The organism is Pararhizobium sp. LjRoot235 (genome assembly GCF_964254145.1).
GTDB lineage: Bacteria > Pseudomonadota > Alphaproteobacteria > Rhizobiales > Rhizobiaceae > Pararhizobium.
Map to the genome: position 1 here is coordinate 1095881 of NZ_CAXUSP020000001.1, position 49120 is coordinate 1145000.

45 protein-coding genes, 1 tRNA gene and 1 pseudogene (1 of these 47 only partly in view) are annotated in these 49120 nt (G+C 60.8%); 27 read left to right on the forward strand and 20 right to left on the reverse strand.

The window, feature by feature from the left end; all coding sequences use genetic code 11:
* The first annotated feature begins 6 nt into the window (after window positions 1–6).
* Both ACSQ2Z_RS05215 and ACSQ2Z_RS05220 read left to right on the forward strand, forming a co-directional pair.
* Window positions 7–654 (forward strand): DNA-3-methyladenine glycosylase family protein, encoded by a 648-nt coding sequence (locus ACSQ2Z_RS05215; RefSeq protein ID WP_436080222.1) that lies wholly within the window; start codon window positions 7–9, stop codon window positions 652–654.
* 108 nt (window positions 655–762) lie between these two features.
* The gene (locus ACSQ2Z_RS05220; RefSeq protein WP_018327092.1) at window positions 763–1320 is read left to right on the forward strand and encodes an HNH endonuclease; all 558 of its coding nucleotides are present in this window, start codon (window positions 763–765) and stop codon (window positions 1318–1320) included.
* 55 nt (window positions 1321–1375) lie between these two features.
* On the opposite strand, the gene ACSQ2Z_RS05225 is transcribed toward ACSQ2Z_RS05220, so the two are convergent.
* The gene (locus ACSQ2Z_RS05225; protein ID WP_436080223.1) at window positions 1376–1897 is read right to left on the reverse strand and encodes a disulfide bond formation protein B; all 522 of its coding nucleotides are present in this window, start codon (window positions 1895–1897) and stop codon (window positions 1376–1378) included.
* 8 nt (window positions 1898–1905) lie between these two features.
* Window positions 1906–2493 carry a YqaA family protein gene (locus tag ACSQ2Z_RS05230; protein WP_436080224.1) on the reverse strand — a complete coding sequence of 196 codons (588 nt, stop codon included), beginning with the start codon at window positions 2491–2493 and terminating at the stop codon, window positions 1906–1908.
* A gap of 178 nt (window positions 2494–2671) precedes the next feature.
* On the opposite strand from ACSQ2Z_RS05230, the gene ACSQ2Z_RS05235 reads away from it, so the two are divergent.
* Window positions 2672–2756: transfer RNA gene (locus ACSQ2Z_RS05235), tRNA-Leu, on the forward strand.
* A 185-nt stretch (window positions 2757–2941) separates the two neighbouring features.
* On the opposite strand, the gene ACSQ2Z_RS05240 is transcribed toward ACSQ2Z_RS05235, so the two are convergent.
* The 3 genes from ACSQ2Z_RS05240 to ACSQ2Z_RS05250 all read right to left on the reverse strand — a co-directional run bounded on the left by ACSQ2Z_RS05240 (window position 2942) and on the right by ACSQ2Z_RS05250 (window position 6224).
* Entirely contained in the window at window positions 2942–3181 is a 240-nt protein-coding gene (locus ACSQ2Z_RS05240) for a hypothetical protein (RefSeq protein ID WP_436080225.1), read from the reverse strand.
* A 350-nt stretch (window positions 3182–3531) separates the two neighbouring features.
* Window positions 3532–5484: a diguanylate cyclase gene (locus ACSQ2Z_RS05245; protein WP_436082986.1), complete on the reverse strand. Its 1953-nt coding sequence runs from the start codon at window positions 5482–5484 to the stop codon at window positions 3532–3534.
* 506 nt (window positions 5485–5990) lie between these two features.
* A complete protein-coding gene (locus ACSQ2Z_RS05250) occupies window positions 5991–6224 on the reverse strand; it encodes a hypothetical protein (RefSeq protein WP_436080226.1) in 234 nt (77 codons plus the stop codon).
* Window positions 6225–7848: 1624 nt separating this feature from the next.
* Here ACSQ2Z_RS05250 and ACSQ2Z_RS05255 point away from each other — a divergent pair.
* Entirely contained in the window at window positions 7849–8073 is a 225-nt protein-coding gene (locus ACSQ2Z_RS05255) for a hypothetical protein (RefSeq protein WP_436080227.1), read from the forward strand.
* A 227-nt stretch (window positions 8074–8300) separates the two neighbouring features.
* Entirely contained in the window at window positions 8301–9929 is a 1629-nt protein-coding gene (locus ACSQ2Z_RS05260) for an AMP-binding protein (protein ID WP_436082987.1), read from the forward strand.
* Here ACSQ2Z_RS05260 and ACSQ2Z_RS05265 read toward each other — a convergent pair whose 3' ends face one another.
* From ACSQ2Z_RS05265 to secA, 3 genes are all read right to left on the reverse strand, one after another.
* Entirely contained in the window at window positions 9930–11213 is a 1284-nt protein-coding gene (locus ACSQ2Z_RS05265; RefSeq protein ID WP_436080228.1) for a GNAT family N-acetyltransferase, read from the reverse strand.
* Entirely contained in the window at window positions 11210–12604 is a 1395-nt protein-coding gene (locus ACSQ2Z_RS05270; RefSeq protein ID WP_436080229.1) for a lipopolysaccharide biosynthesis protein, read from the reverse strand. Before ACSQ2Z_RS05270 ends, ACSQ2Z_RS05265 begins: the two co-directional genes overlap by 4 nt.
* A gap of 427 nt (window positions 12605–13031) precedes the next feature.
* On the reverse strand, window positions 13032–15743 hold the full coding sequence (gene secA / locus ACSQ2Z_RS05275) for a preprotein translocase subunit SecA (RefSeq protein ID WP_436080230.1): 2712 nt from the start codon (window positions 15741–15743) through the stop codon (window positions 13032–13034).
* A 232-nt stretch (window positions 15744–15975) separates the two neighbouring features.
* On the opposite strand from secA, the gene ACSQ2Z_RS05280 reads away from it, so the two are divergent.
* The 6 genes from ACSQ2Z_RS05280 (at window position 15976) to ACSQ2Z_RS05305 (ending at window position 20301) form a co-directional block, all read left to right on the forward strand.
* Complete coding sequence (locus ACSQ2Z_RS05280) at window positions 15976–16836, forward strand: peptidylprolyl isomerase (RefSeq protein WP_436082988.1); 861 nt, start codon at window positions 15976–15978, stop codon at window positions 16834–16836.
* A gap of 202 nt (window positions 16837–17038) precedes the next feature.
* Window positions 17039–18280 carry a bifunctional glutamate N-acetyltransferase/amino-acid acetyltransferase ArgJ gene (argJ, locus tag ACSQ2Z_RS05285; protein ID WP_436080231.1) on the forward strand — a complete coding sequence of 414 codons (1242 nt, stop codon included), beginning with the start codon at window positions 17039–17041 and terminating at the stop codon, window positions 18278–18280.
* Window positions 18281–18294: 14 nt separating this feature from the next.
* Window positions 18295–19059: a GNAT family N-acetyltransferase gene (locus ACSQ2Z_RS05290; RefSeq protein ID WP_436082989.1), complete on the forward strand. Its 765-nt coding sequence runs from the start codon at window positions 18295–18297 to the stop codon at window positions 19057–19059.
* Between the two features lie 3 nt (window positions 19060–19062).
* Window positions 19063–19476 carry an 8-oxo-dGTP diphosphatase MutT gene (mutT, locus tag ACSQ2Z_RS05295; RefSeq protein WP_436080232.1) on the forward strand — a complete coding sequence of 138 codons (414 nt, stop codon included), beginning with the start codon at window positions 19063–19065 and terminating at the stop codon, window positions 19474–19476.
* Between the two features lie 195 nt (window positions 19477–19671).
* Window positions 19672–19989 (forward strand): hypothetical protein, encoded by a 318-nt coding sequence (locus ACSQ2Z_RS05300; protein ID WP_436080233.1) that lies wholly within the window; start codon window positions 19672–19674, stop codon window positions 19987–19989.
* A gap of 138 nt (window positions 19990–20127) precedes the next feature.
* Window positions 20128–20301 (forward strand): Flp family type IVb pilin, encoded by a 174-nt coding sequence (locus tag ACSQ2Z_RS05305; RefSeq protein ID WP_436080234.1) that lies wholly within the window; start codon window positions 20128–20130, stop codon window positions 20299–20301.
* Window positions 20302–20307: 6 nt separating this feature from the next.
* Here the strand turns inward: ACSQ2Z_RS05305 and ACSQ2Z_RS05310 are convergent, their stop codons facing one another.
* The gene (locus tag ACSQ2Z_RS05310) at window positions 20308–21195 is read right to left on the reverse strand and encodes a methyltransferase domain-containing protein (RefSeq protein ID WP_436080235.1); all 888 of its coding nucleotides are present in this window, start codon (window positions 21193–21195) and stop codon (window positions 20308–20310) included.
* A 73-nt stretch (window positions 21196–21268) separates the two neighbouring features.
* Here ACSQ2Z_RS05310 and ACSQ2Z_RS05315 point away from each other — a divergent pair, with 73 nt between their 5' ends.
* The 4 genes from ACSQ2Z_RS05315 to ACSQ2Z_RS05330 are packed head-to-tail and all read left to right on the forward strand — an operon-like array spanning window position 21269 to window position 23646.
* Window positions 21269–22045, forward strand: coding sequence for a ComF family protein (locus tag ACSQ2Z_RS05315; RefSeq protein WP_436080236.1), 777 nt, complete (start codon window positions 21269–21271; stop codon window positions 22043–22045).
* 48 nt (window positions 22046–22093) lie between these two features.
* Window positions 22094–22351 (forward strand): glutaredoxin 3, encoded by a 258-nt coding sequence (gene grxC / locus ACSQ2Z_RS05320; protein WP_436080237.1) that lies wholly within the window; start codon window positions 22094–22096, stop codon window positions 22349–22351.
* A gap of 12 nt (window positions 22352–22363) precedes the next feature.
* Window positions 22364–23221, forward strand: coding sequence for a carbon-nitrogen hydrolase family protein (locus ACSQ2Z_RS05325; protein ID WP_436080238.1), 858 nt, complete (start codon window positions 22364–22366; stop codon window positions 23219–23221).
* On the forward strand, window positions 23218–23646 hold the full coding sequence (locus ACSQ2Z_RS05330) for a DUF1178 family protein (RefSeq protein ID WP_436080239.1): 429 nt from the start codon (window positions 23218–23220) through the stop codon (window positions 23644–23646). Before ACSQ2Z_RS05325 ends, ACSQ2Z_RS05330 begins: the two co-directional genes overlap by 4 nt.
* A 176-nt stretch (window positions 23647–23822) precedes the next feature.
* On the opposite strand, the gene ACSQ2Z_RS05335 is transcribed toward ACSQ2Z_RS05330, so the two are convergent.
* The 7 genes from ACSQ2Z_RS05335 to ACSQ2Z_RS05365 form a co-directional block, all read right to left on the reverse strand.
* Window positions 23823–24263: an N-acetyltransferase family protein gene (locus tag ACSQ2Z_RS05335; RefSeq protein ID WP_436080240.1), complete on the reverse strand. Its 441-nt coding sequence runs from the start codon at window positions 24261–24263 to the stop codon at window positions 23823–23825.
* A gap of 322 nt (window positions 24264–24585) precedes the next feature.
* Complete coding sequence (locus tag ACSQ2Z_RS05340; protein WP_436080241.1) at window positions 24586–24864, reverse strand: type II toxin-antitoxin system RelE/ParE family toxin; 279 nt, start codon at window positions 24862–24864, stop codon at window positions 24586–24588.
* Window positions 24861–25088 carry a hypothetical protein gene (locus ACSQ2Z_RS05345; RefSeq protein WP_436080242.1) on the reverse strand — a complete coding sequence of 76 codons (228 nt, stop codon included), beginning with the start codon at window positions 25086–25088 and terminating at the stop codon, window positions 24861–24863. Before ACSQ2Z_RS05345 ends, ACSQ2Z_RS05340 begins: the two co-directional genes overlap by 4 nt.
* Window positions 25089–25142: 54 nt before the next feature.
* On the reverse strand, window positions 25143–26069 hold the full coding sequence (locus ACSQ2Z_RS05350) for a hypothetical protein (protein ID WP_436080243.1): 927 nt from the start codon (window positions 26067–26069) through the stop codon (window positions 25143–25145).
* A gap of 31 nt (window positions 26070–26100) precedes the next feature.
* Complete coding sequence (ubiG, locus tag ACSQ2Z_RS05355) at window positions 26101–26847, reverse strand: bifunctional 2-polyprenyl-6-hydroxyphenol methylase/3-demethylubiquinol 3-O-methyltransferase UbiG (protein WP_436080244.1); 747 nt, start codon at window positions 26845–26847, stop codon at window positions 26101–26103.
* A 993-nt stretch (window positions 26848–27840) separates the two neighbouring features.
* Window positions 27841–28611 carry an SDR family oxidoreductase gene (locus ACSQ2Z_RS05360; protein ID WP_436080245.1) on the reverse strand — a complete coding sequence of 257 codons (771 nt, stop codon included), beginning with the start codon at window positions 28609–28611 and terminating at the stop codon, window positions 27841–27843.
* 153 nt (window positions 28612–28764) lie between these two features.
* Window positions 28765–29424, reverse strand: coding sequence for a glutathione S-transferase family protein (locus ACSQ2Z_RS05365; RefSeq protein WP_436080246.1), 660 nt, complete (start codon window positions 29422–29424; stop codon window positions 28765–28767).
* Window positions 29425–29514: 90 nt separating this feature from the next.
* Here ACSQ2Z_RS05365 and ACSQ2Z_RS05370 point away from each other — a divergent pair, with 90 nt between their 5' ends.
* The gene (locus ACSQ2Z_RS05370; protein WP_436080247.1) at window positions 29515–30033 is read left to right on the forward strand and encodes a winged helix-turn-helix transcriptional regulator; all 519 of its coding nucleotides are present in this window, start codon (window positions 29515–29517) and stop codon (window positions 30031–30033) included.
* Between the two features lie 288 nt (window positions 30034–30321).
* Here ACSQ2Z_RS05370 and ppk2 read toward each other — a convergent pair whose 3' ends face one another.
* A complete protein-coding gene (gene ppk2, locus ACSQ2Z_RS05375) occupies window positions 30322–31224 on the reverse strand; it encodes a polyphosphate kinase 2 (RefSeq protein ID WP_436080248.1) in 903 nt (300 codons plus the stop codon).
* Between the two features lie 257 nt (window positions 31225–31481).
* Here ppk2 and ACSQ2Z_RS05380 point away from each other — a divergent pair, with 257 nt between their 5' ends.
* From ACSQ2Z_RS05380 to ACSQ2Z_RS05390, 3 genes are read left to right on the forward strand one after another with little or no spacing between them, the layout of a single operon-like run.
* Window positions 31482–32429: a transglutaminase family protein gene (locus tag ACSQ2Z_RS05380; protein ID WP_436080249.1), complete on the forward strand. Its 948-nt coding sequence runs from the start codon at window positions 31482–31484 to the stop codon at window positions 32427–32429.
* 27 nt (window positions 32430–32456) lie between these two features.
* Complete coding sequence (locus ACSQ2Z_RS05385; protein ID WP_436080250.1) at window positions 32457–33281, forward strand: hypothetical protein; 825 nt, start codon at window positions 32457–32459, stop codon at window positions 33279–33281.
* Entirely contained in the window at window positions 33281–33655 is a 375-nt protein-coding gene (locus ACSQ2Z_RS05390) for a DUF7674 family protein (RefSeq protein ID WP_436080251.1), read from the forward strand. Before ACSQ2Z_RS05385 ends, ACSQ2Z_RS05390 begins: the two co-directional genes overlap by 1 nt.
* Here ACSQ2Z_RS05390 and ACSQ2Z_RS05395 read toward each other — a convergent pair.
* Window positions 33633–33809 (reverse strand): hypothetical protein, encoded by a 177-nt coding sequence (locus ACSQ2Z_RS05395; RefSeq protein WP_436080252.1) that lies wholly within the window; start codon window positions 33807–33809, stop codon window positions 33633–33635. The genes ACSQ2Z_RS05390 and ACSQ2Z_RS05395 overlap by 23 nt on opposite strands.
* Window positions 33810–34118: 309 nt before the next feature.
* On the opposite strand from ACSQ2Z_RS05395, the gene ACSQ2Z_RS05400 reads away from it, so the two are divergent.
* From ACSQ2Z_RS05400 to clpB, 8 genes and pseudogenes are all read left to right on the forward strand, one after another.
* Complete coding sequence (locus ACSQ2Z_RS05400; protein WP_436080253.1) at window positions 34119–35393, forward strand: aspartate kinase; 1275 nt, start codon at window positions 34119–34121, stop codon at window positions 35391–35393.
* Between the two features lie 90 nt (window positions 35394–35483).
* A complete protein-coding gene (gene ptsP, locus ACSQ2Z_RS05405) occupies window positions 35484–37751 on the forward strand; it encodes a phosphoenolpyruvate--protein phosphotransferase (RefSeq protein WP_436080254.1) in 2268 nt (755 codons plus the stop codon).
* Window positions 37752–37943: 192 nt separating this feature from the next.
* Window positions 37944–38355, forward strand: a pseudogene (locus ACSQ2Z_RS05410) (endonuclease domain-containing protein).
* A gap of 152 nt (window positions 38356–38507) precedes the next feature.
* Window positions 38508–39590, forward strand: a complete 1083-nt coding sequence (gene prfA, locus ACSQ2Z_RS05415) for a peptide chain release factor 1 (protein WP_436080255.1) — start codon at window positions 38508–38510, stop codon at window positions 39588–39590.
* Window positions 39587–40471, forward strand: coding sequence for a peptide chain release factor N(5)-glutamine methyltransferase (prmC, locus tag ACSQ2Z_RS05420; protein ID WP_436080256.1), 885 nt, complete (start codon window positions 39587–39589; stop codon window positions 40469–40471). Before prfA ends, prmC begins: the two co-directional genes overlap by 4 nt.
* 318 nt (window positions 40472–40789) lie before the next feature.
* Entirely contained in the window at window positions 40790–41590 is an 801-nt protein-coding gene (locus ACSQ2Z_RS05425; protein ID WP_436080257.1) for a DUF4167 domain-containing protein, read from the forward strand.
* A gap of 428 nt (window positions 41591–42018) precedes the next feature.
* Window positions 42019–43419, forward strand: coding sequence for an MATE family efflux transporter (locus ACSQ2Z_RS05430; protein ID WP_436080258.1), 1401 nt, complete (start codon window positions 42019–42021; stop codon window positions 43417–43419).
* A 153-nt stretch (window positions 43420–43572) separates the two neighbouring features.
* Window positions 43573–46179, forward strand: a complete 2607-nt coding sequence (gene clpB, locus ACSQ2Z_RS05435) for an ATP-dependent chaperone ClpB (RefSeq protein WP_436080259.1) — start codon at window positions 43573–43575, stop codon at window positions 46177–46179.
* Window positions 46180–46599: 420 nt separating this feature from the next.
* Here clpB and ACSQ2Z_RS05440 read toward each other — a convergent pair whose 3' ends face one another.
* Both ACSQ2Z_RS05440 and ACSQ2Z_RS05445 read right to left on the reverse strand, forming a co-directional pair.
* Window positions 46600–48597 (reverse strand): alpha/beta hydrolase family protein, encoded by a 1998-nt coding sequence (locus ACSQ2Z_RS05440; protein ID WP_436080260.1) that lies wholly within the window; start codon window positions 48595–48597, stop codon window positions 46600–46602.
* Between the two features lie 325 nt (window positions 48598–48922).
* Window positions 48923–49120: the end of a M23 family metallopeptidase gene (locus ACSQ2Z_RS05445; protein ID WP_436080261.1), read on the reverse strand. 1770 nt of this gene lie beyond the right edge of the window; only the last 198 of its 1968 coding nucleotides appear in the window; its start codon lies off the right edge, out of view; the stop codon is at window positions 48923–48925.

The following is a 49120-nucleotide window of genomic DNA, read 5'->3' on the forward strand; positions in this document are numbered from 1 at the left end:
ACTGAGATGCGGATCATCCGCACGCATGAGGATATTGCCGCCGGGTTGCAGGGGCTGGTGATGCTCGATGCGCGGCTGGAGCCGGTGGTTGCCAAGGCCGGACCGGTGCCTTTGCGCCGCGCCGATCCGGGCTATCGCGGCATCGCCAATATCATCGTCTCACAGATGGTCTCCAAAGCCAGCGCTGCTGCGATTTGGCGGCGGATGGAGGAAAAGCTGGGCGAGATCTCGGCCGAGGCCGTTCTTGCCGCCTCCGACGAGGATTGCCGCGAGCTCGGACTGTCGCGCGCCAAGGCCGAGTCCCTGCGTGCGGTTGCAAGGGCCGTCACTCGCAAAGAACTCGATCTGGCGGCGATCTGCTCGATCGAAGGCAGCGCCGCTATCCGCGAAATGACGTCGATCAAGGGCGTCGGCCGCTGGACGGCCGAAGTCTATCTGTTGTTCTGCGCCGGTCATCCCGACGTCTTTCCGGTCGGCGACGTGGCGCTGCAGAATGCTGTCGGCCATGCGCTGACGCTGGAGGTCCGGCCCTCGGCGCGGGAGCTTGATTCGCTGACGGAACTCTGGGCTCCGTGGCGCAGTGTCGCCGCCCGGCTTTTTTGGGCGTATTATGCCACCGAGATGCGCCGGGACGGCCTGCCAGTGGCGCCGTAAGGTAAAAAGCGAATCTTTTGTTTCCTTTTTCCTTTTGGCTTCACAATCCTGACGCAACGCGCCTAATATAGAAGGTGCAGGTGTCGAATCGAGCAGGAGTATACTGGCTTGACGATTGCAGTCTCACCACACGGCCTTCCAGCGCTCGTGCTGAACGCTGATTATAGGCCGCTGAGTTACTACCCCTTGTCGCTCTGGTCCTGGCAGGACGCGATCAAGGCGGTTTTCCTGGACCGTGTGCATATCCTCGCAGAATACGACCACCAGGTTTCTTCCCCAAGCTTCACCATGCGCCTGCCGAGCGTCGTCTGCCTGAAAAGCTATGTGCAGCCGTCGCGCCATCCGGCCTTCACCCGGTTCAACGTGTTCCTGCGTGACCGGTTCGAGTGCCAGTACTGCGGCTCGCCGGATGACCTGACCTTCGACCACGTGATCCCGCGCTGCTGCGGCGGCCAGACCACCTGGGAAAACGTCGTGGCCGCCTGTTCGCCTTGCAATCTTAGGAAGGGCGGCAAGCTACCGCGCCAGGCGGGCATGTTCCCGCACCAGAAGCCGTTTCACCCGACGGTGCAGGACCTGCACAACAACGGTCGGCTCTTCCCGCCGAACCATCTGCATGACAGCTGGATGGACTATCTCTACTGGGATGTCGAACTTCAGCCCTGATAGCTTTGCGCCACGGACATTGATTGAAAGAGCGGCTGCATAAGCCGCCGATGCGTTATGCTTTGGCCGCGCCGCGCAAGGCGATGGCGGCCAGGATCAGGCTGGCGATGACGTTCCATCCCGCAAAGGAAAGCCCGAGAACGCGCAGGGCAGCATCCGTGCAGGAGGGGCCGTGCTTGCTGTCGAGATCGCCGAGCAGGTCGCCGACATCGGTCGACACGCCCGCGGCCGAGGTTGCGCAGGTCGCGGGGCCTTCCCAGAAATGCCACTCGACGCCGGCATGGTAGACGCCGAGCCCGGCGCCGACCAGCATCAGCATGCCGATGATGGCGAGCAGCGATCGTGTTAGCCAGACCGGCAGTTTCAGGATGGAGGTGACGATGGCGAGGATGCCGATCGGGATGCCCCAGTAATAGGGCGTGCGTTGCATCAGGCAAAGCGCGCAGGGGATATAGCCGCCAATATGCTCGAAAGCGAGCGCGCCGCCGACGGTGGCCGCCATGCCGAACGTAGCCACCAGGGAGGCGGCAAGGCCGCGGGCCGGCTGTGTCGAACTATTGCTCAAGGAAAGCTCCATCAGGCGTATCACGCAAGGAAACGATAGGCCGCAAACATGGCGATCAGCAGGCCGGCAACGGCCGCCGCCAGCATGCCAAGCCGCTTTTCGATGAAATGGCGGATTTCCTCGCCATAGCGGCGCAACAGCCAGGCGAGCACGAAGAAACGCGCGCCGCGGGCGATGATCGCCGAAATGATGAACAGGCCGAGATTGATATTGGCGGCGCCGGAAAGGATGGTCACCACCTTGATCGGCGGCAGATGCGCAAGGCCGGAGGTCACCAAAAGCAGCACGAGCGTCTCGTAGCCGACCGACGCCTTCAACTGCTCGAAGGCTTCCAGCTTGCCGTAGAAATGCAGGATGGGCTTGGCCAGCGTCTCGAAGGCGTAATGGCCGATATACCAGCCGGCGATGCCGCCGAGCACCGATGCCGCCGTCGCAACGAGAGCATAGCGCCAGGCGCGCTCCGGCCGGGCCAGTGCCATCGGCAGGAACAGGACATCGGCGGGAACGAGGAAGATGGAACTCTCGACGAAAGCAATGACCGCCAGCCAGACTTCAGCGGATTTCCGGGCGGCAAGCGACATTGTCCAGTCGTAAAGGCTGCGAAGCATGCGGGCGTTCCAGTTAATCTCGAAGCCTTTTAGGCAGGATTGCCGGTGCTGTAAATGATGCGCTGCAGCTGCGAAGCGCACAGTTTTGTGATTCCGGCCGGCCCAATCGTCAAAATCCCGGTTGACCGGCCCGAAACGCATCGTGTACACGCTTTTTTGCTACCTCAGAGGTATCCGTGCCCCATTGGCGGAACTGGTAGACGCGCTCGACTCAAAATCGAGTTCCGAAAGGAGTGCTGGTTCGATTCCGGCATGGGGCACCAACCATTCATTTCAGGCGTGGTTTTTCCTAGTTTTTCGCCTTTTTTGTCCCATTTTTATCTACCCCTAGAACAGGTGGGACAATTTCAGTGCTATTTTGTGCCGGACCGAGTTTGCCGATAAGACAGAGCGATCGGCTTTCTTGATGCAGTCAAAGTCAGGCCATCCGTGATCACGGGCCGCCGCCTCAATAATAGTAGCAGGTCCAGCGGCCGCACCAGTAGTGATAGCGAGGCGAGCTTGCGGCCGCGGCGGCCGCGAGTCCCACGACGGCTGCGCCGACCAGCACCGCCGCCGCTGCCTGATTATTGGCGGCCGTCCGCCGTTCGCGCTCGCCGTAAGTGTAGAACATGCATCGCCGATGGTCATCGGTGCCCGGCTTGTAGCCGAACATCGTGCACTTCTGATCGTCCACGCCTTGTTCCATCGCGGTATACGTCGTGGCAGACTGGCACCCGCATAGCAAGGCCGCACAAATAGCAAGACACAGTCCCCGCTTCAATTCCCTAAACGTCGCTTTCAACTTAAACGCCCCCATACGCTTACAACCAAGCTTTGAAGCGTCTCACAACGCACGTCTTCGTCAAGGATTAGGGGCATCGCCTAATTGAGGTAAGAGCCACCGCTAAGGCGGCGAAGAAGTCCAAGGATGGGCATGGAGCACGATCAGCAGCATAGCAGCATACGCACCGCTTCGGGGGGACATCGCAGGAGAAAAACATGGCGTTTTGGCACAATGCTCGCTTGTCCCACATTCGGATACGCCATTGAATTTGCTCAGTTACCGCACTTCGGCATGGGTACCATATTTTTTTGCGCGATGCCGAAAGCCGACCCGTCGTCGGCCAGCCTTTTCAACCGAGCCAAATCGCCGGGCAAGTGGCGAAAGAGAATGCGATTGCGGCCTTGCGCTTTGGCGTCATAGAGCGCGGCATCGGCGATCGACAGCAGGAGGCCCGGCTCTGCCTGCAAGATGCGCCCCTGCGCGGAACATATACCGATACTTGCGGTCACCCTTCCGAATTCACTCTGGGAATGGGTGATGTTCCTTTCATTCAGACGCAGGGCGAACTGCTCGGCAACGACGAGCGCGCCCGCCTCGTCGGTGTCCGGTAGCAGGACCACGAATTCCTCGCCGCCATATCGGGCAACGATATCGGTCGACCGTTTTGTCGCATGGAGCAAGCACTTGGTGGCAATCTGCAGGCATTGGTCTCCCGCCGGATGTCCATAGGTGTCGTTATAGGCCTTGAACCGGTCGATATCGATCATCAGCAGACTGAGCGGTATGTTGGTTCTCACGCTTCGTGCCGCCTCGCGCGCAAAAGCCTCGTCGAAGGCCCGGCGATTGACGAGGCCTGTCAGCCCGTCCGTCTCGGCCAGGCTCTTCATTTGCTCGGCCGACAGCCTGAGTGCCTTTTCCGCCTGTTTCATCGCGGTGATGTCCGAGACGACGACCATCGCGGTCCCGTCTTCGGCAAGCCTGGTCCTGATGCTGCGCCAGTCTCCGTTGTAAAGCTCGACCTCTTCGTCCTTGTTGGAATGCAGGGTGGCACCGGCCATCGCGATCCAACTTTCCGCTGCGTCATCGGGCAGATCCAGCCGCTCGCAGGTTGCGATCGAGCGGCGCAGGATATCGCGGATATGTGCCCCGATGACGCGGGCATCCGCAGATAGCGGGAAGGCATTGCGATACTGCTCGTTGCAAAAGAGAAGGAAGCCCCTTTTGTCGAACATGGCAAAGCCGTCGGACATGCCGGCCATGGCGTGCGACAGCAAGTTCTTGCTTTCCTGCAGTTCCCGTTCGAGCGCAGTGCGTTCCGTGATGTCGCGTGTAACGCCGGCAAGCCCGATGACACGTCCTTCCCTGTCCCGGAGGGGGACCTTGGAGGCCAGCATATACCTGTCCCCGATATGCTCGACGGAATTGACAAGCGGCAGCTCGGTGCGCATGATCTCCTGTTCGCGGTCATATAATTCTTCGGCGAGCGGCCGTTTCATCAGATGGAAGTCAGTCAATCCGAACATTTCTGCCGGCGTCTGAAACCGAAAAAGGCGGACCATGTTGTCGTTGACGGTGATGAACCGGCTGTCCCGATCCTTCACGTACAGATAGTCGGGCGATTGCGAAAATGCAGTCACCAATATGCTGCGCTCAAGCTCCAGATGCTGCGTTTTCAACAGGATGAGACCGCAGGCGGCTATTGCAATACAGTTCAGCATCACCATGGGCTGGCCGACCATGATCAGCGTGTTGGCCTTCGACAGCGTGGGAAGGGCCGCCATCAACACAACGAGCGTGGTTCCGGTTGCCACTGTCAGGAGAACGATGTCGAGGAACGTTGGCGACCTCTTCCTGATGAGGAAATGGGCGATCAGACCAAGACCCGCGACAGCGCTGATTGCCGCGATACCGTCGACGGCGCCGGCGCCGCCGACCGTAGTGCGGAAAATGATGGCAATCGACGCGGCAATGATCGCGGCGACCGGCCCTCCAAACAGGCCTGCGAGCGCGAGTGGCGAGAAGCGCAGATCGATATAGATGCCGGGATTGAATTCGGTTGCGAGCAGTATGGAACCGATCGACGTCCCGCCGGTCATGGCCCCGAAGACGAACTTTCCGTATCCGTCCAGCCGCCGCTGGAACCAGATCGACACATGCGCCCAGATCGAAATCGCCAAGCATACAAATGCAAGGTTACCGGCAAGTTGCCCCCAGATGCCATTCATCGCCTGCATCGGCCTTCTATCATATCTACAAAAGAGCTTTAGGCAGCAACTGGTGTGAGTTTTGTTAATCGGAAAGCCTCGACGATGAATAATTCTCGGGGTTTGCGCCATTACTGTTTGATTTGGGGCGCGGAATATTGTGATTTTGTCACGCATCCGTGAGCGCCGTGACAAGCGGCCGGAAATGATCCGGAATGGCGCGGAAAGGCTTGGACGACATCGGCGTGAACCGCTCCTTCGTTTCGAAGCCTTGCATCAGACTTCCGCGCCGCCAAATTCAAAAGCTGAAGTATCGCCCTGACGGAAATGTGGGGACCGGCAACGTCAGCATCCCACTGTGGCCGAAACGCTGCAGCCATTGATTTCAGAAGGTGCTAATGCTCAGTCGTGAATGCGGCGCGACCTGATCCACCCCGCGCGTTAGTTCGCGGGGTGGTGCGTCTGCCAATGGTCGGCGGGCAGGGTATGCCACAGACCCAGGGTTTGTGGACGGCGCTCTGCTTTTTTCAATCCCGGCGTCTGACGGTGTCCCGTTCGAAGCTCGGCGTCCAGCCGCGGGTAAAGCCGATGCTCATGGCAATCTGCGTCAATGCCAGTTGCTCGCGCAGATGACGGCAGTCCTCGATAAGCGTGCCGATCGTCGCCCGAACATCGCCGTCGTGAAACGCCAGCGCGGCGGCAATCTCATCGACCGGCTCGGAATATTGAATGTCATGCGCAATGGCGCCGATCGTCGACACGGCTCCTCCTTTCCCCTGTGCTGAGACAGTGGATATCCTGTGGATAAATCGTCAAATTCGGCGGCCGCATCGCTGCAGATGTTCTCATTATGTTCTCCTTTGGGGGAGAGTCAATGGCCGTTTGGGGAACCTATTATTCACGATTCCGTTAGTAGTTATGTCTCACGAGCTAGATCGAATGCAGGAGGCGGAGATGAAAAGTGTGGTTAATAGATTTTTCGCTACGGCGTTGGTTGTTGCCGGTGTCTTGACCGCGCTGCCATCTGCTCCGTTGGCACAATCGTTGGACTTGTACATTGGACCGGGCGGTCCTGACATGGAATTCCGGGAGCCATATCGGAGGGAGTATGAATGGCGACGCGGCTGCAGCGAACGGCAAGCCATCCGCCGCGCCTACAGGCTCGGAATGCGTGATCCCGCGATAGCATCCATAGGACGCCGGCAGATCGTCATTGACGGTATCGGCCGCCGCGGTGAATACACGACGCTGCGCCTTGCAAATCGCGAAGGCTGCCCTCGCATAGGATGAGGGACGCGTCAGCGTGCTTTGGGATTACAGCCGATCGATTGGGCGGGGCCGGCGCGGAAACACTTTACAGAAGCGCCAGCCCCTATGGCCTTAGCCGACAAGGGCAATTTATCATCTTCCGGTTGCAGTAAACAGCGCGGGCAGAGGTCGTAGGAACTACCGCTTTAGGGTAGTGAACAATGCCAGCGACGGATGCGGGCCGTATTTGCCGCGCTATGCCTTGATCGAATAGGTTCGGCCTATACAGCGAAAGCATTCTTGACGTGCCTCTCTTTTGCGAGAGGCGCTAGCGGGGTCCGGCCATGGGCACCGTAGATTTTGCTTGTTATTTCAGGTTTTATCGCTGTCGTCGCGCCGGCAGATGAACGCGACGCGGAATGCCGGAGGATCACGGGGGCGATGTGACGCGACAAACCAGCGTCCCGTGCGTTGCCTCTTCGTGGCCTTTGATATGAAAATCTGGCCCAACCACGACGTACGTCCGCGATGAATGGATTGAGGCCGCGCGGGGGTGTCGGCAAAGGAGCACGACAGGAGAATTCTTGTGGGTAGGACATTGACGCTCTTAGTTTCACTTTGCCTGAGTACCCCGGCGTGGTCGCATGACATTTATGAAGTCGCTTGCTGCGCGGAGCGCGATTGCAGACCGATACCGGCAAGTGACGTGACGCCAACCAAGGGCGGATGGCTCGTGAGGACGACCGGCGAGGTCATCAGCTACAACACTTGGCCTCTCAAGCGGTCTCCCGACGGTCAGTTCCATCGCTGTGCCGCTTTCAACGATTTCGGCCCCAAGGGACGAACCAAGTGCCTCTACATCCCGGACATGGGGGAATGAGGCGGTATCGAATGGCCTTGCGACATCGACGGAATAGCGTGGGAAAAGTGCGTTCGGTTGATGCGCGCGATAGCTAGCTTGCTTAACCGAAATACAACCGCCCGGCGTGTTCGCAGGGAGTATTTTAGGCCGGTTGCCTCAATTCAGCACAGGTCAAGCAGGCTGTTAACCGCCACTCTGCATCGTGATTGCAAAACTTCCTATAGATGATCAGTCTGAGGTCGATCAGTCCCCCTATCGGCACATGGAGATCGAATATGTCCCAGTCTGTTACGTCCGGCGCCCGTTTCGATGATGTGGAAGCGCTTTCCGGCGCCCTGTTCTCCTGGTGTGCGGAACGAAGCATTCGCCTGCGCAGCCAGGAGGGCGTCAGTGCCGCCGGCGCGGTCATCGACCTGTTCTTTGCAGGTTACACGACGCAGGATGAAATACTCGGGGCGCTGAGCGATCGGCACGGCCGCGAGGTCGCATTCGCGTCGTGAGACGCCTTCACAGCACAGGCCGTATGTCGCGCCGATGCGGCTTACTCTACCGGGAAAAAGGACGTAAAGGTCGTCATGCCAGCATACTCCAGACCACTTAGCTAAACTGTGTTTTCGAATATTATCGCGGTAAAGTCGCAAACCCAGGGCCGGCGTTACGTCCAGAGTTGAAGTCGCTCCCACAGAAGTGTTAGGTGCGCCGCAGCGACACCTCTTCCGGCGGGCTCATGCTTCCGATCTGCGATACCTATACGAACCTGCGACGGGACTTCCGCTGGCAGATTCCGGAAAAATTCAATATCGGCACCGCCGTCAGCGATGCCTGGGCAGCGCGCGAGCCGGAGCGGGTCTGCCTCCAGCATTTCAGTCCCGACGGGGCGCATCTGTCGCTGACCTATGGCACCTTTGCCGCGCGGTCATCCTCGTTCGCCCATGGACTTCAGGCTGAGGGTATCTCGCCGGGAGACAGGGTCGCGATCCTTTTGCCGCAGAGCTTCGAAACGGCCATCGCTCATGCCGGCATCTACAAGCTCGGCGCAATCGCTCTGCCGCTGGCGCTGCTGTTCGGGGTCGAGGCGCTCGAATACCGGTTGCGCGATGCAGGTGCCGCGGCGGTCATCACCAATCGTTTCGGCCTGGAAAAAATCGCGGCCGTCCGCGCGCGGTTGCCGGATCTGAAATGCGTCGTGCTGGTCGATGCCGAGGCGCCGGAAACCATCGCCTTTGCCGCGCTGGCAGAAGGCCATGCACCGGGTTTCGCCGCTGCCGACACGACACCGGACGATCCGGCGATGATGATCTACACCTCCGGCACGACCGGGCCGCCGAAGGGCGCGCTGCACGGCCATCGCGTCCTGCTTGGCCATGTCCCCGGCTTCCAGTTCCATCACGCCTTCCTGCCGCAGCCCGGCGACCGGATGTGGACGCCGGCCGACTGGGCCTGGGCGGGCGGTCTCTTGAATGCGCTCCTGCCGTCGCTTCTGCTGGGCGTGCCCGTCGTGTCGTCGCCCGGGCAGAAGTTCGATCCGCACATGGCCTTCCGCATTCTGGAGGAGATGGAGGTGCGCAACGCCTTCATTCCGCCGACAGCCTTGCGGCTGATGAAGGCGGTTGAAAATCCCCGCTCTCTCTACAAGCTCAACCTGCGTACCATCGGCTCGGCCGGGGAGGCGCTCGGGCGTGAAACGTGGGAGCAGGCGAGCGAAGCTTTCGGCGTGCCGGTCAACGAGTTTTACGGTCAGACCGAATGCAACATCGTCCTGTCATCGGCTGCCAATCTCGGCGTGCTGAAACCTGGCTCGATGGGCAAGGCAGCACCGGGCCATGACGTTGCGATCATCGACGCAGAGGGAAGGGAGCTTCCGGCCGGCACCGTCGGTCAGGTTGCGGTGCGCCGGCCCGATCCGGTGATGTTCCTCGGCTATTGGCGCAACCACGCGGCGACGGCTCAAAAGTTCATCGGCGACTGGATGACGACCGGCGATCAGGGCGTTCAGGATGCTGAAGGCTATGTCACCTTCTTCGGGCGTGACGACGACGTGATCACCTCCTCTGGCTACCGGATCGGGCCTGGCGAGATCGAGGACTGTCTCGCCGGCCATCCGGCCGTCCAGCTTGCAGCCGCGATCGGCAAGCCCGACCCGGTGCGCACCGAAATCGTCAAGGCCTACGTGGTGCTGAAGCCGGGGCATGCGGCGAGCGCGGAGCTTGCCGCCGATATCCGCGACTGGGTCAAGACGCGGCTGTCGATGCACGAATATCCGCGCGAGATCGAATTCCTCGATAGCCTGCCGCTGACAACCTCTGGCAAGGTCATCCGTCGCATCCTGCGCGACCGGGCGATTGCGGAGGCGTGACTATTTCGAGCGCCGAGGTGAAAGCGATCTGATCTTGTCGCGCAGCAGCCGCGCCATGTTGCGGGTGTTGCGGTAGAGGTGGAGCTGGGCTGCGACCTGGCGCACATCGCGGTCGCGGTTTTGCGCAAGGCCGACCACCAGAGTGCCCATATCCTCCCGTTCCTCCCAGAAGCGGCTCATCACCGGATGGTCAGGCGTGGCGCAGCTGTCGGAGCGCATGATGTTGGCGTCGTCGAGATGCCATTCTGTCAGTTCGGCCATCAGCAGCTTGCCGGGCGAATATTTCGCATAGCGTTCGTCATAGGCCGTCTTCCAGGTATAGGCGTCGCCGGCCATCATGAAGACGATCATCGATGCGATCGCATGTCCGTCGAGGTCGAGCGTATGGATGCGCACGCTGTCGGCTTCGGCGAGGTTCGTGATCGCTTCGCGGGCAAAGGCGGCGCGATAGCGGTCGACCACCATGGCGGTGCCCTCGCGGCCCTTCCAGCCGCTCGCTTCCAGCGCCAGGAACTCCTCCATGCGCAGGCGGATATCGGCTGGCTGGCGGGCGACGGTGTAGGAAACGCTGCCGAGCGCTTCCAGGTGATTCCACTGGCGGCGCAATTCGCGGAAATGCGCTGGGCTGATCGCCTGGCGCAGATAGGTCTGGCCGTCCTGCAGGCTTTCCAGCATGGGCCGGGTAAACGTGTCGGTGACGGTCAGCGGCAGGTTGCGGCCGATGGCGACGGCGCGGGCGAGCTGGGCGAACTTGCCCTTCAGGCGGATGTCGGGAAGCACCAGCACGCCGGGCAGTCCGGCCGAAGGGCTGGCGAAGGCCTCGTAGAGGTTGTCGATGGTTTCGGCGGCCTCCTCGACGTCGAGCAGCGGCACGCCGAGCGGACCGAACGGGTTGGACCAGGCACGAATGATCGGCGCGCCGATCGAAAAACCGGGCTTCTCGATCGAGAATGGCATCAGGAAGCGGATGCGGCTGCGGCGCTCGTCATTGTCGCGGATCAGCGCCAGGCGGATGATCCGGTCCTCCAGGCGCGGCATGGCTGGCGCGAGGAAGCGGCCGGTAAAGAAGACGTTGGGTTCCATCGCCCGGTTGGAGAGAAAATCGAGTTCCGCCTGAAGCTCGTAGCCCTGACGCGCCGGATAAAGGCAGAGCTGCCGGCCGGGGCGGCCGATCTCGATGGTGTTTTCCGCGACCGGGCGATCGGGTGCCGGCGGAACCATGCCGCCAAGAATGCGCGCTGACCGGCTGTTGGCATCGTCCGGAATGTGCTGGTTGCCAGTCATGGTCGGGTGGCCTCTGCTTTGATGGGTCTGGTGTGCGGGTCGGCGAAGGCGAAGAGAACTATGCCGAAGGTGCGGCGAACCGCGACATGGAGAAGGATCGCCTCGACGACCATGGCGCCCGTCGTGGCGAAAGCCGCACCTGTCAGGCCGAACATCGGGATCAATGTGACGTTGAGCAGCAAATTGGCAACGAGGGCGCCGGCATAGAGGACGACGCACAGCGTCTGCCTGCCGGCCATGGTGAGAAACGCCTCGGCCGGGCCAACCAGCGCCTTGGCCATGATGCCTGCAAACAGGATCGCCATCAGCGGAAAGCCGGAGATGAAGGCGGGACCGAACAGCGACAGCAGAAAGGTGCCGCAAAGAAGGACCATGCCGCCGATGCCGAGCGACGGCCAGAAGGACCATTTGGCGCTTTCAACGGCGATGACAGCCAGCTGCTGGCGATCCGGATTGGCCATGGCCGCCGAAAAGCGGGGGGCCGCGGCCGCTTTCACGGAGAACATGACGAAATGTACCAGCGCCATCGTCTTTGCCGCGGCGAAGTAGATCGCGACGCTTTCGGGATCGAGATAGAGGCCGACGATGACGACGTCGGAATTGGTCAGCATGAAGCCGAACCCCTCGATCAGGAAGATCGGCACGGCGACGCGGATCCAGGTCCCGAATTCGATCCGGCGCGGCCCTTCGAGGTAGCGCCTGCGCAGCCGCCAGGTCAGGATGAAGAACTGGGTGACGCTGGTGAGATAGGTCGCGATCATGGCGGCGATCATCGCCGTCTGCGCGGTGTGCGCCTCGCCGATCGCCACGGCAAGCAGCATCAGCCCGAGGATGAGCAGGGGCCGGACGATATAGGTTGGGCTCAGCGCCGAGACCGCCCAGCTATGGGCGCGAGACGTCCCGTCCATGACATCGCCGAGCGCGATCATCGGCAGCGTGAAAATGCCGAGATAGAGCGGCATCAGATAGTAGTCGTTGATGCGTTCGCCAAACAGCCAGAGCCCGCCAATGCCGACGACTGCGAGCCCTGTCGCCGAGGCCAGCGCGAAGGTGCGCACTGTCGTCGTCAGTCCGCGGATTTCCGGCAGCGCTTCGCGGGCGTGGTACTGCGGCAGGAAGCGGATGATCGCCGTGTGGAAACCGAGGCAGGAGAGATTGCCGAACAGCACCACCAGCACCCAGACGAAGACGAAGATGCCGTATTCGAACTCGCCGATGAGGCGGGCGAGGATGATCTGCGAGACGAAGGCAATGGCTGCGCTGACGACGCGGATGGCAAAGGCGACGAGCGCCATGCGCTGGGCAAGGTGCTTGGGATCGCTACTCACGAGGACAGGCCCGAGCTTGTTAAGCAGCGGCGACAGCCGGTCGCGCAATGCGGGCGGCAACATTCGTCCAGCCGTTTGACACGCTGCCATGAACAAGGAAGTACCCGAAACTACGCAAAACAGGATGCCAGTCTTGCCAGAACAGCGTTAACAAAGGGTGGAGAACAACACCGCGGCGGCGCTGCTGACAACGGCAATCGATATGCTATTGTCGGTTGCATTCGGCGGCTAAAGCAGCGTGCGTGAACCCAGCTCGCGTCACCGGGAAGATGGGCTTACCGGCTGAGGCAACAGCCTTGCTGTCGAAACTGGAGGTGATCTATGTGGCCAAAGCCATTTAGCATCACGCTTATCATAAGGAAAACCCGGACAGGCTGGTCAATGGCTGTCCGGGTCAACTTCAGGTAAGAACTCAGGCAGGCGGGACCGCAATCCCGTCTGCCACTCCAGAAATAAGCCTTGCGGCTTATAAAATCAAGCTCAGCGTCGGTTACGCCTCGAAAGCACCGTGGCAGTGCTTGTACTTTTTGCCGGAACCGCAGGGGCAGGGCTCGTTGCGGGAGACCTTGCCCCAGCTTGAGGGATCCTCCGGGTTACGGTCTGCCGGTGCGATGTAGGCGAGGCTGACGCTGTCGGCAAAATCATCCTCGCCGGTCAGCGGGTCGATATGGTGACCGACCATCTGCGGCGGTGCCGGTTGCGGCGCCTCTGCCGCTTCACGCACCAGTTCGACGCGCATCAGTTGTGCGATGACGGCCTGGCGAAGATTTGTCAAAAGTGCCTGGAACAGCTCGAAAGCTTCCGACTTGTATTCCTGCAACGGGTCGCGCTGGGCGTAGCCGCGGAAGCCGATGACCGAGCGCAGATGGTCGAGGTTGACGATGTGCTCGCGCCAGAGGTGATCAAGCGTCTGCAGGACCACGGAGCGTTCGACATACAGCATGATGTCAGGGCCGAAACGCTCGGCGCGATCAGCGGCGGCCTTGTCGGCCTCGGCGGTGATCCGCTCGCGGATGTCGTTCTCGTCGATGCCTTCCTCGGCCGCCCATTCGACGATCGGCAGGTCGAGGTTGAGCGAGTTCTGCACGTCGGCTTTCAGGCCGGCAACATCCCACTGTTCGGCATAGGCCTTTTGCGGAATGCGCTTGGCGACGAGGTCCTCGATGACCTCGTGGCGCATGTCGGCGACAGTTTCGGAGATGTCCGTCGCATCCATCATCTCGAGCCGTTGCTCGAAGATCACCTTGCGCTGGTCGTTCAAAACGTCGTCGTATTTCAGGAGGTTTTTGCGCGTGTCGAAGTTGCGGGCTTCAACCTTTTTCTGGGCACGTTCGAGAGCCTTGTTGATCCAGGGATGAACGATTGCCTCGCCCTCTTTGAGGCCAAGCTTTTGCAACATGCCATCCATCCGGTCCGAGCCGAAGATGCGCATCAGGTCGTCCTGCAGCGACAGGAAGAACTTCGAGCGGCCCGGGTCGCCCTGGCGGCCGGAGCGGCCGCGCAGCTGGTTGTCGATGCGGCGGCTTTCATGGCGTTCGGTTGCAAGAACATAGAGGCCGCCGGCCGCCAGCGCGATGTCCTTCAGACGCTGGACCTCGGCCTTGATCGCGTCTTCCTTGGCGTCGCGCTCCGGGCCGTGATCCAGGTCGCCGAGTTCGGCTGCGATGCGCATTTCCAGGTTGCCGCCGAGCTGGATGTCGGTGCCGCGGCCGGCCATGTTGGTGGCGATCGTCACCGCGCCGGGAACCCCGGCCTGCGAAACGATATAGGCTTCCTGCTCGTGGTAGCGGGCGTTCAGAACCTGGAAATTGGTGAAGCCCTCCTTCGTCAGCATTGCTGCCAGAAGTTCGGATTTTTCGATGGAGGTCGTGCCGACCAGAACCGGCTGCTTGCGCTCGCGCGAATCCTTGATCTCGGCGATGATCGCCTTGTATTTCTCTTCCGCCGTCCGGTAGACCTCGTCGTCCTCGTCGAGACGTTTGATCGGCAGGTTGGTCGGCACTTCCACGACTTCAAGACCGTAGATGTTGCCGAATTCCTCGGCTTCGGTCGATGCCGTACCGGTCATGCCGCCGAGCTTCTTGTACATGCGGAAGTAGTTCTGGAAGGTGACCGAGGCCAGCGTCTGATTTTCCGGCTGGATCGTCACTTTTTCCTTGGCTTCGAGCGCCTGGTGCTGGCCCTCCGAATAACGGCGGCCCGGCATCATGCGGCCGGTGAATTCGTCGATGATGACGATTTCGTCGTTGCGGACGATGTAGTCCTTATCCTTCTGGAAGAGCTTGTGGGCCTTCAGTGCATTGTTGACGTGATGGACGATCGCGACGTTCTCAACGTCGTAAAGCGTCTCGCCCTTCAGGAGGTTCGCTTCACGCAACATGTTTTCGAGTTTTTCCGTGCCATCCTCGGAGAAGTTGGCGGAGCGCTGCTTTTCGTCGATCTCGTAGTCTTCCGGCGACAGCAGCGGAATGAACTTGTCGATGGTGTTGTAGAGATCGGAGCGGTCGTCGAGCGGACCGGAAATGATCAGCGGCGTGCGGGCCTCGTCGACGAGGATCGAGTCCACTTCGTCGACGATGGCAAAGAAGTGACCGCGCTGGACCATCTGGCTGCGCTCGTACTTCATGTTGTCGCGCAGATAGTCGAAGCCGAGTTCGTTGTTGGTCGCGTAGGTGACGTCGCAAGCATAGGCCGCCCGGCGCTGGTCGTCGGTCAGGCCGTGGACGATGACGCCCGTGCTCATGCCGAGGAACGAGTAGACGCGGCCCATCGACGCGCTATCGCGGGTGGCGAGATAGTCGTTGACGGTAACGACGTGCACGCCCTTGCCGGCGAGCGCATTGAGGTACACCGGCAGCGTCGCCACCAGCGTCTTGCCTTCGCCGGTCTTCATTTCGGCGATCGACTTTTCGTGCAGGATCATGCCGCCGATCAGCTGCACATCGAAGGGACGCAGGCCCAGAACCCTAAGGGCGGCTTCGCGCACGACCGCAAATGCCGGAACCAAAAGGTCGTCAAGCGTCATGCCATCGGCCAGCCGCTTGCGGAATTCCACCGTCTTTGCGGCCAGTGCCTCGTCGGAAAGCGCCTTGGTTTCGGCTTCCAGTGCATTGATGGCATCAACCCGGGCGTTGTAGCTGCGCACACGCCGGTCATTCGATGACCCGAAAATTTTGCGGGCGAGGCCGCCGAGACTGACCATAAGAATGGTCCTTTCCTGTATGTCGCCAACGCGGGGGAATTTCCGCGAAATACTATGAAACGCCCGGAACTGTTCTGGACGCGAGGTTGCGTGACAGATAAGAGGGGGGTCGAATTATGTCAACGGGAGTTGAGGCGCGCCAAGCCTACAGAACGGCTACATTTGATGATGTGGAGCGTTTTCTGGCCGGCCGCGACCACGGTTCCGGATACCACAGGTGGAAGGTACGACGATGTTGAAATACAAGATGCTTGCGGCGGTTGCTCTGATCGCTGTCATGGCTGCCCAGACTCCGGCTAGCGCGCAAGATGCCGCCGATCCGGTCATCGCTAAGGTCGGCGACGCGGACATCCACAAGTCGGAGCTGGACCTCGCCATTACCGGTCTCGATCCGCAGCTCGCCCAATTGCCGGACGATCAGAAGCGTGCCGCAGCCCTTTCGGGTCTGATCGATGTCAAGTTGCTTGCCAAGGATGCCGCCAAGGAAGGTCTCCAGGATGAAGCCGCCTTCAAGCAGCGCATTGCCTACCTGACCGACCGCGAACTGCATAATGCCTTCTTCAAGAAGCATGTCGTCGATGCCGTCAAGCCGGAAGAGGTCAAGGCCCGCTACGAAGCGGAAATCGCCAAGATCACGCCGCAGGAAGAGGTCAAGGCCCGCCATATCCTGGTGAAGACCGAGGATGAAGCCAAGGCGATCATCAAGGACCTCGACGGCGGCAAGGATTTTGCGACGCTTGCCAAGGAAAAGTCGACGGACCCGAACAAGGCCGACGGCGGCGATCTCGGTTATTTTACCAAGGATCGCATGGTTCCCGAATTCTCCGAAGCCGCCTTCAAGCTCGAAAAGGGCAAGTATACGCAAGTGCCGGTGAAAACCCAGTTCGGCTTCCATGTCATCCTGCTCGAAGACAAGCGCAAGCAGGCTCCGCCGCCGCTGGAGCAGGTCGAGCCGCAGGTCAAGCAGCTTGTCATGCGTGACAAGTACATCGACCTCCTGACGACCGCCAAAAAGGAAACCGGTGTCGATATCACCGATCCGGCGCTCAAGAAGGCCTATGACGACGCCAACAAGGCCGAGACAGCGAAGTAATCAGGCCTAGGCGCCCCTCATCCGCCCTCCTTTTTTGAAAAGAAGGGCGGCCACCTTCTCCCGCAGGCGGGGAGAAGGGACAAGCGGCATCCGGCATCATCTCCTCCCCCGCCAAGCGGGGAGAGGGTTAGGGTGGGGCCCTTGATTTGGTAATCAACTTCTTCTTCCCGGCTTGCCGGGCTTTTTTCGTAAAAGGCTGACCATGTCCGGTTCCGTTTCTCCACTTGCCCCGAAATCCTTCGCCGACATGCCGCCGGTGCGTGGTGTCCGCATGGCGACCGCCGCTGCCGGCATCAAGTACAAGAACCGCACCGATGTGCTGCTAATGGTCTTCGATGAGCCGGCCGCGGTCGCAGGCGTCTTCACCAAATCGCGCTGCCCGTCTGCTCCGGTCGATTTCTGCCGCCAGAACCTGCCGGGCGGTATTGCCCGCGCTGTCGTCGTCAATTCCGGTAATGCCAATGCCTTCACCGGCAAGAAGGGCAAGGCTGCGACCGAACTGACCGCGCAATCCGCCGCGGAAGCGGTCGGTTGCTCCACCGGCGAAGTCTTCCTCGCCTCGACCGGCGTTATCGGCGAGCCGCTGGATGCGACGAAATTTGCGGGCGTTCTCAGCGACATGACGGTTCAGGCGACCAGCGATTTCTGGTTTGAAGCCGCCAAGGCGATCATGACGACGGACACCTATCCGAAGGTTTCCACCCGCAGCGCCGAAATCGGCGGCGTCATGGTCACCATCAACGGCATCGCCAAGGGTGCCGGCATGATCGCGCCCGACATGGCGACCATGCTCTCCTTCGTCGTCACCGATGCCGACATCGAGCCGGAAGCCTTGCAGCTGCTGCTGTCCGAAGGCACCGGCCCGACCTTCAACTCGGTCACAGTCGACAGCGATACCTCGACGTCCGACACGCTGATGCTGTTTGCGACCGGTGCTGCCGCCAAAGATGGCCAGAAGAAGATTTCGGATGCCGCCGATCCGGCCCTTGAAGGTTTCCGGGCCGCATTGAACGACCTGCTGCGCGATCTGGCCCTGCAGGTGGTGCGCGACGGCGAAGGTGCCCGCAAGATGGTTGCCGTCACCGTCGATGGTGCCGAAAGTGACCAGGCGGCCAAGCGCATCGCTCTGTCGATCGCCAATTCTCCGCTCGTCAAGACCGCCGTCGCTGGCGAGGACGCCAATTGGGGCCGCGTCGTCATGGCTGTCGGAAAGTCCGGCGAAACGGCCGATCGCGACCGGCTGGCGATCTGGTTCGGCGATATCCGCGTCGCCGTCGAGGGTGAGCGCGACCCGTCCTATTCGGAAGCCGCGGCAACGGCCGTGATGAAAGAGGAAGACATCGCCATCCGCGTCGAGATCGGTCTCGGCGCCGGAAAGGCGACCGTTTACACCTGCGATCTCACCAAGGAATATGTCGAGATCAACGGTGACTACCGGAGCTGAAGCAAGTGCAGGACATGATTTCGAAAGCCTATCTGCCGAATGTTCGCCGCCTGGAAGCCGTGGGATTTCGCGCCTGGCCGGCCGCGTCGGTGCAGTATGACGGCAGCTGGCTGATCCGTCTGACGGCAGGGCATGATTCCAGGCGGTTGAACTCCGTCAATCCGCTTGACCCCTCCGACTATCGCGATCTTGAAATCCGGCTCGAAAAGGCAACCAGGCGCTTTGCCGAATTCGGCCGGCCGCTGACGGTGCGGCAGACGCCGCTGACAGCGCCGCAGCTGATTGCACATATGGACGCGAATGGCTGGCCGGTGTTTTCCGAAAGCATCGTGATGATGGCCGACATCCCGCCGAACGACACCACGGAAGCGATCGAGCACCTGCCGCTGCGCGACGTCGGCCGCTTCGTCGATGCCCGCCTGCAAATCTGTGGCGAGAACGGCCAGGACAAGGCAGGCCTGAGCGATGTTATAAACGCCATCAAGCCGGAATGCGGCCTGTTTTTGTTTGAAGCGCCGGAACGTGGTCCGATCGCGGTTTCGCTGGCGGTTCACGACAACGATCTCGCCGGAATTCTTCAGGTCGCCGTCGCGCCGGACGTCCGGCGGCAAGGCGTTGGCGCATCGATCGTCAATGCCTCTTTGCGCTGGGCCCGCCTGCGCGGCGCCCGAACGGCCTGGCTCGCGGTCGAAAGCAGCAACGAGGCTGCGATTGCCCTTTATCGCAATTTCGGCTTCAGGGACGTCTACCGTTACGCTTATCGGCGTGCAGGAGCTTAAACGATGGATACGGCAAGCAGGAAGATTTTGCTGGTTGCGGCCTGCGCCCTGGTCGATAGCGATGGCCGCATCCTGCTTGCCCAGCGTCCGGAGGGCAAATCGCTCGCCGGTCTCTGGGAATTTCCGGGGGGCAAGGTGGAGGCCGGCGAAACGCCGGAGGAGACCCTCATCCGCGAACTGGACGAGGAACTGGGCATCCGCACCAAGGTCGCTTGCCTCGCACCGCTGACCTTCGCCAGCCATACCTATGACAGCTTCCACCTGCTGATGCCGCTTTACGTCTGCCGGCGCTACGAGGGCGTTGCCCACGGCCGGGAGGGGCAGGCGGTGAAATGGGTTCGCCCGAAGGCCCTGCGCGACTATCCGATGCCTCCGGCGGATGAGCCACTTATCCCCTATTTAATGGATTTGCTCTGATCAATTCCCCGAAAATTCGATTTCGTTAATCGAACATTTATCACCCTCACGCAAAATCAGCTTCAGTTAAGTGCCGGTGTCTACGGCTACGGGATGATTTCCGCGACTGGCACCGGTTGGTAGCGGCGCGGACATGGTTTGAAGCGGTGAGAGTGAACCGTTTTCAGGTCAGCGCAGGCATTCGAGAGGCGGACGATGGTTGACGACGATTTCTGGAGAACTGTTCAGGACAAGGACTTGGCGATGAGCCAGAGCCGCCGGACCGGTGTGCTCAATCTGTCGCTGCTGTTTGGAACGGCCGTTATCGCGTTGACCCTCATCCTGACGCCGATGCTGGCGTCGAAGACGGATAAGAAGGTGCTCGCGGATGCGCCGATCGACTACGACAATATCTCTACGGGTTCCATTCCAAGCAGCCCGAACAAACGCTATACGGTGCGCCGGAGCGTGTTGCAGGAAATGCCGGGCGCCGTCTGCATCGTTGATGGGGACGGAAGCAAAAGCGGCTGCTGATCGTCTCTGTGGGCCGGGCGTTTCCCGGTTCACGTTCGCTGCCAGCCTGGGTCGATAGCGGCCCGATCGTAACGTGCGCATGCCTGTCCTTTCGGATGACCTCATCCGCGGGATGTGCGCCAAGCAGGCTGGGAGCACATGAAGACATTCACTCGTTTCCTTTTCGACAAATCCGGTGCCACGGTCGTCGAATACGGCCTGTTGGCGAGCCTCATCTCGGTTGCGATGATTGTCGGTCTCGGCGGCTTTTCGGATTCCCTGCTGCTCGTCCTCGACAAGATCAGCACCGCCATCCACGGCGTCCCTTCCTGAGGCGTTTCACTGATCTTTCAGCGGCAGTTCCCGTGTGCTGAGCGCGTCCGACAGCCTTTGTTTCGCCGAGCCGGGCCTGAGCGGCTTTTGCTGGCTTTCATGCGGCGCCCAGCCGGAAATGTAGATGATCGAGAACGTCGCGCGAATGCGGCCGTCCGGGTCGGAAAACCGCTCGGCGTAGATTTCCGCCGCCCTCACGAAAAACTGGCGGGTGAGGGGCCTGCGGCTGCGCGCCGCGAGCGGATTGGTCATGCCCATGGCCCGAAGGTCCTTCAGCAGCGCAAACAAGGAATCATAGCGCACGGTGTAGGTCTCGGTGTCGGCGACCGGCAGGGTGAAGCCGGCCCGTTGCAGCAGCGCGCCGATATCGCGGACATCGGCAAAGGGAATGACGCGGGGGCTGGCGCCACCGGTCATTTCGCTCTCGGCCGCAAGCAGCGCTTCGCGCAGTTCCTGCAAGGTGCCGCTGCCGGGAATGGCGGCGAGGAAGAGGCCGTCCGGCTTCAGGGCCCGGCGGATCTGGATGAAGACGCCGGGCGTGTCGTTGGTCAGGTGCAGCGACAGCGGCGAGACAATGAGATTGGCCGATTCCGGCGCCAGCGGCACTGTTTCGAGCGAAGCGACCGAGACGGTGTCATCGGCCGTTGCGAAGATTTCGTCGGTTTCGACGCGCTCGATGGCCGAGACCTTGCCGGTTTCGGCGAGGAACGCGGCGGTCAGCCCGGTATAGCCATGCAGCTCGACGGCCTTGTCGAAGTGGCGCTCGACGACGCTCAGGCGCTCGGCCAGTTCGCGGCCGGCGATCTCCAGCAGGAATTGCGCCTTCGGGTCACCGTTGCGCAGCGCCCGTTTGCGGCGGGCTTCGATGAGCGTCTGATCGAACACGATATCCACGGTGGCTCTCCAAAATTCTGATCGCCAAAAAATCTGATCGCAATGAAACCCGACCGGCCGTAAAGTCAACCTCATGCGGGGCGAAGAGGCGGAAAATCCGGGGTGGCGGCTGGCCAGAGGCTTGCGCGGCCTGATGGCTGCGGCGGTCGACGCCGTCTATCCGCCGGTCTGCACCGGATGCGGCCGGCTGATTGGCCAGCATCGCGGCCTTTGTCCGGCCTGCTGGGCGACCTTGCGGCTGATCGAGCGGCCCTATTGCGAGGTTCTCGGCGTGCCGTTCTCGCATGATCTCGGCGCCGGCATTCTGTCCGCCGATGCCATCGCCAATCCGCCGGTCTTCGAGCGGTTGCGATCCGTTGCCATCCATGACGGCATTGCCCGGTCGCTGGTTCACGGTCTGAAATATCGCGATCGCACCGATCTCGCCATCATGATGGCCGCGTGGATGGTGCGCGCCAGCGACGGGACTGTCGAGGCCTGTGACGCGATCATCCCGGTTCCGCTGCACGCCTATCGGCTCTGGGGACGCCGGTTCAACCAGTCGGCCGAGCTTGCCCGCGCTATCGCCCGACTTTCGGGCAGGCCATATCTGGCCACCGCATTGATCCGCACCAAACGGACTGCGCGGCAGGTGGGCCTTGGCGCCACGGCCCGCGAGGACAATGTGCGCGGGGCGTTCGCCGTCACCGAGGCCGGCAAGACAGCGGTGTTCGGCAAGCGCATCGTGCTGGTCGACGATGTCTATACGACCGGTGCGACGGTTGCGGCGGCGACGCGGGCGTTGAAGAAGGCAGGGGTCCGGGATGTCACGGTTTTGACCTTTGCAAGAGCCATGTCCGGCCTTATATGACAGGAAACAGGATGCCGGCAGAGGGTCGGCGAAGGAGCAGGTCAAGACATGGCTTCGGTGGTCATCTATACCCGTCAGTTCTGCGGTTATTGTTCCGCGGCGAAGAAACTTCTCGAAACCAAGGGTGTGGATTTCGAGGAGCATGACGCCACCTATGCGCCCGAGGTGCGGCAGAAGATGATCGAGCGGTCGAACGGCGGCACGACCTTCCCGCAGATCTTCATCAACAACGCCCATGTCGGTGGTTGCGACGACCTGCACGCGCTGGATCGTGCCGGCAAGCTGGACCAGATGCTTGCCGCATAAGGAGACGCTTCGATGACGTTCAAGGCTGCAGCCATCCAGATGTGTTCCGGTGTCGATCCGGCGAAGAATGCTGAGACGATGGCCGGGCTCGTCCGGGACGCGGCGTCGCGCGGTGCGATCTATATCCAGACGCCGGAAATGACCGGCGCCCTGCAGCGGGACCGCGCGGCGATGAAGGCGGCCTTGCGTGACGAGAACGGCGACCTCATCGTCGCTGCCGCCTCCGGGCTTGCGGCCGAACTCGGCATCCATCTGCATGTCGGCTCGACGGCGATCAGCCTTGCCGACGGCAAGATGGCCAATCGCGGCTTCCTCTTCGGTCCCGATGGCAGGAAGATCTGCCACTACGACAAGATCCACATGTTCGACGTCGATCTCGACAATGGCGAAAGCTGGCGGGAAAGCTCGGCCTATACGCCGGGCGGCACGGCGCGGCTGGTGAACCTGCCCTTCGGCAAGCTCGGCTGCGCCATCTGCTACGACGTGCGCTTTCCCGAACTCTTCCGGGCGCAGGCGGCGGTCGGGGCTCAAATCATGTCGGTGCCCTCCGCTTTCATCCGCCAGACCGGCGAGGCTCATTGGGAAGTCCTGCTTCGGGCGCGGGCGATCGAAAACGGCATGTTCGTCATCGCCGCCGCGCAGGCCGGTCTGCATGAGGATGGCCGCGAAACCTACGGCCATTCGATGATCATCGACCCATGGGGCGTCGTTCTCGCTTCGGCCGGCGGCACCGGCGAGGGGGTGGTGCTGGCCGATATCGATATTGCCGCGGTTGCAGCCGCGCGTGCGAAAATTCCGAACCTGAAAAATGGTCGGACCTTTTCGCTGGAGGAAGTGCCGCTGCCCGCAGCGGGAGGTGTGGCTGCTTGATCAAATACACGCTTTCCTGTGACAACGGCCATTCCTTCGATGGCTGGTTTTCGTCGAGCGCCGATTTCGACCGGCAGGCGGAGCTGGGGCTCGTTTCCTGCCCGGCTTGCGGCTCCGTGTCTGTTGCCAAGGAACTGATGGCGCCCTCGGTTTCGACCAGCCGCAAGAAGGACGAGGCGAAAGTCCTGATGATGGATCAGGCGCGCAAGGAGGCGGTCGCCAAGATCCGTGAACTGGTGACGGCGATCCGCGAGAACTCCGACGATGTCGGGAACAAATTCCCCGAGGAAGCCCGCAAGATTCACTATGGCGAAGCCGAGCAGCGCGGCCTGATCGGCAAGGCGACGGCCGACGAGGCACGGGAGCTGCTGGAAGAGGGTATCGAAATCGCGCCGCTGCCGGTCCTGCCGGGCGACGTGAACTGACATGGCCGTGGCCGGGCGGCCTGCATCTGGCGATCTATAATTTCGGCCTGCATGTTGGCCCTGAAGGCGATCCGGCCGTCGAGGGCTTCGTTCTTCGCGAGCCTGCCAAAATCGAGGCTGCGGCGAGGGCGTCCGGTTTTGTACCGCTGAGCAGGCCGTAGACTGATAACTGGGGTTCAGCCCGGAACCGACTTGCGAAACTGGATGTAGCCCGAGCGTTCAGCGACCTTCTCATAAAGCGAGATCGCCGTGCCGTTGTCCGCTTGCGTCTGCCAGTAGACGCGCGACGATCCAGCAGTTGCCGCCTCTGCACAGACATGGGTGATCAGTGCTCCGCCGTAACCTTTACCGCGCACTGTCGGTGCGACAAAAAGGTCCTGCAGGTAGCAGGAATCGCTGAGGCTCCATGTTGAGCGGTGGAAGATGTAGTGCACGAGGCCCACCGCCTCATCGCCTGCCAAGGCAAGCGCTCCATACATCGGTTCGGCTTCATCCAAGAGGCGTGCCCAGGTGCGGTCATGGACAATGGCATCGAGTGTGCTGCCGTCGAAGTCGAGATATTGTGCCCACAGCGCACGCCATTGCGCTTGGTCGTCGTCTTGCAACATGCGGATCATTGCGTTCCTCGATCGCCTCTACAGCGCACACCTATACGTTGTGCGCCATCATGGCGCGAGCAGACCGTTGGCCGCGCAGATTGAAACGCCGCTTTTCGATAAAATCCCCATCCCGGGTAGGGCGGACAGGGGCCATGCTGCCGAGCATGCGCGCTGATTTTCAAAGAACCCTTCGCCGCCGATGGCGAAGCTTACGTCTCGACCGGCAGCGTGTCCGTTCGATCTCCGAGGCAAATAGCGGGCAGATCGATCTGTTTGCCGATGTTCAGTCGCTGAAAGTCTAACATGGGCGCAAAGGGCGGGGATGTTGGGCTTTCCCGATTCACGCAACAGGACGACGTGCAATATGACGAAATCGTTGGACGACGATTTCGTCATTACCGCAATAGTAGTCGATCAGGTAGGGATAAGGCGTCAGGAAAATGCGGCGCACGCCGGAAATGGGTGTCTTGCTGCCGGTATGGGGGTGGTGTCGCAGCAACGTCAAGATGATCATCAGGCGGGCTTCCACCTTGGCCGCCCCCTGGGGGGACTGTTCCGCGATGTACCCGAGCGCCTGATCGATTTGTTGAAGGGCGCGTTTTGAATAGCGCAGTCTCACAGCCGGTATTTGGAAAGGATGGCTTGCACCTCGGCTTCGGTGGCAAATTCGCCTCGGGCCATTTCGGCTTGAGCTTCGATCAAATCCGATTCTTCCTCCGGTGTCAGTTCGATCACCCGCGCATCGTCGCTTGCATAAGTCAGCATCATGCGGGCGATATCGTCCTGCATTTCCGGAGGGAGGTTCCGCGCGGTCGCCACCGCCTGTTCAAGAAGCTTTGTCATCTGTCCATTATGACCGTGATTGACCCACAAAAAAAGTTGAAACTGATACGTTGCTCAATACGATACGTCGATGCTGCGGAAGCGGCGCTGCTTCTTTGGGATATCGCTCTCCTTCACGCCCTTTTTGCCGTCATCGCTGAGGATCTGGACGAGGCCTTTTTCGGGATAGAAGACGAGGGCTTCCGCGGTGAAATCCCTGGGGAATTTGGTCGGAAGTTTTACCGGCGGCTGGTCGTCCCCGTCCCAGGAGTAGAGCGAGAATTTCTCGCCCTTGTCTCTCTCGCCCTTGTCCCTCTCCCCTTTGTCGGTCTGTGGGCCTGCAAGAACGAGATAGATTGGTGGCACAAGGCCGGTCCAGTCGATGCTGCGGATGCCGCGCTCGCCGAGATCAAGCCTGTGCGGCTTGCCGAAGCGTGGCTCCTCGCCGCGCTCGGTCACGGCGGCAGGGTTCATCAGGCGGAGTACCGGCGCCATCTTGTCGATGAGTGGTGCGCGAAAACCGATCAACAGGTAGCCTTGCGGCGTTGCGGCGAGGCCCTCGATATTGATGTCGGTCCCGGGACGGTGCAGTTCTTTCTTCAAATAGGCGCGCAGGCCTTCGAAGGGCGTGCCCAAAAGTTCGAGTGTCGGGCCGTCCGGTGTCTGCGCAATTCTGCTTGCGGCGAGAATAGAACGGTCCCTGGCGTTTCCGCCGTCACCGGGCCGGGAGAACGAGCTTATCCAATAGATCTTGTCGCCGATGCGGGCGGCGGCCTCGATATCGGATTTCCTGTTGCCGAGGAAGCTCTTGAATTTCAGCGCCTGCATGGGCTTGGCCATGCCGCGGCGGTAGATCTGGAACGTGTTGGTCTCGTCGCTGGCAACGACGAAATGGCGGTCGTCAAGTGCAACCGCGGCCGAGGCCTCGCAGATGCCGATATAGTCCATCGGCTCGGCCTGCGCATCGGCGACCGGGAGAATGCCGAGAGATGGAATTTTCATCGCGACAATCTCCTGTTTTGCGTCTTGCCAGTCAGGCCGGGCGCTTGGCCACCAGCATGTAGTTGACATCCATATCCTTCGAGAGATTCCATTGGTTGGCAAGCGGATTGAAGAAGACGCCGGTGCGGTCGGTGACCGTCATGCCGCTCGCCTCGATCGGCTTTTCGAGTTCTTCCGGACGCACCAGTTTCTCATATTGATGGGTGCCGCGCGGCAGCCAGCGGAGCACGTTTTCCGCGGCGAAAATGGCGAGCGCCGCCGCCTTTATCGTCCGGTTGATGGTGGCGACGAACATCAGGCCGCCGGGGCGGACCATCGAGGCGCATGTGCTGATGAAGAATTCGACATCGGCGACATGCTCGACCACTTCCATGTTGAGCACGACGTCGAAGGTCTCGCCGGCATGCGCCAGCGCCTCCGCCGTCACGGCGCGGTAATCCACGGTGACGCCGCTGCCGGCCGCGTGGGTCTTGGCGATCATGATGTTCTTTTCCGACGCATCGGCGCCGACCACATCGGCACCCATGCGGGCCATCGGCTCGGACAGAAGGCCGCCGCCGCAGCCGATGTCGAGCAGGCGCAGACCCTTCAGCGGCTGCGGTGCCTTGGCATCCCGGCCGAAATTTTCCGAGACGCGATTGCGGATATAGGTAAGACGGACCGGATTGAACTTGTGCAGCGGCCGGAACTTGCCCTTCGGGTCCCACCACTCGGCGGCCATGGCGGAAAACCGGTCGACTTGCGCCTGGTCGATGGTGGTACGCGCTTGTTCGCTCATGGCATTTACTCCGTGCAACAGGCTATCCCCGTGAAGTCGGACGATCGGGGGCGAAAGTCAAGGGTCGACGATGCCGCACGAGGGCGGCCTGCAAACAGCCGGAGGCATTCACGCGGCAGGTGCTGCCCGTGGTCTGCGTCAAGCTTTCGATCTCTTTGCCTTTGTGAGGTCGGCGGATCGGCCGGGGCACATCGGGTGCCTCAGTAGGTAATAGGTAGGTGACACACGATGTGCCCCGCTTCGGTGTCTTTTGCCGCGCTTCTCAGGTTCTTCTGCGCTTCTCCTGTCACGAGAAGCCTCCAATGCCCCGGCCCGGCCGCTTATCCGCCAGGCGTTTCAATAGGTGGGGCATGCCCTGGACCCTTGGACGGCAAAGCCGTCCGGCGGTGACCCGCCGCGGTGGGACATGCCCGGCACGCCCGGTTCATTTGCGAACCGGAGGAGAACCGCCTTTCACGCAGCCCCGGGGATTTCGCGCGCGTTTCGCCAAACCGTCCGGGCACCGGCCCCGCCTCGCCGGCAACGCAAACCGGTGTATCCGTGGTGGGACCGGAGGAGTATGGCATGGGCGCAAAAGACGGGGATGAGCGGGGATGATGTTGACGCGTTGCGATTGCCGAAATGCCTTTAGACCATGCGGGGGCTTAGACGGGAAAAGGGCGCCACCCCACGCAAACCGATACGCCGGATGGCTGAGGTCGCGCCGCGGCGGCTACACAGACCAAGAGCCCGTCACGTGTTGGTGGCGGGCTCCAAAATGGCTTGAGAATACATCGCCTCTAAAACGCTCTCCCCGAGTGGGAATCAAAAACGCTCTCGTGTTAAATGCCGTTCCGGTTTCGGCCAAGGCAACAGCCTATTAAAATTAGGCGTCGCTAATAAAAAAGTCCAATCACCATTGTCGGGCATGTGAAAGCGAGCGTGAGAGACTGCTGAACGAGATGCCAAGGCGGCGATTTTGCGGCGCGCAGGTGCGGGGCCGGCGGCGGACGCTCAGGTTCGGCTGATCGAAGCGCCGCCGTCGACGAGCATGGCCGTGCCGGTGGTAAAGCGGGAGGCGTCCGAGGCGAGATAGAGCACGGACAGGGCGATTTCTTCCGGCCTTGCCATCCGCTTCAGCGCATGCAGGCCTTCGACGAAGGCCAGCACTTCCGGCCCGGCGCCCGGCGCGTTGGTGAAGCTCGCAGGCGTATCGGTTCCACCGGGCAGGATCGCGTTGACGCGAATGCCCTTTGTGCCGAGCTCTGCGGCGAGGACTTGGGCCAAGCCGACAAGGCCGGCCTTGGCGGCGGCATAGGCGCTCATGCCCGGCATGCCGGCGGTATGGCCGACGAAGCTGGAGGTGAAGATCAGCGAACCGCCGCCGCGCGCCTCAAGGGCCGGCACCTGATGACGCGCGCCGAAGAAGGCGCTGGTGAGGTTGGTGTCGACCGTGTCGCGCCATCCGGCCGGCGTCAAATCCGCGATCGGCGCCATTTCTCCGGTGCTGCCGGCGTTGTTGAAGGCGATGTCGAGGCCGCCGAATGTTTCGACGGCGGCGGCCACCAGATCCCGCGCGTGGGCCTCGTCGCGGACATCGCCGTCGAGCGCGAGGGCTTGGCCGCCCTCCGCCTCGATTTCGGCGACGATTTCGGCCAGCGCGCTTTTACGGCGGCCGGAGACGACGAGGCGTGCGCCTTCGCTGGCGAAGAGCTTTGCCGTCGCACGGCCGATGCCGGAGCTGGCGCCGGTGATGATGGCGACCTTGTTGGAAAGCGTGGTCATGGTTGAATCTCCTCTTGGTGTTGCGGGAGATTCAATCGCAACAAGCGCTGTCCGGCGCCACCCGATTCCTGCGCGGCTTTGTGCGGGTCGGTCATTGGCGAGCCGAAGCGGGGACCGCCGCTCCGGCTTCGTTGGCCGTAAGTAAATTCTTACTCAATCCCGATCCGGAGCGCCCAGCGGGAAGTAGCTGCGGTACGGCCGGGCTTCGTCCACCGCGCGGGCAAAGGAGGGGCGGGCGAGCAAGCGGGCGCGGTAGGCGCGGGTGTTCTCCAGTTTTTCCGGGATCGGATGAACCCAGTCGGCATAGAATAGCGACGGGGCGGCGGCGCAATCGGCAAGGCTGAACTGATCGCCGGCGGCCCATTCGGATTTGGCAATGGCGCCGTCGAGCCAGGCATAGGCGTTGTCGAGCATGGCCTTGGCTTCCTTGACGCCCGTGGGGTCGCGGTCGGCTTCCGCGCGGATCTGGTTGAACACCACCTTCTGCATCGGCGTCATGACGTAGTTGTCGAAGAAGCGGTCCATCATCCGGGTTTTCAGCGCAGTGTTGGCATCCGATGGGACCAGGCGAACGGGGCCGGGATGGTTGAGCGCCAGATATTCGATGATGATAGTTGATTCCAGCACGGTCTCATCACCGTCCTTCAGGACCGGCATGCGCTTCAGCGGCCAGAGCGCGCTCCATTCGGCGACGATCTCCGGCGTCTTCTGGTCGAGCAGGCGCAGTTCGAACGGCGTGTCGTTCTCGTAAAGCGCGATAATGACCTTCTGGCAGTAGGCGGAGAAAGGGTGGGCGAAGAGTTGCGGTTTCATCTTGTCCTCCAACACTGGTTTCAATCGGCAACTAGTTGCGTTGTAAGATGAGTGATCCTATATTGCAAGCAGTTTAACATAGGGCGGACAATGGACATTGCACACCGGTCGGGATGCCCGATCAACCTGACACTGGAAATGCTTGGCGATCGCTGGAGCCTGATCGTCATCCGCGACATCATGTTCGGCAACCGCCGGCATTTTCGCGAGTTACTGACCCAATCGGAAGAGGGGATCGCCTCGAACGTGCTGGCCGATCGGCTGAAGCGGCTGACGGAGAAGGGACTTTTGTCGCGCACCGGCGATCCGAGCCACAAGCAGAAGGGGATCTACAGCCTGACCGAGCCATCGATCCAGCTTGTGCCGCTGCTTGCGCAGATGGGCGCCTGGGGGCGCAGGCATACACCGGTGTCGGAAGAGCTGTCGATCCGCGCCGAACTGCTGGAGCAGGGCGGGCCGCCGATGTGGGCGGCCTTCATGGAGGAGTTGCGCAGCCTGCATACCGGTGCGCCGGCGCCGCAGCGCTCGGTGTTTTCCGAATTGCAAGCGGCCTATCTGGCGGTGGTGGCGAGGAAGAAGGCCGAAACCTCCGCGGCCATCGGAGCCTGATGCCGGGGAATTGCGGTACATTTCCGCTCACCCAGCGTGTGTGAGCCGAGCAAGCGGAGGGTTGTCGCATGTTGGATCGAAGGCGATTGCGACAATCCCCCACTTCTCCCCGGCGGGGAGAAGTGCCGAGCGCATGCGAGGCGATGAGGGTTCTCGGCGATTTCGGCGCCAGCCGTCTCATCCGGCGCTTCGCGTCACCTTCTCCCCGCCGTGAGAAGAGGGAGCAGGCCGCAAATCCATATGCAATTGCCTGCGGGCAGGCGGGGCGGGCAAGCGGGAACTCGATGATCAATAGACTTCCGGCACGTGCATTTCCGGCGGCACCGGCTGGCGGATATAGTCGTCGTGACGCACGCGCTCGGGCAATTCTACGGTGGACTTGGGCACGTCCTGATACGGGATCTGGGTGAGGAGATGCGCGATGCAGTTGAGGCGGGCCCTCTTCTTGTCGACGGCCTGGACGACCCACCAGGGGGCTTCCTCGATGTGGGTCCTCGCCAGCATCTCTTCCTTGGCCTTGGTGTATTCTTCCCAATGGACGCGGCTTTCCATGTCCATTGGCGACAGCTTCCACTGTTTTAGCGGATCGTGGATGCGCATCTTGAAGCGGAATTCCTGCTCCTCGTCGGTGATCGAAAACCAGTATTTGATCAGCACGATGCCTGAGCGCGCCAGCATGCGCTCGAATTCGGGCACCGTGCGGAAGAATTCGTCGAGTTCTTCCGGCGTGCAGAAGCCCATGACGCGCTCGACGCCGGCGCGGTTGTACCAGCTGCGGTCGAACAGGACCATTTCGCCGGCCGTCGGCAAATGCGGCACGTAGCGCTGGAAATACCACTGGTTGCGCTCGCGCTCGGTCGGAGCGGGCAGCGCCACGGTACGGCAGACGCGCGGATTGAGGCGCTGGGTGACGCGCTTGATGGCGCCGCCCTTACCGGCCGAATCGCGGCCCTCGAACAGCACCACGACCTTGAGCTTCTTGTACTGCACCCAGTCCTGCAGGCGGACGAGTTCGTGCTGCAGCCGGAACAGCTCGCGGAAATAGACCTTGCGCTCAATCGTCGCCTCGGCTTCTTCCGACATGCCCTCGGCGACCAGTTCGTCGAGCCGGTCCTCTTCCATCTGCATTTCCAGCTCTTCGTCGAAGCTGTCGGCAATTTCCGCCTTGATGCGGCTGAGCTGGTCGATCATTGGTCAAATCCCCGTTGGTTGAAGGCACAGGAGCAGGGTTTGATGACAGGTATGTGACGGTGGGCGGCAGCGGCCTGCAGCGTGGAATTGCGGACATTCACGGTGACCGCCATTGCCGCTTCTTGCTGTGTCTGGTGGCATGTTCGCGAAAGATGAATTTGAAAATGTCGCTTAAAAAACCATGGAAGGTCTCCGCCGTCCATTGACGACAACCCTGCGAATGCATACCCATGGTTGAATCATCGGCAGGACTGTTCATGAAAATCCTTCGCATTGCCATTCTGGTGCTCTGCCTGCCGATCACAGCGGTTTTCGCACAGACGCCGGAAAATGATTCCGCACGGTTGCAGGCGAGAACGGAAGCGCTCTTCGAACAAGGGCGCGACCTGCTCGACATAAAGCTGTCCGTCGATCAGATGGTCGATCCCACGACCAATGCGCAGACTGTGACATCCATGATCGACCGCATGGCCGACGATGTGAAGACCATGGCCGGAGGGAATGCAAAGAGCGCCGAGACACTTACGGCTCTGAAGCGGTATCTCTATGAGGCCGGTGCCTGGAACGACAACAGACCCTTCCAGTACGATCTCGATCATCCGCTCGGCGAAAAGCCTGCAAACCGTTTGCTGCAACGCTACCTGACGACGCGGCGCGGCAACTGTATCACCATGCCGATGCTGATGCTGTCCGTCGGCCAGCGGCTGGGGCTGAAGGTGACGCTGGCCGAAGCTCCCTTGCATGTCTTCATCAAATACACCGATGACGATGGCGCTGTCTGGAATCTGGAAGCGACCAGCGGTGGCGGCTTTACTCGCGATGTCTGGTACAGGCAGAAGCTGCCGATGTCGGACAAGGCGGTCGCGAACGGCGTCTATCTCCGGTCCCTGTCCCATGGGGAATCGGCGGCACTGATCGCTTCCTTTCTGGTGGAGCGTCAGATCGACGCCGGCGCGTTCGAAAATGCGATTTCCGTCTCGGACGTGCTTTTGCGGCATTATCCCACCTTCGCCTATGGACTGGTGAAGAAGGGCAGCGCCTTTAGCGGCCTGCTGCGGCGGGAGCTGGCAGGGAAATACACGCGGATGGAAGACATTCCGGCCGATCTGAAGGCGAAAGCCGATCAGTGGTACGGGCAGAACATGCAGGCGTTCGCCAGGGCGGAAGCCATGGGGTGGCGGCCGCAGGATGGCCAGACAGAATGACGATCTGATTCCAGTGGGGACTTGTTCATGAAATGCTTTTCCGGCGGGTTTCTGACCCGCATTCTCAGCCTGCTGCTGATTTGCAGCATGTTATCCGTGTCCTTCGGCTCTGCGGCGAATGCGCGGTTTATCTCGCCCGACACCATGGACCCGACAGTGCAAGGCGTGGGCACCAACCGCTATGCTTATTCCGGTAATGACCCGGTCAATAAGAGCGATCCGAACGGCCACATGATGTCCAATGGGGACATCGACCGATATACGACGGATACCGGACCATGGGGCGGTGGCGTAGGCGGCCCAGGACGCGGTGGCAGTGGGGGCGGGTACGGCGGCGGCTGGTCGGTTGGCGGCTTTTTGAGCGGACTCCTTGGGGGAGCGTTTGGTCTGAACTCAATGAAAGGCTCCGAGAAGGACGATTCTCACGGAAACGGGCAAGTTGGGGGCAATTCCAATCAGGGGCAGCCATCTGCCGCTTCCGGTGGTGCTCCAGGCGGTCCGGAAGATGACGATAGAGACAGGAAAGACCCTGCAAAACATGAAGCATATAAAGATGAATTACGCGCAGATATGCAGAAACCGGCAGTAAGGGACCCCGAACTAAGGCGTATGATGGATGCAATGTATCGACCCGGCGCTAAGGTTGGAAGCGGGAGTACTGCCTCAGCGGTTCGTCAAGAAATGCAAACTGGAGTAAGTGTACAGGGAAGATTTCATACGCAAAAGGCAGGGGAAATGGCCGGAAGACTGGAAGGCTGGCTGAGCAGAAATCCAACCGCTTCGTCAGGAGATCGTGCCGCAGCAGAGAATACACTACGTGATTTGCGAAATGCTTTGAGCGGGAAGCCATAATGGAAATTACAATTTTTATAGAGAAAATGAAAAATCTTCTACCCGATACTTATCGGATAGAAGAAGAATTAGTGAAAGAGTTTTATCCATCTCCTCCAGGAATAAATTCACTTTGTTCCAGCATTGGATGGGCTATTGCAGAAAATTTCGAGTCCATCGAGGATATCCACGGCGTTTTTGATTTAATCGAAAGTGGGATGCGCGACGGGGACCATGACCTGAAAGACGCAATCGCGACTGGTCTGATTGAAGCGATAATTTCTCAAACTGACCATCACCCTGGAACATGGGAAAAAATTGTGCCACACCTAGGGCCGCTTTCTGCGGCCTACGCCATAGACTGGATCAAGTTCACTGAAACAGGGCAGATGTAAGTTTGGTCAACCATTGCTCCGGATCGTCTTTATCCGGTTTTCTGCCATTGGTCACATCGCGCTTCCTACCGAGCAGCTTGCCACGCTGCTCGGGCGTGAATTGTGGCAGCTCGACCGGCTCTTGACGGACTTCGCGCTCCTCCAGCCGCACCATCGTTTTCCGAACTCTGCCAAAGCCCATCGAGGCGAGCGCGCTGTGGCGCGATCCACCCGCCGAACCGATCTAGATTGCGTGCGACGACCTCGCGCCAGAGCTGGCCGCGCTCGCCTCGGCGCTCCAGCGCCATGGCGATATGGCCGATCTTCGGCTCCGTATCGCCGTCTCGTTTCCACGCTTCGAAATCCAGCACCTTTTGATAGATCCTTCTCCATTGCACGCCGCCCTCATTTTCGCTAAGAGACCGGCGACTTTGAAGAGACGGGCGCGGGTTTGCCGCGCGGCATTTTCGACCGGTAGAGGCATATGGCACGCATCGTTATGAAATTCGGCGGGACATCCGTTGCGGATCTTGAACGCATCTACAATGTGGCCCGCCATGTGAAACGTGAAGTCGAGGCCGGCCACGAGGTGGCGGTGGTTGTGTCGGCCATGTCCGGCAAGACCAACGAACTGGTCGGCTGGGTGCAGGGCGCGCCGAAGGCGACGGGGGCGAATTCGCCCTTCTTCGATGCGCGCGAATATGATGCGGTGGTTGCTTCCGGTGAACAGGTGACCTCGGGGCTTTTGTCGATCGCGCTGCAATCGATGGGCATCAATGCGCGCTCCTGGCAGGGCTGGCAGATTCCGATCAAGACCGACAACGCCCATGGCGCCGCGCGCATTCTCGATATCGACGGCACAGAGCTGATCCGCCGCTTCGGCGAGGGACAGGTGGCCGTTGTCTCCGGCTTCCAGGGGCTCGGTCCCGACAACCGGATCGCGACGCTCGGGCGTGGCGGCTCGGATACCTCGGCAGTGGCGATCGCGGCGGCGATCAAGGCCGACCGCTGCGACATCTATACGGACGTCGACGGCGTCTACACCACCGATCCGCGCATCGAGCCGAAGGCGAGGCGGATGAAGAAGATCGCATTCGAGGAAATGCTCGAAATGGCGTCGCTCGGCGCCAAGGTCCTGCAGGTTCGCTCGGTCGAGCTTGCCATGGTATTCAAGGTCCGCACCTTCGTGCGCTCCAGTTTCGAAGACCCCGATGCGCCGGGCATGGGCGATTTCCTGAATCCCCCCGGCACGCTGATTTGTGATGAGGAAGAGATCGTGGAACAGGAAGTCGTCACCGGCATCGCCTATGCCAAGGATGAAGCGCAGATTTCGCTGCGGCGCGTGGCCGACCGACCCGGCGTCTCGGCGGCGATCTTCGGGCCGCTGGCCGAAGCTCATATCAATGTCGACATGATCGTCCAGAACATTTCGGAAGACGGCTCGAAGACCGACATGACCTTCACCGTGCCTTCCGGCGATGTGGAAAAGGCATTGAAGGTGCTGGAAGGCGCCAAGGAGAAGGTCGGCTTCGACGTGATCCAGAGCGAATCGGGCCTGGTCAAGGTTTCGGTCATCGGCATCGGCATGCGCAGCCATGCCGGCGTGGCGGCGTCCGCTTTCCGCGCACTTGCCGATAAAGGCATCAACATCAAGGCGATCACCACCTCGGAAATCAAGATTTCCATCCTGATTGACGGCGCTTATGCCGAATTGGCCGTTCGCACTTTGCATTCCGTCTACGGTCTGGATAAGAGTTAAGCGAAGCGGTGGCCATGACGTTTTCGCGCAAGCGTGCGGGAACATAGTGCCGCCTGCAGTTGTTGACTTTCAGACAGGAGACGTAACGCGATGAGAGACCTCTCGGCGGGTCCACGCGTCCTTCTCAAGCGGTTGCGCGAACTCATGGCGGAACCGCTCGAGCCGCAGGAGCGCCTTGACCAGATTGTTCGCCAGATTGCGCAGAACATGGTCGCGGAAGTGTGCTCGGTCTACGTGTTGCGCTCCGACGGCGTGCTTGAACTCTATGCCACCGAAGGTCTGAACCCGGGCGCCGTCCATCTGGCGCAACTGCAGATGGGGCAGGGCCTCGTCGGTACGATTGCGGCATCCGCGAGACCCCTCAATCTCTCCGACGCGCAGGCGCATCCGGCCTTCACCTACCTGCCGGAAACCGGCGAAGAGATCTACCATTCCTTCCTCGGCGTGCCGATCCTCAGAACCGGCCGCTCGCTTGGCGTTCTCGTCGTGCAGAACAAGGCGAGCCGCACCTATCGCGACGACGAGGTCGAGGCCTTGGAAACCACGGCGATGGTGCTCGCCGAAATGGTGGCGACCGGCGAATTGAAGAAGATCACCCGGCCGGGCCTGGAACTCGATCTGTCGCGGCCGGTCTCGATCGACGGCAACAGTTTCAACGATGGCATCGGCCTCGGTTACGTCGTGCTGCACGAGCCGCGCATCGTCGTCACCAATCTTCTGAACGAAGATACCGACCACGAGCTCGGGCGGCTGGCGGAAGCGCTGGGATCCTTGCGTATCTCGATCGACGACATGCTGTCGCGACGCGACGTTTCGATGGAGGGCGAGCACCGCGCCGTGCTCGAAGCCTACCGGATGTTTGCGCATGACCGCGGTTGGGTAAGGAAGCTCGAAGAGGCGATCCGCAACGGCTTGACCGCCGAAGCGGCGGTCGAGCGGGTGCAGAGCGAGACCAAGGCGCGGATGATCCGGCTGACGGATCCGTATCTGCGCGAGCGCATGCATGACTTCGACGACCTTGCCAACCGGCTGCTCAGGCAACTGACCGGATATGGCGCCAAGCTTTCAGCGAGCGACTTCCCGCCGGATGCCATCGTCGTCGCCCGCGCGATGGGTGCTGCCGAACTGCTCGACTATCCGCGCGAGAATATCCGCGGCCTGGTTCTTGAAGAAGGCGCGGTGACGAGCCATGTGGTGATCGTCGCCCGTGCGATGGGCATTCCGGTCGTTGGCCAGGCGGCAGGCGCCGTGGCGCTGGCGGAAAACCGCGATGCCATCATCGTCGATGGCGAAGATGGCAAGGTGCACCTGCGGCCGATGACCGACCTGCAGCGGGCTTATGAGGAAAAAGTCAAGCTTCGGGCGCGCCGCCAGGAGCAGTTCAAGGCGCTGCGCGGCGTCGAGCCGGTGACCAAGGATGGCAAGCGCATCAAGCTGCAGATGAATGCCGGCCTGATGGTCGATCTGCCGCAGCTTGCGGAATCGGGCGCGGAGGGCATCGGCCTGTTCCGCACAGAACTGCAGTTCATGATCGCCTCGACCATGCCGAAGATGGAAGAGCAGGAAGCCTTCTATCGCAACGTGATCAAGCAGGCCGCCAGCAAGCCGGTGACTTTCCGCACGCTCGATATCGGCGGCGACAAGGTGGTCCCTTATTTCCGCGCGGCGGAAGAGGAGAACCCGGCGCTTGGCTGGCGGGCGATCCGCCTGTCGCTCGACCGCCCCGGCCTTTTGCGCACGCAGCTGCGCGCGATGCTGCGGGCTTCGGCCGGCGAGGAGCTGCGCATCATGCTGCCGATGGTGACCGAGGTTTCGGAACTGCGGACCGTGCGCGAGCTGTTGCAAAAGGAGATCCAGCGGCAGTCGAAGATCGGCGAGCAACTGCCGAGGAAGCTGCAATTCGGCGCGATGCTGGAAGTTCCGGCCCTTTTGTGGCAGCTCGACGAACTGATGCACGAGGTCGATTTCGTTTCCGTCGGTTCGAACGACCTGTTCCAGTTCGCAATGGCGGTCGATCGCGGCAATGCGCGGGTGTCCGACCGCTTCGACGTGCTTGGCCGGCCGTTCCTGCGGATCCTGCGCGACATCATCCGCGCGGGCGAACGCAATGAAACCCCGGTGACGCTGTGCGGCGAAATGGCGAGCAAGCCGCTGTGCGCAATGGCACTGCTCGGTCTCGGCTTCCGCTCGGTCTCGATGTCGCCGACGGCTGTCGGGCCGGTGAAGGCGATGCTGCTGGCGCTCGACGTCGACAAGCTCGCGGCCATGCTGGCGGCGTCGCTGGACGACAGGAAGGACCATACGCCGCTGCGCGAGATGCTGAAGGCGTTCGCGGCGGAGAATGGGATTCCGGTTTAGCGAAAAGGCCCCTCATCCGCCCTGTCGGGCACCTTCTCCCCGCGAGCGGGGAGAAGGGACAAGCGGCACCCCTTTCTCCGAATCTGCATAGTGATATTGGTGGTGACGGAGAGGCGGCAACATCGGTCATCCCCTCTCCCCGCGTGCGGGGAGAGGGCTAGGGTGAGGGGCACGCGTGTACGGCTGTAGGCGATGAGAGGTCCGGACAAAAGAAAAACAGCGCGCGCCCGCAGTTTGCGGAAAGTGGAGAATGATGCCGAGGAGGTCTTGTGGTTTGAGCTTCGGGCACGTCGTCTCAATGGGTTCAAGTTTGTCCGGCAATTACCGATAGGTCGGTACTTCGCTGATTTCGCATGCAGGCAGGCCCATCTCGTCGTGGAGGTTGACGGCAGCCAGCATGCAGACAGCCGTCATGATACGATGCGGGACGACTATATGACGACTAATGGATGGAACGTTGCCCGTTTGGAATGGATGTGTTCTTCAGGACCGAGAGCGAGTATTGGAGACGATCGTCGAAATTGTTGAAAATAGGCTCATCCAAGAGGTCAGATCGTTTGATCTCACCTTTATTCCGGCTCAAAGGTCAGGCCATGACCGATGACTGGATCCATTTTGCGGAATTCTCCAATTCGGAATCGGTTTGAGGATTACGCAATATCTCTGAAGTTTTACCGCGACTTTGACGTCTTTGAAAAAGGCGTCCCTGTCGTAAAACATCGCCGTTCCTTCATAACGGCCCCTGTGGAGTTCGAGTTGGCAACCTTACCTGTTGAAAAAATGCGCGAGCTGGAGCGCCGCTTCGGTGAGATCGAGGCGCGCATGGCCGAGGGGCCGGCGGCGGATGTCTATGTGAAGCTGGCGTCGGAATATTCCGAGCTGCAGCCGGTGGTGACGAAGATCAGGCAATACGAGAAGGCGCAAGGCGAGCTTGCCGATATCGCGGCGCTGCTGTCCGACAAAGGCACAGATCGCGAGATGCGCGATCTGGCCGAGATGGAAAAGCCGGAGATCGAGGAGCGCATCGAGGCACTGGAAAAGGAGATGCAGATCATTCTCCTGCCCAAGGATGCGGCCGACGAGAAGAGCGCCATCCTTGAAATCCGAGCCGGCACGGGCGGTTCGGAGGCGGCCCTTTTTGCCGGCGACCTGTTTCGCATGTATGAGCGGTATGCTGCCGACAAGGGCTGGAAGGTCGAGGTGCTTTCGGCAAGCGAGGGCGACGCGGGCGGCTACAAGGAAATCATCGCCACCGTCACCGGGCGCGGCGTGTTTTCGAAGCTGAAATTCGAATCCGGCGTGCACCGGGTGCAACGCGTGCCGGACACGGAAACGCAAGGACGCATCCATACCTCGGCGGCGACCGTTGCCGTTCTGCCGGAGGCGGAAGACATCGACATCGATATCCGGCCGGAAGATATCCGCATCGACACGATGCGCTCGTCGGGCGCCGGCGGACAGCACGTCAACACGACGGACTCGGCGGTGCGCATCACGCATTTGCCGTCGGGGATCGTCGTCACCAGTTCTGAGAAGTCGCAGCACCAGAACCGCGCCAAGGCAATGCAGGTTCTGCGCTCGCGGCTCTACGACATGGAGCGGCAGAAGGCCGACAGCGAGCGCTCCGCCTCGCGCAAGAGCCAAGTCGGCTCGGGCGACCGCTCGGAGCGGATACGCACCTACAATTTCCCGCAGGGGCGCGTGACCGATCACCGCATCAACCTGACGCTCTACAAGATCGACCGGATGATGATGGGCGAGATCGACGAGGTCGTCGATGCGCTTTTGGCCGACTACCAGGCGGACCAACTGGCGCAGCTTGGCGAGAACCAGGGATGACCGACACGCTCGACAGCCTGTTTGCGGAGGCGAAGGCGCGGTTCCTTAAGGCGCATATCGGCGAGGCGGCGTTCGATGCGCGCCTCTTGATTTCCGGCCTGCTCGACCTGCCGGCGGCAGCCTTCATGACGCGCGGCAGCGAGGTGGTGGCGCCGGAAGACGCGCGGCGCATCCGCGCGGCGATTGCGCGGCGGGCGGCGCATGAGCCGGTGCACCGCATCCTCGGAAGCCGCGAATTCTACGGGCTGACGCTCGGCATGTCGAAGGACACGCTGGAGCCGCGGCCGGATTCTGAAATGATCGTCGAGGGCCTCATTCCGTTTGCGCGGAAGACCGTTGCCGAAAAGGGAGGCTGCCGGATCATCGATCTCGGCACAGGGACCGGGGCGATCTGCCTCGCACTGCTCAGTGCGGTGCCGGAAGCAATCGGCGTCGGCTCCGACCTTTCAGCCGGTGCCGTCGAGATGGCGCGGGCGAATGCGCGGCGCAACACTCTCGATGACCGCTTCGTCGCTGTGGAAAGCGACTGGTTCGAGCAGATCGAGGGCGCGTTCGACATAATCGTGTCAAATCCGCCGTATATACGTACCGAAGTGGTTGCGTCGCTCGCGCCCGAGGTGCGGGATCATGATCCGGCGCTGGCGCTGGACGGCGGTGCCGACGGGCTGGACGCCTATCGCATCATTGCCGCGAACGCCGCCGGCCATCTTGCCAAGGGCGGTGTCATCGGCGTCGAGATCGGCTATGATCAGTTGCAGGTCGTGGGGCACGTTTTCGAAGAGAACGGCTTTCGGATCATCGACAGGATCCGCGATCTCGGCGGCAATGACCGGGCAATCGTGTTCTCTTTCGGCAACGAAGGCCTGAAAACCGGCACATGACGGAACGTTCTTTTCGAAAACATGAAGAAAAGGCTTGGATTTCCACGACAAGCGGGCTAGGTTGCCTGCCACGCACTGGGCAGAAGGTCATAGACCAGAGATTCGTTCCGGTCAGACCTAGCCACAGGGATTGCTCTCACAAAAGAGTTGCTAAGGTTCGACAGTGCCTGGTGCGGGTACCTGTTAATTTGACTTTAACCAGCGACGGCGCCGCCAAGAGGCGGTTGGGTCGCGGCGCGTGTCTGCTTGATCCGGAATCCCCGGCAAGCCACGCAATCACATGATCATCAATATCAAGAGAATCCAGGTGAGTGAACGATGAGGCCAGGACAGCAAAACAAGCGCGGCCGTGGGCGTAATAACAACAATAACAGCAATAGCAGCAACAGCGGTGGCAGCAGCAACCAAAACCGGAAGGGTTCCAACCCGCTGACCCGGACCTATGACAGCTCCGGCCCGGATGTGAAGATCCGTGGCACCGCCCAGCATATTGCCGAAAAATATGCGACCCTTGCCCGTGACGCACAGAGCTCCGGCGACCGGGTTGTGGCGGAAAACTATCTTCAGCACGCTGAGCATTACAACCGCATCATTGCTGCCGCCCAGGCGCAGATGCAGGAACGTTTCCAGCGTGACGACCGCAGCGACTACAGCGACCGGAACGAGTATCAGGATCGCGACGGCAACGAGCGCGACGACGATCTGGACCAGAACGACATCGACGACAGGATCGCCATTCAGGATCAGCAGCCCGATCTGGGGCGCCCTCAGCAGGCCGATCGCCAGCCGCGCCAGCACGATGGCGAGCGCCGCGACCGCCAGCGCCATGACCGCCAGCGCCAGCCGCGCCCCGAACAGGCCCAACCGCAGGCGCGCCCAGACGTGCAGCCGCAGCCGATCATCGACGGTTCCGGCCCGCAGCCGGTGATTGAAGGCACGCCGGCGGAGGTTTCGCTGGAAGAAGAGGCGCCGACCGGCCGCGCCGCGTCGCGCCGGCGCGCCGCACCGCGCCCCCGCCGCCAGCCGCGCCGCGAAGCCGGTAGTGACGAGGCCGCCGCAGAAACCGGTGGCGAGCAGCCCGCGGAAGGTTCTGCCCTCGCAGAGGCTGCCGGCGAGTAAGCCCAGGCAGGTTGCCGGATGGCAACTGAAAAATGTCAGAACATTAAAGGACCCGGTCCGCTTCGCGGCCGGGTTTTTTTGTGGGGTAAGGGCGGCGAGGCATTTCTGGCGGGTTCCACAAGGCGCAGAGCTGATCGCCTACTGCATAGTTCCTTAAATCGGAATCGATTTAAGGATAAATTATGCAGCACTTTAAAGTGCTACAGCGTCCTTAGCGCGTCATATTTGACGCGCGGCGCTGTATGGCTTGACCGTTTCGCGATTTATCTGTAGGTCCTCATCATGGTTTTCAGAAGCCTGCCGCTCGCGGACGCTTGGTCTCGGTGAAATTCTGACTTTGACGATGTCTCTCACCCTCGATGCATTTCGTCCGGTGGGTAATGCGAGCCCCCTCCTTTAGTTCGAAGTGCAGTATTGAGGAGAGCGGGATGTCGTCAGACACTTCCAGCCAGAACGCCTATTTGACTGCCCCTCTTGGTAAAATTTTTACCAAGACGGCACTTCCCATCATCTTCGTGATGAGCATGAACGGTCTTTTGACTGTCGCCGATGCCGTCTTTCTCGGTATCTATGTCGGTTCTGATGCCGTCGGCGCTGTCACGATCGTCTTCCCGGTCTTCATGCTGCTGATCGCACTTTCAACACTTGTCGCCAGCGGCATGGCCAGCCTGCTTGCCCGCCAGCTTGGGGCCGGGCGTTTTATCGAAGCACGGCACACATTGACGCGCGCGCATATGCTTGCCCTCGCGATCGGTATTGCATTCATGGTCCTGTTTGCCGGCTTTGGCGAAAGGCTGGTTCTGGTCGTCGCCAATGGCAACGGGGTCCTGGCCGGGATGGCACATGTCTACATCTCCATCATCGTGTTCTCATGTCCCATACAGTTTCTGCTTTCAGTCAACGCGGACGCGTTGCGTTGCGAGGGCAGGGCTGGGTTGATGGCGATCCTCAGCCTTGCAGTTTCGCTTGCGAACCTTGTGTTCAACTATGTTTTCATCGTCGGAATCGGGCTGGGCGTTGCTGGATCCGCTTGCGGGACAGTGCTTGCGCAAGGGGTGGCGCTTGGCTTGCTTCTCTGTTTCCGGTCGTTTGGGCGCACGGGGCTGCGCTTTTCTCTGTTACGGCGCGGCAATCTGTTAACGGGCTGGCGCGAAATCATTGGCCTTGGTGCGCCGCAAAGCCTCGGCTTCATCGGCCTGGCGCTCGTCTCGGCAACCATCATAGCGTCTCTCCAGATGGTAGCGGGCTCACGATATGATGTTGTCGTATCGGCCTACGGGATCATTACCCGCGTCATGACCTTCGCCTTTCTGCCGCTGTTGGGCATGAGCCAGGCGGTGCAGGCCATTGTCGGAAACAGCGTAGGAGCCGGGCTGTGGCAACGCTCGTACAAGAGTCTGCGTCTCGGCGTGGCCGTCGCGCTCGTCTATTGCCTTGCAGTAGAGATCCTGTTGATCGGTCTCGCGCGGCCGATCGGTTCGCTCTTCGTCAGTGACAATGCCGTCGCCGACGAAGTTGCGCGGATCATGCCGGTGATGGTGGCGCTGTACTTCCTTTCAGGACCGTTGATGCTGACCGCAGGTTATTTCCAGGCAGTCGGTGATGCCGGGCGGGCGGCCATTCTCGGTTTGTCGAAACCGTATCTCTTCGCGGTGCCGCTGGTTATCGTCCTTGCGGCGGCGTTCGGTGAAGGCGGTATCTGGTTTGCCACGCCGGTTTCGGAAATCCTGCTCCTCGGTGTTACCATCGCAGTCCTATGGACGACCACACATCAGTGCCGGCTGGCCGCTGTCCATCGCCCGGAAAGAGAGGCCGAGCAGCCCCTTTAATTTCCAAAATTCTTCCCCCATATTCGCTTCAACGGGTTGATCCTGCGCAAGGCAGATATCGGCCAGCAATGACAGGTTTGCCTTTTCAGGGAACCTGATCCTGAGCCATCGGCAGTGCCGCGAACGGGCTGACCGATTTATGGAGGTCGACAGATGAATATTGAAAAATACTCCGAGCGCGTGCGCGGTTTTCTGCAATCGGCGCAGACCTATGCGCTGGCGCAAGGTCATCCGCAATTCACGGCCGAACATATCCTGAAAGTGCTGCTCGACGACGACCAGGGCATGGCGGCATCGCTGATCGAGCGGGCCGGCGGCGACGCAAAGGCTGCCCGGATCGCCAATGATGCGGCGCTTGCCAAGCTGCCGAAAGTTTCCGGCGGCAACGGTTCGCTGTCGCTGGCACAACCACTGGCGCGTGTGTTTTCGACCGCTGAAGAGGCCGCCAAGAAGGCCGGCGACAGTTTCGTTACCGTCGAGCGTCTGCTGCAGGCGCTGATCATCGAGACCTCGGCTGCGACTTCCGGCATCCTGTCGAAGGCCGGCGTGACGCCGGCAAAGCTCAACCAGGTCATCAACGATATCCGCAAGGGCCGCACGGCCGATGGCGCCAATGCCGAAGCGGGCTTTGACGCCCTGAAGAAATATGCGCGCGACCTGACGAGCGATGCCCGCGAAGGCAAGCTCGACCCGGTGATCGGCCGCGACGACGAGATCCGTCGCACGATCCAGGTGCTCTCGCGCCGCACCAAGAACAATCCGGTGCTAATTGGTGAACCCGGCGTCGGCAAGACCGCGATCGCCGAGGGGCTCGCCTTGCGCATCGTCAATGGCGACGTGCCGGAGAGCCTGAAGGACAAAAAGCTGATGGCTCTCGACATGGGGTCGCTGATTGCCGGCGCAAAATTCCGCGGCGAGTTCGAGGAGCGGCTGAAGGCTATACTCTCCGAAGTGCAGGCGGAGGCGGGCGAAATCATCCTGTTCATCGACGAAATGCACACACTGGTCGGCGCCGGCAAGGCGGACGGCGCGATGGACGCTTCCAACCTTCTGAAACCGGCTCTTGCCCGCGGCGAGCTGCACTGCGTCGGCGCGACCACGCTCGACGAGTACCGCAAGCATGTGGAAAAGGACGCAGCCCTTGCCCGAAGGTTCCAGCCCGTCATGGTCAACGAGCCGACGGTCGAGGACACGATCTCGATCCTGCGGGGCTTGAAGGAAAAATACGAGCAGCATCACAAGGTCCGGATCTCCGATTCGGCGCTTGTTGCGGCGGCAACCTTGTCCAACCGTTATATCACCGACCGGTTCCTGCCGGACAAGGCGATCGACCTGATGGACGAGGCCGCATCGCGGCTCAGGATGCAGGTGGACAGCAAGCCGGAAGAACTCGACGAGCTCGACCGGCGGATCATCCAGCTGAAGATCGAGCGCGAGGCCCTGAAGAAGGAGACCGACCGCTCGTCGAAAGACCGGCTGGAAAAGCTGGAGCTCGATCTCGCCGGGCTCGAAGAGCAGGCCAACGCGCTGACGGCCCGCTGGCAGGCGGAAAAGTCGAAGCTCGGTCTGGCGGCGGATCTGAAGAAGCAGCTCGACGAAGCCCGCAACGAACTGGCGATCGCCCAGCGCAAGGGCGAATTCCAGCGGGCGGGGGAGCTTGCCTATGGCGTGATCCCGAAGCTGGAAAAGGAGCTCGAAGCCTCCGAAAGCCAGGATTCATCTGCGCTGAGCCCGATGGTGCAGGAGGTCGTGATACCCGACAACATCGCGCATGTGGTTTCGCGCTGGACCGGCATCCCGGTCGACAAGATGCTGGAAGGCGAGCGCGAGAAGCTGCTTCGGATGGAAGACGAGCTGGCGAAATGGGTGGTCGGCCAAGACGATGCGGTCCAGGCCGTGTCGCGCGCGGTTCGCCGTTCGCGGGCGGGTCTGCAGGATCCGAACCGGCCGATCGGCTCGTTCATCTTCTTAGGCCCCACCGGCGTCGGAAAGACGGAGCTGACCAAGGCGCTTGCCCGCTTCCTCTTCGACGACGAGACGGCGATGGTGCGCATGGACATGTCGGAATATATGGAGAAGCACTCTGTTGCCCGGCTGATCGGTGCGCCTCCGGGCTATGTCGGCTACGAGGAAGGCGGCGCGCTGACGGAGGCGGTGCGCCGCAGGCCCTATCAGGTCGTGCTGTTCGACGAGATCGAGAAGGCGCATCCGGATGTCTTCAACGTGCTGTTGCAGGTGCTCGACGACGGCCGCCTGACCGATGGCCAGGGCCGCACAGTCGATTTCCGCAACACGATGATCATCATGACCTCCAATCTCGGGGCGGAATATCTGGTCCAGCTTGGCGAGAACGAAGACAGCGACATGGTGCGCGATCAGGTGATGGACGTGGTTCGCGGCCGTTTCCGGCCGGAGTTCCTCAACCGCGTCGACGAGATCATCCTGTTCCACCGCCTGAAGCGCGGCGAAATGGGCGCGATCGTCGATATCCAGCTGTCACGCCTGCGTCAGCTGCTCACTGATCGCAAGATCACGCTCGAACTTGACGATGAGGCCAGAGCCTTCCTCGCCGACAAGGGCTACGATCCGGCCTATGGCGCGCGTCCCTTGAAGCGGGCCGTGCAGAAATACGTCCAGGACCCGCTGGCGGAACAGATCCTGCAGGGGAATTTCCCGGACGGTTCGACGATCAAGGCCTTTGCCGGGTCGGATCGGCTGAACTTCAAGCTTAGGGGCGGGGCCGAGAAGGCTGCGGCGTAACGCGGGAGGCTTTTTTGTTGGTGTGCTTCGGCCCCTCATCCGGCGCTACGCGCCACCTTCTCCCGTTGGGGAGAAGGTGGCCGACGGCTGCCACTCCGGTAGGATGAGGGTTTGGAGAACTTGGCGAAAAAGCTGTGGGCTACTGCATAATTCCTTAAATCGGAATCGATTTAAGGTTAAAATTATGCAGCACTTTCAAAGTGCTACAGCCTCCTTTGCGCGTCAGGATTGACGCGCGGCGCTGTAGCTGGACGCCGCGCTGTCAGAGCTGTGATAGTGTAACACGGGCGCATTTGGCGGCGGTCAATGTCGGCCTTAGCAGCGTTCTAAAACGCTGCACAGCACGGTCTGCAACAACAAGATCGATTGCTTGCCAAAGCAGTAACTGGACCGGCGCGCCGCAGTTTCTGGCATCGTAGCTCAATCGAGGTATTTCGCGGCAATCTCCGCAAGGTCAAAGTTGCCCGTGCGCCCCCCAAGTGTGCGCGCAAGAAAGTCTTCGAGAATACGCGCGCGCTTTACGTCGGTCTGCCAGCGCCGGTAACCGTGGCCTTCTTTTTCAAAATAGGCGGCCTGGACGTCCTTGCCAGCTGCTTTTAGCGCGCGTTCGAATTCTTCCGACTGCTCAAAGCCGACTATACGGTCTTCTTTGCCAGCAGTGAGCAAGATTGCGCCCGTCACCTTGTCAACGTGAGAGACAGGCGAACGGTCCGTCATCTCTTGAAGGTTCTCTGTCTTTTCTGGGTCTCCGAAATAGCGGTTCATCCCGTCGAGGAACAGGCCCCAGGCAAAAGGATTGTTCTGCATTTGGTATTTGACGTCCATCACGCCGTATTCGGCAATTGCTGCTTTGAACACGCCCGGATCGCGCGTCATTGCCAGCGCAGCTGCATAACCACCGTAGCTGCCGCCCATAACAGCCATCGCGTCGCGATCAGCAACGCCTTCCGACACAAGCCAGTTGGCGGCATCGATGATGTCATCCTGCATGGCTTTGCCATATTGCCCGTAGCCCGCCTCTTGAAAGGCGCGGCCATAGCCAATCGAGCCGCGGAAATTGACCGAAAGCACCGCGTAGCCCCGGTTAGCGAGGAACTGCTTCTGATAGTCATACTGCCAGATGTCCCGCTCGGCAGGACCACCGTGCACCAACACGACGGTTGGCAGGCCTTTAGGCTGCACACCACGCGGCAACGTCAGGAAAGCCGGGATCGAGCAACCGTCGCGGGCGACAAACGACACCGGTTTTGTTTTGGCCAGCTCATCCCGATGTCTGCTGAAGGCGGAATCGACAATGTGCGTTGATGTCGATGCCTCCAGATCGAAGAGGAAAAATTGGAATGGAGCTTCGTCTCTCGATACTGAAAGCGTGACGAAGCGCCCGTCCGGCGACGCGCCCTGAATATTAAAATCGACCGAACCTTCGTCCACGTGGAGCAAGTGCAAGAACGTCTTACCCCTCCCGGTTAAGCCGGCATAGCGCGGATACCCATCCCGAACGATCGCCACATCGCCGGGCGCTGGGTCCGAGGAAAAATGCAACACCTGGGCAACGTCGGCCTTGGTGTCCGAAAACGCTACAGATTTTGCACCTGTTTGCTCATCTATCCGGACAAAGACGAGGAGATCGCCTCCGCGATTGTCCAGCGCCTCGATGGGTTGGCCATCATCAGGGGCATCGCCAATGATCAACGTTTCAAATGGAGACGTCCGCGCAAACTCCCTCCATGATCCATCGGTCGCGCCGCGCATCATGTAGATGCGGTCATCATTTTCGGCCTTGTCGACGCGAATGCGCGGCGCCCCATCTCGACCGGCGATCCACGTTTGTGTCTTGCCGTCATTGCGAACGAGAAGCTCTTTGCCTCCTCCGTCCGGCCGAACCGAATAAAGGTCAACGAGGGAAGGGTCGCGGTCATTGGACATAATGACGTTACGCCCCTCGGCCGTAGGTGCCTGCTTAAGCACCTCCCAATTCTGGAAACCGCGTGGCGTGACATCAAGCCACTGGTCGCGATCTGGAGAATTCGGGTCCACCAGCCACAATCGACCGTCGCTGACGACATGCAGCTTGTTTTCGAAGGCTGACCAAAAAATTGTATCGGCAGGACCATCGAGCACGGCGATGACTTCGGGCCCGTCGCCGCCGATCCGGTCGGCACGCCCTATGAACACGGTATCGCGTCCCCATTTTACGCCCCACCAAGCAAGGAGTGCACCATCGTGGGAAGGAATATGACCCCAAATCGCATCGGTATTGGCGTAGAACTCCTGCACTGAAATTAAATCTGGCAGGGTATCGACCTGTAGCGCGGGATGACGAGGTACACTATCGCTACTGATCCAAAGGAAGAGCGAGCCAGATCCGAGTAAGATTAGAAGCAAAAAGGAAGAAAACCATGAAACATAGAACCTCATAGCCGGCACCCGCCCCCGATCCCCTGGCGATCGATATGCCAAGACGCTCCTCGACATTTCCGAACATGCGCATGCGTTAAATCTTTGAAATCATTTAGCTGATCTAGAAAATGGCATCGGCGCAATGCTGATACTCACTACATCAGAGATTGTTGTCAATGGCATTTTTCTCTTATAGGTGGATTTTAAATCGTGCTACGTGTGGCTCTCGGAGATGTAGAGGATTTGGATTGATGTCGGTCGCAGAAGGTCTGCCGAACCTGCCTCCACGATGTTCTGAATATCACATCGGCGCTGGCGTTTGAATCCGACTTGCAAAACCGGCCTACTGCGCCGTCGCCACTTCGGCGCTGCCGTTGTCCTTCGCCAGCAGTTCGTCGATACGGCTGCGTTCCTTCTCGAACTTCGCCAGCGCGTCGCCGCCGAGCGATTTGCCGCCGGGCAGGCGGATGCGCAAGGGATCGACGCGGTTGCCGTTGACGATCAGCTCGTAATGCAGGTGCGGTCCGGTCGACAGGCCGGT

Coding starts and splice junctions, on each gene's coding strand:
- ACSQ2Z_RS05215 (WP_436080222.1), top strand. CDS start 7: ATGCGGATCATCCGCACGCATGAGGATATTGCCGCCGGGTTGCAGGGG.
- ACSQ2Z_RS05225 (WP_436080223.1), bottom strand. CDS start 1,897: ATGGAGCTTTCCTTGAGCAATAGTTCGACACAGCCGGCCCGCGGCCTT.
- ACSQ2Z_RS05230 (WP_436080224.1), bottom strand. CDS start 2,493: ATGCTTCGCAGCCTTTACGACTGGACAATGTCGCTTGCCGCCCGGAAA.
- ACSQ2Z_RS05240 (WP_436080225.1), bottom strand. CDS start 3,181: ATGGAACAAGGCGTGGACGATCAGAAGTGCACGATGTTCGGCTACAAG.
- ACSQ2Z_RS05245 (WP_436082986.1), bottom strand. CDS start 5,484: ATGAATGGCATCTGGGGGCAACTTGCCGGTAACCTTGCATTTGTATGC.
- ACSQ2Z_RS05255 (WP_436080227.1), top strand. CDS start 7,849: ATGTCCCAGTCTGTTACGTCCGGCGCCCGTTTCGATGATGTGGAAGCG.
- ACSQ2Z_RS05260 (WP_436082987.1), top strand. CDS start 8,301: ATGCTTCCGATCTGCGATACCTATACGAACCTGCGACGGGACTTCCGC.
- ACSQ2Z_RS05265 (WP_436080228.1), bottom strand. CDS start 11,213: ATGACTGGCAACCAGCACATTCCGGACGATGCCAACAGCCGGTCAGCG.
- ACSQ2Z_RS05270 (WP_436080229.1), bottom strand. CDS start 12,604: ATGTTGCCGCCCGCATTGCGCGACCGGCTGTCGCCGCTGCTTAACAAG.
- secA (WP_436080230.1), bottom strand. CDS start 15,743: ATGGTCAGTCTCGGCGGCCTCGCCCGCAAAATTTTCGGGTCATCGAAT.
- ACSQ2Z_RS05280 (WP_436082988.1), top strand. CDS start 15,976: ATGTTGAAATACAAGATGCTTGCGGCGGTTGCTCTGATCGCTGTCATG.
- argJ (WP_436080231.1), top strand. CDS start 17,039: ATGTCCGGTTCCGTTTCTCCACTTGCCCCGAAATCCTTCGCCGACATG.
- ACSQ2Z_RS05290 (WP_436082989.1), top strand. CDS start 18,295: ATGATTTCGAAAGCCTATCTGCCGAATGTTCGCCGCCTGGAAGCCGTG.
- mutT (WP_436080232.1), top strand. CDS start 19,063: ATGGATACGGCAAGCAGGAAGATTTTGCTGGTTGCGGCCTGCGCCCTG.
- ACSQ2Z_RS05300 (WP_436080233.1), top strand. CDS start 19,672: ATGGTTGACGACGATTTCTGGAGAACTGTTCAGGACAAGGACTTGGCG.
- ACSQ2Z_RS05305 (WP_436080234.1), top strand. CDS start 20,128: ATGAAGACATTCACTCGTTTCCTTTTCGACAAATCCGGTGCCACGGTC.
- ACSQ2Z_RS05315 (WP_436080236.1), top strand. CDS start 21,269: ATGCGGGGCGAAGAGGCGGAAAATCCGGGGTGGCGGCTGGCCAGAGGC.
- grxC (WP_436080237.1), top strand. CDS start 22,094: ATGGCTTCGGTGGTCATCTATACCCGTCAGTTCTGCGGTTATTGTTCC.
- ACSQ2Z_RS05325 (WP_436080238.1), top strand. CDS start 22,364: ATGACGTTCAAGGCTGCAGCCATCCAGATGTGTTCCGGTGTCGATCCG.
- ACSQ2Z_RS05335 (WP_436080240.1), bottom strand. CDS start 24,263: ATGATCCGCATGTTGCAAGACGACGACCAAGCGCAATGGCGTGCGCTG.
- ACSQ2Z_RS05345 (WP_436080242.1), bottom strand. CDS start 25,088: ATGACAAAGCTTCTTGAACAGGCGGTGGCGACCGCGCGGAACCTCCCT.
- ACSQ2Z_RS05350 (WP_436080243.1), bottom strand. CDS start 26,069: ATGAAAATTCCATCTCTCGGCATTCTCCCGGTCGCCGATGCGCAGGCC.
- ubiG (WP_436080244.1), bottom strand. CDS start 26,847: ATGAGCGAACAAGCGCGTACCACCATCGACCAGGCGCAAGTCGACCGG.
- ACSQ2Z_RS05360 (WP_436080245.1), bottom strand. CDS start 28,611: ATGACCACGCTTTCCAACAAGGTCGCCATCATCACCGGCGCCAGCTCC.
- ACSQ2Z_RS05365 (WP_436080246.1), bottom strand. CDS start 29,424: ATGAAACCGCAACTCTTCGCCCACCCTTTCTCCGCCTACTGCCAGAAG.
- ACSQ2Z_RS05370 (WP_436080247.1), top strand. CDS start 29,515: ATGGACATTGCACACCGGTCGGGATGCCCGATCAACCTGACACTGGAA.
- ppk2 (WP_436080248.1), bottom strand. CDS start 31,224: ATGATCGACCAGCTCAGCCGCATCAAGGCGGAAATTGCCGACAGCTTC.
- ACSQ2Z_RS05380 (WP_436080249.1), top strand. CDS start 31,482: ATGAAAATCCTTCGCATTGCCATTCTGGTGCTCTGCCTGCCGATCACA.
- ACSQ2Z_RS05385 (WP_436080250.1), top strand. CDS start 32,457: ATGAAATGCTTTTCCGGCGGGTTTCTGACCCGCATTCTCAGCCTGCTG.
- ACSQ2Z_RS05390 (WP_436080251.1), top strand. CDS start 33,281: ATGGAAATTACAATTTTTATAGAGAAAATGAAAAATCTTCTACCCGAT.
- ACSQ2Z_RS05395 (WP_436080252.1), bottom strand. CDS start 33,809: ATGGTGCGGCTGGAGGAGCGCGAAGTCCGTCAAGAGCCGGTCGAGCTG.
- ACSQ2Z_RS05400 (WP_436080253.1), top strand. CDS start 34,119: ATGGCACGCATCGTTATGAAATTCGGCGGGACATCCGTTGCGGATCTT.
- ptsP (WP_436080254.1), top strand. CDS start 35,484: ATGAGAGACCTCTCGGCGGGTCCACGCGTCCTTCTCAAGCGGTTGCGC.
- prmC (WP_436080256.1), top strand. CDS start 39,587: ATGACCGACACGCTCGACAGCCTGTTTGCGGAGGCGAAGGCGCGGTTC.
- ACSQ2Z_RS05425 (WP_436080257.1), top strand. CDS start 40,790: ATGAGGCCAGGACAGCAAAACAAGCGCGGCCGTGGGCGTAATAACAAC.
- ACSQ2Z_RS05430 (WP_436080258.1), top strand. CDS start 42,019: ATGTCGTCAGACACTTCCAGCCAGAACGCCTATTTGACTGCCCCTCTT.
- clpB (WP_436080259.1), top strand. CDS start 43,573: ATGAATATTGAAAAATACTCCGAGCGCGTGCGCGGTTTTCTGCAATCG.
- ACSQ2Z_RS05440 (WP_436080260.1), bottom strand. CDS start 48,597: ATGAGGTTCTATGTTTCATGGTTTTCTTCCTTTTTGCTTCTAATCTTA.